This window comes from Pseudomonas sp. 01L34 (assembly GCF_056400265.1).
The window spans coordinates 227,903-285,573 of the sequence record NZ_JBFTSX010000006.1; the positions used below are offsets into that span (position 1 = coordinate 227,903).

At 60.4% G+C, this 57,671-nt stretch carries 53 protein-coding genes and 1 pseudogene (2 of these 54 running past the window's edge); 32 read left to right on the plus strand and 22 right to left on the minus strand.

Annotated elements, in window-relative coordinates:
- The 18 genes from hutU to AC1DQM_RS20170 all read left to right on the plus strand — a co-directional run.
- Positions 1-877, plus strand: the 3' portion of a protein-coding gene (hutU, locus tag AC1DQM_RS20085) for a urocanate hydratase (RefSeq protein ID WP_018929184.1). Its footprint begins 806 nt before the window's first position; only the last 877 of its 1,683 coding nucleotides appear in the window; the start codon falls outside the window, past its left edge; the stop codon is at positions 875-877.
- Between the two features lie 170 nt (positions 878-1,047).
- Positions 1,048-2,016 carry an ABC transporter substrate-binding protein gene (locus AC1DQM_RS20090; protein ID WP_018929183.1) on the plus strand — a complete coding sequence of 323 codons (969 nt, stop codon included), beginning with the start codon at positions 1,048-1,050 and terminating at the stop codon, positions 2,014-2,016.
- A 70-nt stretch (positions 2,017-2,086) separates the two neighbouring features.
- The gene (locus tag AC1DQM_RS20095; protein WP_018929182.1) at positions 2,087-2,938 is read left to right on the plus strand and encodes an ABC transporter permease; all 852 of its coding nucleotides are present in this window, start codon (positions 2,087-2,089) and stop codon (positions 2,936-2,938) included.
- Positions 2,935-3,765 (plus strand): quaternary amine ABC transporter ATP-binding protein, encoded by an 831-nt coding sequence (locus AC1DQM_RS20100; RefSeq protein WP_018929181.1) that lies wholly within the window; start codon positions 2,935-2,937, stop codon positions 3,763-3,765. Before AC1DQM_RS20095 ends, AC1DQM_RS20100 begins: the two co-directional genes overlap by 4 nt.
- A gap of 144 nt (positions 3,766-3,909) precedes the next feature.
- Positions 3,910-5,433 carry a histidine ammonia-lyase gene (gene hutH / locus AC1DQM_RS20105; RefSeq protein ID WP_477746740.1) on the plus strand — a complete coding sequence of 508 codons (1,524 nt, stop codon included), beginning with the start codon at positions 3,910-3,912 and terminating at the stop codon, positions 5,431-5,433.
- 113 nt (positions 5,434-5,546) lie between these two features.
- On the plus strand, positions 5,547-7,085 hold the full coding sequence (hutH, locus tag AC1DQM_RS20110) for a histidine ammonia-lyase (RefSeq protein WP_018929179.1): 1,539 nt from the start codon (positions 5,547-5,549) through the stop codon (positions 7,083-7,085).
- Positions 7,086-7,167: 82 nt separating this feature from the next.
- Positions 7,168-8,577, plus strand: coding sequence for an amino acid permease (locus AC1DQM_RS20115; RefSeq protein WP_018929178.1), 1,410 nt, complete (start codon positions 7,168-7,170; stop codon positions 8,575-8,577).
- 17 nt (positions 8,578-8,594) lie between these two features.
- Positions 8,595-9,800, plus strand: a complete 1,206-nt coding sequence (gene hutI / locus AC1DQM_RS20120) for an imidazolonepropionase (RefSeq protein WP_018929177.1) — start codon at positions 8,595-8,597, stop codon at positions 9,798-9,800.
- 10 nt (positions 9,801-9,810) lie between these two features.
- Positions 9,811-10,611, plus strand: coding sequence for an N-formylglutamate deformylase (gene hutG / locus AC1DQM_RS20125; protein WP_305410856.1), 801 nt, complete (start codon positions 9,811-9,813; stop codon positions 10,609-10,611).
- 239 nt (positions 10,612-10,850) lie between these two features.
- Complete coding sequence (locus tag AC1DQM_RS20130) at positions 10,851-11,798, plus strand: choline ABC transporter substrate-binding protein (protein ID WP_028939608.1); 948 nt, start codon at positions 10,851-10,853, stop codon at positions 11,796-11,798.
- Between the two features lie 50 nt (positions 11,799-11,848).
- Positions 11,849-12,769, plus strand: coding sequence for an alpha/beta hydrolase (locus AC1DQM_RS20135; RefSeq protein ID WP_477746741.1), 921 nt, complete (start codon positions 11,849-11,851; stop codon positions 12,767-12,769).
- A 115-nt stretch (positions 12,770-12,884) separates the two neighbouring features.
- A complete protein-coding gene (pip, locus tag AC1DQM_RS20140) occupies positions 12,885-13,856 on the plus strand; it encodes a prolyl aminopeptidase (protein WP_018929173.1) in 972 nt (323 codons plus the stop codon).
- Positions 13,853-14,290 (plus strand): D-aminoacyl-tRNA deacylase, encoded by a 438-nt coding sequence (gene dtd, locus AC1DQM_RS20145; protein ID WP_018929172.1) that lies wholly within the window; start codon positions 13,853-13,855, stop codon positions 14,288-14,290. The genes pip and dtd overlap by 4 nt, the downstream gene beginning before the upstream one ends.
- Positions 14,291-14,610: 320 nt before the next feature.
- Entirely contained in the window at positions 14,611-16,416 is a 1,806-nt protein-coding gene (locus AC1DQM_RS20150; protein ID WP_026286649.1) for a glucan biosynthesis protein G, read from the plus strand.
- Positions 16,409-18,979 carry a glucans biosynthesis glucosyltransferase MdoH gene (mdoH, locus tag AC1DQM_RS20155; protein ID WP_064615907.1) on the plus strand — a complete coding sequence of 857 codons (2,571 nt, stop codon included), beginning with the start codon at positions 16,409-16,411 and terminating at the stop codon, positions 18,977-18,979. The genes AC1DQM_RS20150 and mdoH overlap by 8 nt, the downstream gene beginning before the upstream one ends.
- A gap of 230 nt (positions 18,980-19,209) precedes the next feature.
- Entirely contained in the window at positions 19,210-20,007 is a 798-nt protein-coding gene (locus tag AC1DQM_RS20160; RefSeq protein WP_477746742.1) for a transporter substrate-binding domain-containing protein, read from the plus strand.
- A gap of 140 nt (positions 20,008-20,147) precedes the next feature.
- A complete protein-coding gene (locus tag AC1DQM_RS20165) occupies positions 20,148-21,107 on the plus strand; it encodes an amino acid ABC transporter permease (protein WP_477746743.1) in 960 nt (319 codons plus the stop codon).
- Positions 21,100-21,834 carry an amino acid ABC transporter ATP-binding protein gene (locus tag AC1DQM_RS20170; protein WP_007936789.1) on the plus strand — a complete coding sequence of 245 codons (735 nt, stop codon included), beginning with the start codon at positions 21,100-21,102 and terminating at the stop codon, positions 21,832-21,834. Before AC1DQM_RS20165 ends, AC1DQM_RS20170 begins: the two co-directional genes overlap by 8 nt.
- Before the next feature lie 84 nt (positions 21,835-21,918).
- On the opposite strand, the gene AC1DQM_RS20175 is transcribed toward AC1DQM_RS20170, so the two are convergent.
- The 11 genes and pseudogenes from AC1DQM_RS20175 to ubiE form a co-directional block, all read right to left on the minus strand.
- Positions 21,919-22,782 (minus strand): methyl-accepting chemotaxis protein, encoded by an 864-nt coding sequence (locus AC1DQM_RS20175; RefSeq protein ID WP_370695246.1) that lies wholly within the window; start codon positions 22,780-22,782, stop codon positions 21,919-21,921.
- A pseudogene (locus tag AC1DQM_RS20180) lies at positions 22,774-23,835 on the minus strand (methyl-accepting chemotaxis protein); the annotation flags it as partial. The gene AC1DQM_RS20175 and the pseudogene AC1DQM_RS20180, both read right to left, overlap by 9 nt.
- 234 nt (positions 23,836-24,069) lie before the next feature.
- Positions 24,070-24,777 carry a 16S rRNA (uracil(1498)-N(3))-methyltransferase gene (locus AC1DQM_RS20185; RefSeq protein ID WP_018929166.1) on the minus strand — a complete coding sequence of 236 codons (708 nt, stop codon included), beginning with the start codon at positions 24,775-24,777 and terminating at the stop codon, positions 24,070-24,072.
- Positions 24,774-25,568, minus strand: a complete 795-nt coding sequence (gene tatC, locus AC1DQM_RS20190) for a twin-arginine translocase subunit TatC (RefSeq protein ID WP_018929165.1) — start codon at positions 25,566-25,568, stop codon at positions 24,774-24,776. Before tatC ends, AC1DQM_RS20185 begins: the two co-directional genes overlap by 4 nt.
- Positions 25,565-25,996 carry a Sec-independent protein translocase protein TatB gene (tatB, locus tag AC1DQM_RS20195; RefSeq protein ID WP_028939612.1) on the minus strand — a complete coding sequence of 144 codons (432 nt, stop codon included), beginning with the start codon at positions 25,994-25,996 and terminating at the stop codon, positions 25,565-25,567. Before tatB ends, tatC begins: the two co-directional genes overlap by 4 nt.
- A gap of 10 nt (positions 25,997-26,006) precedes the next feature.
- Positions 26,007-26,285, minus strand: coding sequence for a twin-arginine translocase TatA/TatE family subunit (locus AC1DQM_RS20200; RefSeq protein WP_018929163.1), 279 nt, complete (start codon positions 26,283-26,285; stop codon positions 26,007-26,009).
- Between the two features lie 24 nt (positions 26,286-26,309).
- Complete coding sequence (locus AC1DQM_RS20205) at positions 26,310-26,642, minus strand: phosphoribosyl-ATP diphosphatase (protein ID WP_018929162.1); 333 nt, start codon at positions 26,640-26,642, stop codon at positions 26,310-26,312.
- Positions 26,635-27,036, minus strand: a complete 402-nt coding sequence (gene hisI / locus AC1DQM_RS20210; RefSeq protein ID WP_477746744.1) for a phosphoribosyl-AMP cyclohydrolase — start codon at positions 27,034-27,036, stop codon at positions 26,635-26,637. The genes AC1DQM_RS20205 and hisI overlap by 8 nt, the downstream gene beginning before the upstream one ends.
- 91 nt (positions 27,037-27,127) lie before the next feature.
- Positions 27,128-28,732 carry a ubiquinone biosynthesis regulatory protein kinase UbiB gene (gene ubiB, locus AC1DQM_RS20215; protein ID WP_018929160.1) on the minus strand — a complete coding sequence of 535 codons (1,605 nt, stop codon included), beginning with the start codon at positions 28,730-28,732 and terminating at the stop codon, positions 27,128-27,130.
- A complete protein-coding gene (locus tag AC1DQM_RS20220) occupies positions 28,729-29,352 on the minus strand; it encodes a ubiquinone biosynthesis accessory factor UbiJ (protein WP_018929159.1) in 624 nt (207 codons plus the stop codon). The genes ubiB and AC1DQM_RS20220 overlap by 4 nt, the downstream gene beginning before the upstream one ends.
- Positions 29,352-30,122 (minus strand): bifunctional demethylmenaquinone methyltransferase/2-methoxy-6-polyprenyl-1,4-benzoquinol methylase UbiE, encoded by a 771-nt coding sequence (ubiE, locus tag AC1DQM_RS20225; protein ID WP_007936800.1) that lies wholly within the window; start codon positions 30,120-30,122, stop codon positions 29,352-29,354. Before ubiE ends, AC1DQM_RS20220 begins: the two co-directional genes overlap by 1 nt.
- A gap of 154 nt (positions 30,123-30,276) precedes the next feature.
- Here ubiE and AC1DQM_RS20230 point away from each other — a divergent pair, with 154 nt between their 5' ends.
- From AC1DQM_RS20230 to AC1DQM_RS20240, 3 genes are all read left to right on the plus strand, one after another.
- Positions 30,277-30,552 (plus strand): polyhydroxyalkanoic acid system family protein, encoded by a 276-nt coding sequence (locus AC1DQM_RS20230; RefSeq protein WP_064615913.1) that lies wholly within the window; start codon positions 30,277-30,279, stop codon positions 30,550-30,552.
- Positions 30,553-30,758: 206 nt separating this feature from the next.
- On the plus strand, positions 30,759-31,181 hold the full coding sequence (locus AC1DQM_RS20235) for a phasin family protein (RefSeq protein WP_111453927.1): 423 nt from the start codon (positions 30,759-30,761) through the stop codon (positions 31,179-31,181).
- A 10-nt stretch (positions 31,182-31,191) separates the two neighbouring features.
- The gene (locus tag AC1DQM_RS20240) at positions 31,192-32,028 is read left to right on the plus strand and encodes a phasin family protein (RefSeq protein WP_477746745.1); all 837 of its coding nucleotides are present in this window, start codon (positions 31,192-31,194) and stop codon (positions 32,026-32,028) included.
- A gap of 82 nt (positions 32,029-32,110) precedes the next feature.
- Here AC1DQM_RS20240 and AC1DQM_RS20245 read toward each other — a convergent pair whose 3' ends face one another.
- The 10 genes from AC1DQM_RS20245 to AC1DQM_RS20290 form a co-directional block, all read right to left on the minus strand.
- Positions 32,111-32,731 carry a TetR/AcrR family transcriptional regulator gene (locus AC1DQM_RS20245; protein WP_019581845.1) on the minus strand — a complete coding sequence of 207 codons (621 nt, stop codon included), beginning with the start codon at positions 32,729-32,731 and terminating at the stop codon, positions 32,111-32,113.
- 59 nt (positions 32,732-32,790) lie between these two features.
- Positions 32,791-34,473 (minus strand): class II poly(R)-hydroxyalkanoic acid synthase, encoded by a 1,683-nt coding sequence (phaC, locus tag AC1DQM_RS20250; protein WP_018929154.1) that lies wholly within the window; start codon positions 34,471-34,473, stop codon positions 32,791-32,793.
- 129 nt (positions 34,474-34,602) lie between these two features.
- Entirely contained in the window at positions 34,603-35,457 is an 855-nt protein-coding gene (gene phaZ, locus AC1DQM_RS20255; protein WP_086944125.1) for a poly(3-hydroxyalkanoate) depolymerase, read from the minus strand.
- 134 nt (positions 35,458-35,591) lie between these two features.
- A complete protein-coding gene (gene phaC / locus AC1DQM_RS20260) occupies positions 35,592-37,271 on the minus strand; it encodes a class II poly(R)-hydroxyalkanoic acid synthase (protein WP_026286647.1) in 1,680 nt (559 codons plus the stop codon).
- Positions 37,272-37,515: 244 nt separating this feature from the next.
- The gene (locus tag AC1DQM_RS20265) at positions 37,516-37,896 is read right to left on the minus strand and encodes a gamma-butyrobetaine hydroxylase family protein (RefSeq protein ID WP_018929151.1); all 381 of its coding nucleotides are present in this window, start codon (positions 37,894-37,896) and stop codon (positions 37,516-37,518) included.
- Positions 37,897-38,101: 205 nt separating this feature from the next.
- Positions 38,102-39,442: an ATP-dependent protease ATPase subunit HslU gene (gene hslU / locus AC1DQM_RS20270; RefSeq protein ID WP_477746746.1), complete on the minus strand. Its 1,341-nt coding sequence runs from the start codon at positions 39,440-39,442 to the stop codon at positions 38,102-38,104.
- 54 nt (positions 39,443-39,496) lie between these two features.
- Positions 39,497-40,027 (minus strand): ATP-dependent protease subunit HslV, encoded by a 531-nt coding sequence (gene hslV, locus AC1DQM_RS20275; protein WP_007936812.1) that lies wholly within the window; start codon positions 40,025-40,027, stop codon positions 39,497-39,499.
- 298 nt (positions 40,028-40,325) lie between these two features.
- A complete protein-coding gene (locus tag AC1DQM_RS20280) occupies positions 40,326-41,036 on the minus strand; it encodes an SPOR domain-containing protein (RefSeq protein WP_007936813.1) in 711 nt (236 codons plus the stop codon).
- A gap of 1 nt (position 41,037) precedes the next feature.
- Positions 41,038-42,774, minus strand: coding sequence for an arginine--tRNA ligase (gene argS, locus AC1DQM_RS20285; RefSeq protein WP_018929149.1), 1,737 nt, complete (start codon positions 42,772-42,774; stop codon positions 41,038-41,040).
- Positions 42,775-42,940: 166 nt separating this feature from the next.
- Positions 42,941-45,160, minus strand: a complete 2,220-nt coding sequence (locus tag AC1DQM_RS20290) for a primosomal protein N' (protein WP_018929148.1) — start codon at positions 45,158-45,160, stop codon at positions 42,941-42,943.
- 330 nt (positions 45,161-45,490) lie between these two features.
- On the opposite strand from AC1DQM_RS20290, the gene rpmE reads away from it, so the two are divergent.
- The 3 genes from rpmE (at position 45,491) to AC1DQM_RS20305 (ending at position 47,984) form a co-directional block, all read left to right on the plus strand.
- A complete protein-coding gene (gene rpmE / locus AC1DQM_RS20295) occupies positions 45,491-45,709 on the plus strand; it encodes a 50S ribosomal protein L31 (protein ID WP_018929146.1) in 219 nt (72 codons plus the stop codon).
- 35 nt (positions 45,710-45,744) lie between these two features.
- Positions 45,745-46,545 (plus strand): thermonuclease family protein, encoded by an 801-nt coding sequence (locus AC1DQM_RS20300; protein WP_477746747.1) that lies wholly within the window; start codon positions 45,745-45,747, stop codon positions 46,543-46,545.
- A 170-nt stretch (positions 46,546-46,715) separates the two neighbouring features.
- Positions 46,716-47,984, plus strand: coding sequence for a malic enzyme-like NAD(P)-binding protein (locus AC1DQM_RS20305; protein WP_018929144.1), 1,269 nt, complete (start codon positions 46,716-46,718; stop codon positions 47,982-47,984).
- Between the two features lie 133 nt (positions 47,985-48,117).
- Here AC1DQM_RS20305 and AC1DQM_RS20310 read toward each other — a convergent pair whose 3' ends face one another.
- Positions 48,118-50,556: a penicillin-binding protein 1A gene (locus AC1DQM_RS20310; RefSeq protein ID WP_477746832.1), complete on the minus strand. Its 2,439-nt coding sequence runs from the start codon at positions 50,554-50,556 to the stop codon at positions 48,118-48,120.
- 217 nt (positions 50,557-50,773) lie between these two features.
- On the opposite strand from AC1DQM_RS20310, the gene AC1DQM_RS20315 reads away from it, so the two are divergent.
- The 8 genes from AC1DQM_RS20315 to AC1DQM_RS20350 form a co-directional block, all read left to right on the plus strand.
- A complete protein-coding gene (locus tag AC1DQM_RS20315) occupies positions 50,774-51,838 on the plus strand; it encodes a pilus assembly protein PilM (RefSeq protein WP_018928618.1) in 1,065 nt (354 codons plus the stop codon).
- Positions 51,838-52,404, plus strand: a complete 567-nt coding sequence (locus tag AC1DQM_RS20320) for a PilN domain-containing protein (RefSeq protein ID WP_018928617.1) — start codon at positions 51,838-51,840, stop codon at positions 52,402-52,404. The genes AC1DQM_RS20315 and AC1DQM_RS20320 overlap by 1 nt, the downstream gene beginning before the upstream one ends.
- Positions 52,401-53,024 carry a type 4a pilus biogenesis protein PilO gene (gene pilO, locus AC1DQM_RS20325; protein WP_018928616.1) on the plus strand — a complete coding sequence of 208 codons (624 nt, stop codon included), beginning with the start codon at positions 52,401-52,403 and terminating at the stop codon, positions 53,022-53,024. Before AC1DQM_RS20320 ends, pilO begins: the two co-directional genes overlap by 4 nt.
- Positions 53,021-53,548 carry a pilus assembly protein PilP gene (locus AC1DQM_RS20330; RefSeq protein WP_477746748.1) on the plus strand — a complete coding sequence of 176 codons (528 nt, stop codon included), beginning with the start codon at positions 53,021-53,023 and terminating at the stop codon, positions 53,546-53,548. The genes pilO and AC1DQM_RS20330 overlap by 4 nt, the downstream gene beginning before the upstream one ends.
- Positions 53,549-53,561: 13 nt before the next feature.
- Complete coding sequence (locus AC1DQM_RS20335; RefSeq protein ID WP_064615925.1) at positions 53,562-55,637, plus strand: type IV pilus secretin PilQ; 2,076 nt, start codon at positions 53,562-53,564, stop codon at positions 55,635-55,637.
- A gap of 4 nt (positions 55,638-55,641) precedes the next feature.
- Complete coding sequence (gene aroK / locus AC1DQM_RS20340; protein WP_019581860.1) at positions 55,642-56,160, plus strand: shikimate kinase AroK; 519 nt, start codon at positions 55,642-55,644, stop codon at positions 56,158-56,160.
- A gap of 150 nt (positions 56,161-56,310) precedes the next feature.
- Positions 56,311-57,411, plus strand: coding sequence for a 3-dehydroquinate synthase (gene aroB / locus AC1DQM_RS20345; protein WP_018928613.1), 1,101 nt, complete (start codon positions 56,311-56,313; stop codon positions 57,409-57,411).
- 10 nt (positions 57,412-57,421) lie between these two features.
- Positions 57,422-57,671, plus strand: partial view of an AAA family ATPase gene (locus tag AC1DQM_RS20350; protein WP_064615929.1) — the start only. It continues 1,364 nt past the right edge of the window; 250 of the gene's 1,614 nt are visible here — the first part of the coding sequence; it begins with the start codon at positions 57,422-57,424; the stop codon falls past the right edge of the window.

Below are 57,671 nucleotides of genomic sequence, written 5' to 3' on the forward strand. Positions count from 1 at the left end.
CCACGACCCGCTCAACGGCTACCTGCCGGCCGGCTGGACCTGGGACGAATACCGCGCTCGCGCCAAGACCGAACCTGCTGCCGTGGTCAAAGCCGCCAAGCAATCGATGGCCGTGCACGTTAAAGCGATGCTGGACTTCCAGAAAATGGGCGTGCCGACCTTCGACTACGGCAACAACATCCGTCAGATGGCGCAAGAAGAAGGCGTGGAAAACGCATTCGACTTCCCGGGTTTCGTACCGGCTTACATCCGTCCACTGTTCTGCCGTGGCATCGGCCCGTTCCGTTGGGCTGCGCTGTCGGGCGACCCGCAGGACATCTACAAGACCGACGCTAAAGTCAAAGAACTGATCCCGGACGACGCCCACCTGCACAACTGGCTGGACATGGCTCGCGAGCGCATCAGCTTCCAGGGTCTGCCGGCACGTATCTGCTGGGTTGGCCTGGGCCTGCGCGCCAAGCTCGGTCTGGCGTTCAACGAAATGGTCCGTAGCGGTGAATTGTCCGCGCCAATCGTGATCGGTCGCGACCACCTGGACTCCGGCTCCGTATCCAGCCCGAACCGCGAAACCGAATCGATGCAGGACGGTTCCGACGCCGTGTCCGACTGGCCACTGCTCAACGCTCTGCTGAACACCGCGAGCGGCGCGACCTGGGTTTCCCTGCACCACGGCGGCGGCGTCGGCATGGGCTTCTCCCAGCACTCGGGCATGGTGATTGTCTGCGACGGTACTGACGAAGCGGCCGAGCGTATCGCTCGCGTGCTGCACAACGACCCGGCCACCGGTGTCATGCGTCACGCCGATGCGGGTTACCAGATCGCGATCGACTGCGCCAAGGAACAGGGGCTGAACCTGCCGATGATCACCGGCAAATAAGAGAAAAGACCACTGCAGGAGCTGTCGCGGCAGCTCCTGCAGAGATCACGATGTTGCAGACCCAACAATAAGCGGGGCGGGTCGCGCGTAGCGCAGGCCTGATTGGACGTGGACAGGGCTGGATGCCTCTTGACTGCCGTAAGCCAACTCATGATTAGGAGCGTCACACAATGAAATCGAACAAGACCCTGCTGACCACTTTGCTTTCCATGGGCCTGCTGGCCAGTGCCGGTGCTACCCAGGCGGCTGGCTGGTGCGAATCGGGTAAACCGGTGAAATTCGCCGGCCTGAACTGGGAAAGCGCCATGCTGCTGACCGACGTGCTGCAAGTCGTGTTGGAGAAAGGCTACGACTGCAAGACCGACAGCCTGCCGGGCAACTCCATCACCATGGAAAACGCCCTGAGCAGCAACGACATCCAAGTGTTCGCCGAAGAGTGGGTCGGCCGCAGCGAAGTCTGGAACAAGGCCGAGAAGGCCGGCAAGGTCGTCGGTGTCGGCGCTCCGGTGGTGGGTGCCGTCGAAGGCTGGTACGTGCCGCGCTACGTGATCGAAGGCGACGCCAAGCGCAAACTGGAAGCCAAGGCGCCGGACCTGAAAAACATTGCCGACCTGGCTAAATATTCCGCGGTATTCAAGGACGCCGAAGAGCCATCCAAAGGGCGTTTCTACAACTGCCCGGCCGGCTGGACCTGCGAGCTGGATAACAGCGAAATGCTGAAAAGCTACGGCCTGGAAAACAGCTACACCAACTTCCGTCCGGGCACCGGCCCGGCGCTGGATGCGGCGGTGCTGTCGAGCTACAAGCGTGGCGAGCCGATCCTGTTCTACTACTGGTCGCCAACCCCGCTGATGGGCCAGATCGACGTGGTCAAACTGGAAGAAAAACCGGGTGTCGACAAGCGCGTGACCATCAAGGTCGGCCTCTCCAAGACTTTCCACGAGCAGGCCCCGGAACTGGTGACCGTGCTGGAAAAGGTCAACCTGCCGATCGACCTGTTGAATCAGAACCTGGGGCGTATGGCCAAAGAGCGGATCGAGTCGCCAAAACTGGCCAAGATCTTCTTGAAGGAACATCCTGAAGTCTGGCACGCGTGGGTGAGCGAAGACGCAGCCAAGAAAATCGACGCGGCCTTGTAGGTTGAGCCTCTCCGACTGTCGGCAACGGCAGTCGGATGCTTGATCGCAACCCCTTGATTGAGAGTCTCTTATGTTTCCCGAAAGCTTTACCTTTTCCATCGCCGACTGGGTCAACGGTTGGGTCGATACGCTGGTCACCAACTACGGCGACGTGTTCCGCAGCATCTCTGACACCCTGCTGTGGGCCATCGTCAATCTTGAAGGGCTGCTGCGTGCGGCGCCCTGGTGGCTGATGCTGGCGATCGTGGCGGGCGTGGCCTGGCACGCGACCCGCAAAGTCGTGACCACGGCGGTCATCGTCGGCCTGCTGTTCCTGGTGGGCGCGGTCGGTCTCTGGGACAAGCTGATGCAGACCCTGGCGCTGATGATGGTGGCGACGGTCATCTCGGTGCTGATCGGCATTCCGTTGGGCATTCTTTCTGCGCGCAGCAATCGCCTGCGTTCGGTGTTGATGCCGTTGCTGGACATCATGCAAACCATGCCGAGCTTCGTGTACCTGATCCCGGTGCTGATGCTGTTCGGCCTGGGCAAGGTCCCGGCGATTTTCGCTACCGTTATTTACGCTGCGCCGCCGCTGATCCGCCTGACCGATCTGGGTATTCGCCAGGTTGACGGTGAAGTGATGGAAGCGATCAACGCCTTCGGTGCCAACCGCTGGCAGCAACTGTTCGGCGTGCAACTGCCGCTGGCCCTGCCAAGCATCATGGCCGGGATCAACCAGACCACCATGATGGCCCTGTCGATGGTGGTGATCGCCTCGATGATCGGTGCCCGTGGCTTGGGTGAAGACGTATTGGTGGGGATTCAGACCCTCAACGTCGGACGTGGTCTTGAGGCCGGTCTGGCGATCGTGATTCTGGCAGTGGTGATCGACCGCATTACACAGGCGTACGGTCGTGCACGGCATGAGGTGAGCAAATGAGCAACGCAGCCATCAGCAAGATCGAAGTCAAAAACGTCTTCAAGATTTTCGGCAACCGTTCCAAGGATGCGCTGGCCATGATTAGCCAGGGCAAAACCAAAGACCAGGTACTGGCCGAAACCGGTTGCGTGGTTGGCGTGAATGACCTGTCGCTGAGCATCGGCACCGGCGAGATCTTCGTGATCATGGGCCTGTCGGGTTCCGGCAAGTCGACCCTGGTGCGTCACTTCAACCGCCTGATCGACCCGACCAGCGGCGCGATCCTGGTGGACGGCGTGGACATCCTGCAATACGACATGGAAGCCTTGCGCGAATTTCGCCGGCACAAGATCAGCATGGTGTTCCAGAGCTTCGGCCTGCTGCCGCACAAAAGCGTGCTGGATAACGTCGCCTACGGCCTGAAAGTGCGTGGCGAGAGCAAGCAGATGTGCGCCGAGCGCGCGCTGCACTGGATCAACACCGTGGGCCTGAAGGGCTACGAAAACAAATACCCGCATCAGCTTTCCGGCGGTATGCGCCAGCGTGTGGGCCTGGCTCGCGCCCTGGCGGCGGACACCGACATCATCCTGATGGACGAAGCTTTCAGCGCCCTCGACCCGCTGATCCGCGCCGAAATGCAGGACCAGTTGCTGGAACTGCAAAAGACCCTGCACAAGACCATCGTCTTCATCACCCACGACCTCGACGAGGCCGTGCGCATCGGCAATCGCATCGCGATTCTCAAGGATGGCCGGCTGATTCAGGTCGGCACGCCACGAGAGATCCTGCATTCGCCGGCGGATGAGTATGTAGACCGGTTCGTACAGCGGCGGGCTGCGGTGGTTTGAGGTTGATCGTTTTTGTGGCGAGGGAGCTTGCTCCCGCTGGGTTGCGAAGCGGCCCTGAAAATCTGCGACCGCTGCGCGGTCGAACGGGAGCAAGCTCCCTCGCCACAGGTGTCATACGTCCATGAATTTTGTATGAGGCTCTAGATGTCCCAGGCTGAAAAAATCGTTATCGCCGATGCCCCGTTGCGTTGGCAGGATGTGGTCGCGGTCGCCCGCCACGGTGCGCAGCTTGAGCTGTCGGCCCAAACCTGGGCGCGGATCGAGAATGCCCAGGCGATCGTCCAGTGCATCGTCGCCAGCGGCGAGCGCGCCTATGGCGTCAACACCGGCCTGGGCGCCTTGTGCAACGTCTCGCTCAAGGATGAACAACTCAGCCAGCTGTCGCGCAACACCTTGCTCAGCCATGCCTGCGGCGTCGGTGCTCCACTGTCCGACGAGCAGACTCGCGCGATCCTCTGCGCCGCGATCCACAACTACAGCCATGGCAAATCCGGCATTCACCGCCGGGTGGTCGAAGCATTGCTGGCGCTGCTCAATCGCGGCATCACTCCGCAGGTGCCGTCCCAGGGGTCGGTCGGTTATCTGACCCACATGGCCCACATCGGTATCGCGCTGCTGGGCGTCGGTAATGTCAGCTATCGCGGGCAGATCGTTTCTGCACAACAAGCCTTGGCCGAAGAAGGGCTGCAACCGGTTCAACTGGGTGCCAAAGATGGTTTGTGCCTGGTCAACGGCACACCGTGCATGACCGGCCTCAGCTGCCTGGCCCTGGCCGATGCAACGAACCTGGTGCAGTGGGCCGATGTGATCGGCGCCATGAGCTTCGAAGCCCAGCGTGGTCAGATTGCCGCGTTCGATGCTGAGATCATTGCGCTCAAACCGCATCCGGGCATGCAACAGGTGGGTATCAATCTGCGAGCGTTGCTCGACGGCAGTGAAGTGATCGCCAGCAGCAAAGGCATTCGCACTCAGGATGCGCTGAGCATCCGCTCGATTCCGCAAGTGCACGGCGCTGCCCGCGATCAGCTGGAACACGCCAGAAAGCAGATCGAAACCGAGCTCAACTCCGCGACCGATAACCCGTTGCTGCTGGGCACTCCGGACAATTTCCGCGTCATGTCCCAGGCCAATCCGCACGGCCAATCAGTTGCTTTGGCGGCTGACTTGCTGGCGATCGCGATGGCTGAGATCGGCTCCATTGCCGAGCGTCGCCTGGACCGCTTGGTCAACCCGCACGTCAGCGGTTTGCCAGCCTTTCTGGTGGCCAACCCGGGCGTGAACTCCGGGATGATGATCGTGCAATACGTCGCCGCGTCGCTGTGTGCGGAAAACCGCCAATTGGCGCAACCGGCGGTGCTCGATAACTACGTCACTTCGGGCTTGCAGGAAGACCACCTGAGCATGGGCACCAACGCCGCGCTGAAGCTGCATCGCGCGTTGGAAAACTGCACACAGATCCTCGCCATCGAGTACCTGTTGGCGGCTCAGGCTTTTGAATTCCTGAAAGAACAACGCTTCGGCGCCGGCACCGATGCCGCGTGGCGCCTGCTGCGCGAACGTATTCCGGCCTACGACCAGGACCGCTGGCTGGCGCCGGACATCGCCAGCGCCGCTGCTGTTTTGAAAGACCCGATTTTGCTGCACAAGGCTGTACCGAACCTCAACTGATTTCCACAACCACCAGCGTGCCAAGGCGCGGCCCCTCCAAAAGGCGGGAAGCGACGGACAACGGATATCTCCGGAGCGTCTGGTTAGTTAATAAAAATGCTCTCAAAAGGAGAATGAATGTGACTGCGCTTAATTTGATTCCCGGCCAACTGAGCCTTGCCCAACTGCGTGATGTGTATCAGCAACCGGTCAAAATCACTCTCGACGAAAGCGCTTCGGCGCAAATCGAAGCCAGCGTTGCCTGCGTGGAACAGATCCTCGCCGAGAACCGCACCGCGTATGGCATCAACACCGGTTTCGGCCTGCTGGCCTCGACCCGCATCGCCAGCGAAGACCTGGAAAACCTCCAGCGCTCGCTGGTGCTGTCCCACGCCGCCGGCGTCGGCGAACCGATCAGCGACGCCCTGGTGCGGCTGGTCATGGTGCTCAAGGTCAACAGTCTGAGCCGTGGTTTCTCCGGTATTCGTCGTCAGGTGATCGACGCACTGATCGCGTTGATCAATGCCGAGGTTTACCCGCATATTCCTCTGAAAGGTTCGGTTGGTGCATCCGGCGATTTGGCGCCGTTGGCGCACATGTCGCTGGTACTGCTGGGTGAAGGCAAGGCGCGCTACAAAGGCGAATGGCTGCCCGCCACCGAAGCGCTGAAAGTCGCCGGTCTGACACCGCTGACCCTGGCAGCGAAAGAAGGCCTGGCGCTGCTCAACGGCACTCAGGTGTCCACCGCCTACGCCCTGCGTGGCCTGTTCGAAGGCGAAGATCTGTTCGCCGGCGCACTGGCCCTTGGCGGCCTGACGGTCGAAGCGGTACTGGGCTCGCGCTCGCCATTCGACGCACGTATTCATGCCGCTCGCGGCCAGAAAGGCCAGATCGACGCCGCTGCCGCTTACCGCGATCTGCTGGGTGAGCGCAGTGAAGTGTCCGACTCGCACCAGAACTGCGAAAAGGTCCAGGATCCGTACTCCCTGCGCTGCCAGCCGCAAGTCATGGGCGCCTGCCTGACCCAGTTCCGTCAGGCCGCCGAAGTGCTTGCCATCGAAGCCAACGCCGTATCGGACAACCCATTGGTGTTCGCCGCTGAAGGCGACGTGATCTCCGGCGGTAACTTCCATGCCGAGCCGGTGGCCATGGCTGCCGACAACATGGCCCTGGCCATCGCCGAAATCGGCTCCCTGAGTGAACGCCGCATCTCGCTGATGATGGACAAGCACATGTCGCAACTGCCGCCGTTCCTGGTGGCCAATGGCGGCGTGAACTCCGGCTTCATGATCGCTCAAGTAACGGCTGCGGCACTGGCCAGCGAGAACAAGGCGCTGTCCCATCCGCATTCGGTGGACAGCCTGCCGACTTCCGCCAACCAGGAAGACCACGTGTCCATGGCGCCGGCTGCCGGCAAGCGTCTGTGGGAAATGGCCGAGAACACTCGCGGGATTCTCGCGGTGGAATGGTTGGCGGCGGCCCAGGGGCTGGATCTGCGCGACGGTCTGAAAACCTCGCCAAAACTGGAAAAAGCCCGTGCGATCCTGCGTGCTGAAGTGCCGTTCTACGAGAAGGACCGCTTCTTTGCGCCGGACATCAATGCGGCCAGTGAGTTGTTGGCGACGCGTTGCCTGAATGGCCTGGTGACGGCGAAGTTGCTGCCTAGCCTGTAATAGCTCCTTCCCTGATGATCGTTCCCACGCGGAGCGTGGGAACGATCATTTAGCGTCGAATAAGAATAATTAAGGACGAGAAATGCAACAGCCAGCAAAAGGTTTGAAACGCGGGCTCTCTGCCCGACATATTCGCTTCATGGCACTGGGGTCGGCGATCGGCACCGGGCTGTTTTACGGTTCTGCCTCGGCCATTCAAATGGCCGGCCCCGCGGTCCTGCTCGCTTACCTGATCGGTGGCGCGGCGGTGTTCATGGTCATGCGCGCCCTCGGCGAGATGGCGGTGCATAACCCGGTGGCCGGCTCATTCGGCCAGTACGCCAGCACTTATCTGGGGCCGATGGCGGGCTTTATCCTCGGTTGGACCTACGCATTTGAAATGGTCATCGTCGGTATGGCCGACGTGACCGCATTCGGCATTTACATGGGGTTTTGGTTTCCGGAAGTCTCCCGCTGGATCTGGGTGCTGGGCATCGTTTCGGTGGTCGGCGGCTTGAACCTGTGCAACGTCAAAGTCTTCGGCGAAATGGAGTTCTGGTTGTCGCTGCTCAAGGTCGCGGCCATCGTCGCGATGATCCTCGGTGGTTTCGGCATCATGCTGTTCGGCATCAGCAATGCGCCCGGTGCCCAGGCGACCGATATCAGCAACCTCTGGACCCAGGGCGGCTTCATGCCCAATGGCGTGGGCGGCTTGATCGCCTCGTTTGCGGTGGTGATGTTTGCCTTTGGCGGTATTGAAATCATCGGCGTTACCGCCGGTGAAGCCAAAGACCCGCAGCATGTGCTGCCTCGCGCGATCAATGCCGTACCGTTGCGAATCCTGCTGTTCTACGTGCTGACGATGCTGGTGCTGATGTCGATCTTCCCGTGGCAGCAGATCGGCAGCCAAGGCAGCCCGTTCGTGCAGATTTTCGACAACCTGGGGATCAGCTCGGCGGCGACCATCCTCAACATCGTGGTGATCTCGGCGGCGGTGTCGGCCATCAACAGTGACATCTTCGGCGCGGGCCGCATGATGTATGGCCTGGCTCAGCAAGGGCACGCACCGAAAGGCTTCGCTCGCTTGTCGCGCAATGGCGTGCCGTGGCTGACGGTGATGGTGATGAGCTGCGCGCTGCTGCTGGGTGTGTTGCTGAACTACCTGATCCCGGAAAACGTGTTTCTGCTGATCGCCTCCATCGCGACCTTTGCCACGGTGTGGGTCTGGCTGATGATTCTGTTCACCCAGGTGGCCATGCGTCGCTCCATGAGTGCCGAGCAGGTCGCACAATTGAAATTCCCGGTGCCGTTCTGGCCCTATGCGCCGATGGCGGCGATTGCCTTCATGCTGTTCATCTTCGGCGTGCTGGGTTATTTCCCGGATACCCAGGCGGCGTTGATCGTCGGCGTGGTCTGGATTGTGTTGCTGGTGCTGGCCTACCTGACGTGGGTCAAACCGGCGGCAGGCAAGGCGGTACCGGTGGAACAGGAACCCATTTTTTCTCATCGATAACCTAACGGAGGCCAAGGATGAAAACGCTCTGGCAACACTGCCACGTCGCAACCATGGCGCAAGGCGTCTACTCGATCATCGAGGATGCGGCCATCGTGACGTCCGGTGCGCACATTGAGTGGATCGGCCCACGCGCCGAACTGCCGGCCGGCGAGTACCCGGCGGTCAATGACTTGAGCGGGGCCTGGGTCACCCCGGGCCTGATCGACTGCCACACCCATACGGTATTCGGCGGCAACCGCAGCGGCGAATTCGAGCAGCGCCTGCAAGGCGTCAGCTACGCGGAAATCGCCGCTGCCGGCGGCGGCATTGCCAGCACCGTGCGCGCCACCCGCGCCGCCAGTGAAGACGAACTGTTCGCCAGCGCCGCCAAGCGTCTGAAAAGCCTGATGCGTGATGGCGTGACCACCGTCGAAATGAAATCCGGCTACGGCCTGGACCTGGCCAGCGAACGCAAGATCCTGCGGGTGATCCGTCGTCTCGGCGCCGAGCTACCCGTTAGCGTGCGCAGCACGTGCCTGGCGGCCCACGCCTTGCCGCCGGAATACACCGACCGCGCCGACGCGTACATCGATCACATCTGCAGCGAAATGCTCCCGGCCCTGGCAGCCGAAGGGCTGGTGGATGCGGTAGACGCTTTCTGTGAATACCTGGCGTTTTCGCCAGAGCAGGTCGAGCGGGTGTTCGTCGCCGCGCAGAACCTCGGCTTGCCGGTGAAGCTGCACGCCGAGCAATTGTCATCGCTGCACGGTTCGAGCCTGGCGGCGCGTTACCACGCATTGTCCGCCGATCATCTGGAATTCATGACCGAAGACGACGCCATCGCCATGGCCAAGTCCGGCACCGTCGCGGTTTTGCTGCCCGGCGCGTTTTACTTCCTGCGGGAAACCCAATTGCCACCGATGGAAGCCCTGCGCAAACACGGTGTGAAAATCGCCATCGCCAGCGACCTTAACCCGGGCACTTCGCCGGCGTTGTCGTTGCGCTTGATGCTGAACATGGCCTGCACCTGCTTCCGCATGACCCCGGAAGAGGCGCTGGCGGGCGCGACTATTCATGCCGCCACCGCGTTGGGCATGGGCCAAACCCACGGTTCGCTGGAAGCCGGCAAGGTCGCAGACTTCGTCGCCTGGCAAATCGATCGTCCGGCCGACCTGTCGTACTGGCTGGGCGGCGACCTGGAAAAACGCGTCGTGCGTCACGGCGTTGAATCAAATCTGTAGGAGAGCGGTTGTGGATAAGGTTCTGAACTTCAAACAAGGCCGCGTGCCACTGCTGATCAGCATGCCCCACGCCGGCCTGCGCCTGACCCCGACGGTGGAAGCAGGGTTGATTCCCGACGCGAAAAGCCTGCCGGACACTGACTGGCACATTCCACGGCTTTATGAGTTCGCTGCCGAACTGGGCGCCAGCACCCTGGCGGCCGAGTACTCGCGGTTTGTCATCGACCTGAACCGGCCGTCCGACGACAAGCCTTTATATGTCGGTGCCACCACCGGTCTGTATCCAGCGACGCTGTTCGATGGCGTGCCGTTGTTCCGCGAAGGGCTGGAGCCATCGGCTGCAGAGCGGGCGACGTATCTGGAGCAGATCTGGACGCCGTACCACCGCACCTTGCAGGAAGAGCTGGCGCGGCTGAAAGCCGAGTTCGGCTACGCGCTGCTGTTCGACGCGCACTCGATTCGCTCGGTGATTCCGCACCTGTTTGACGGCAAGCTGCCGGACTTCAACCTCGGCACCTTCAATGGCGCCAGCTGCGATCCACAGTTGGCCACACAGCTGGAAGCGATCTGCGCGAAACACACCGATTACAGCCATGTGCTGAACGGTCGCTTCAAGGGCGGTCACATCACCCGGCATTACGGCAACCCGGCCGAGAACATTCATGCCGTGCAACTGGAGTTAGGCCAGTGCACGTACATGGAAGAGTTCCAGCCGTTCCGTTATCGCCCGGACCTGGCGGCACCGACGCAAGTGGTGCTTAGGGAATTGCTGCAAGGGTTGTTGGCGTGGGGCGAAAAGCACTACGGCTGACTGATTGTTCCCACGCTCCGCGTGGGAATGCCTCTAGGGACGCTCCGCGTCCAGTGACGCGGAGCGTCACGGGCTGCATTCCCACGCAGAGCATGAGAACGATCGGTTGAGACAGTCGCCACCGTGCAAAACACGGTCGCCACAGGTCACTTTTGCCGACTCGGCGCTGCGTAACGTTGTGGGCACGGTGCACAAAGACACCGGGCCCACAATAATCTGCTGCCGAGCGAGCCTTCCCGATGAAACGACTGTTCAACCGCTGTCTGTTAATCCTCACCGGCACTGCTCTTCTGAGCACCAGCGTTTTTGCCAACGACCCCGCTTCCTGCAAGACCGTGCGCATGGGCGTGGTCAACTGGACCGACGTCATTGCCACCAGCGGCATGGCCGATGTGCTGCTCAATGGCCTTGGCTATGAAAGCAAGCAAACCAGCGCCGTGCAGCAAATCATCTTCGCCGGCATCCGCGACAAACGCCTCGATATCTTCCTCGGTTACTGGAAACCGGCGATGGACAAGAACATCGCCCCGTTCGTCGCTGCCAATCAAGTGAAGGTCATGGACAAACCGAGCCTGGCCGACGCCCAGGCAACGCTCGCCGTACCTGATTACGTCGCTGCCGCCGGCCTGAAAACCTTCGCTGACATCGCCAGGTTCAAGGATCAGTTGGGCGGCAAGATTTACGGCATCGAGCCAGGCAGCGGCGCCAACACCACCATCAAAACCATGATCGAGACCAACCGCTTCGGTTTGAAGGACTTCAAGCTGATCGAGTCCGGTGAGGCCGGGATGCTCGCCGCCGTGCAGCGGGCGGTCAATCGCAAGGAGTTCGTGGTGTTCGTCGGCTGGACCCCGCATCCGATGAACATCAACATGAACATCGCTTACCTGACCGGCAGCGAAGACGTCTACGGCCCGAACGAAGGCGCGGCGACCGTTTCCACCGTGACCGCGCCGGACTATGCAGAGCGTTGCCCGAACGTGAACCGTCTATTGGAAAACCTGACCTTCACCGCTGCCCAGGAAAGCCAGTTGATGGTGCCGATCATGGAGCGCAAGACGCCGCAGGATGTCGCCAAACAGTGGCTGCGTGATCATCCCGAAGACCTTCAGCGCTGGCTGGCGGGTGTCAGCAGTTTCGATGGCAAGGATGGCGTGGCAACCGTTCAGGCCAGTCTCAAAAATTGACCGCGACGCAGGTTATCAATCAAAAACTTCGAACTGACTGGCTGTAGTCCATGGCTTCTTATCCACTCTCTGAACAGATGGCGGCTTTCGTCGAGAAAACCCTCAGCTTCAACAGCACCGACAGCAGCCTCGCCGGTATGCGTCAGGCCTACAGCGAGATGTGCCGGGCGTTTACCCCGCCACATCCCGCGGGGCTTGAGGTGGTCGATCTCGAGTTGGCGGGAGTGGCGGTGCGCGCCTGGCAACCGCCGGTTCCGCCGCCGACCAACGGTTGGCCCTGCATTGTGTATTTGCATGGCGGCGGTTGGGTGGTGGGGGATCTGGACTCCCACGACTTCATCTGCGCCGAACTGGCATCGGTGCTCGGTGTGTTGGTGATCGCCGTCGATTATCGGCTGGCGCCGGAGCATCCGTTTCCAGCGGCGTTCGATGACTGCCTGAGTGTCTGGCGTGCGTTGCGCACGGGGCCGTTTCAGCTCGACCCGGCGCGGACGCTGGTGGCCGGCGACAGCGCTGGCGGCAACCTTGCCGCTGCGCTGTGTCTGGCCTTGCGCGATGCCGGCGAACCGGCGCCTTGTGCGCAGGTGCTGATCTATCCGGGCCTGGGCGGTGATCACCGGTTGCCATCACGCGGCGAATGCGCCGACGCGCCATTGCTCAGCAGCAGCGATCTGGATTGTTATCACACGCTGTACCTGGGTGGTGTCCGTCAGCCAACGGCCTATGCGATGCCCTTGCTCGCCGCCGACTTTAGCGGCCTGCCGCCGGCGCTGATCGCTGTGGCGCAGTTCGATCCGCTACGCGATGACGGCGTGCTTTACGCCGGGCGACTCAACGCCGCCGGCGTGAGCGCAATGCTTTATTACGGTCAGGGGCTGGTTCATGGGTGCTTGCGGGCGCGGGGGCAGGTTGCCGAGGTCGACCGACTCTATGAAACCCTGCTCGGCTATTTGGCTGACAAGACGGGCTGACAAGCGCTGACGCTGCAAGGGGCATGCTCATTGAAGTAATTCGGGTTTATGATGCCGGACGGCAGAATAATAGAAGTCCCTACAGGGATGACCTCGACCCCTTACGGAGCGCGCAATGCAGACTTTGTACCCGCAGATCAAACCCCACGCCCGGCACGATCTGGCCGTCGATAAAACCCATACGCTGTATGTCGACGAAAGCGGTTCACCGGAAGGTTTGCCGGTAGTGTTCATTCACGGCGGCCCTGGCGCCGGGTGTGATGCGCAGAGCCGCCGGTATTTCGATCCGAACCTGTATCGCATCGTCACCTTCGACCAGCGCGGTTGCGGTCGCTCCACGCCCCACGCCAGCCTTGAGAACAACACCACCTGGGATCTGGTCGCCGATCTCGAGCGGATTCGCAAGCACCTGGGCATCGACAAATGGGTGCTGTTCGGCGGTTCCTGGGGTTCGACCCTGGCCCTGGCTTACGCGCAAACCCACCCGGAGCGCGTGCACGGTCTGATTCTGCGCGGGATTTTTCTCTGCCGTCCCCAGGAAATCGAGTGGTTCTACCAGTGTGGCGCCAGTCGCCTGTTCCCCGATTACTGGCAGGACTACATCGCGCCGATCCCGCTGGACGAACGCGACGACTTGCTCACGGCATTCCACAAACGCCTGGTCGGCAACGACCAGATCGCCCAGATGCATGCGGCCAAGGCCTGGTCCATCTGGGAAGGCCGCACCGCGACCTTGCGTCCGAACCCGCTGGTGGTCGATCGTTTCTCCGAACCCCAGCGTGCGTTGTCCATCGCCCGTATCGAATGCCACTACTTCACCAACAACGCTTTCCTTGAGCCGAATCAGCTGATCCGCGACATGGGCAAGATCGCCCATTTGCCCGGCGTCATCGTCCATGGTCGCTATGACGTGATCTGCCCGCTGGACAACGCCTGGGAACTGCATCAAGCCTGGCCGAACAGCGAACTGCAGGTGATCCGCGACGCCGGCCATGCGGCGTCCGAACCGGGGATCACCGATGCATTGGTACGCGCCGCCGATCAGATGGCCCGTCGCTTGCTCGACCTGTCGCCTGACGAAGCATGAAGGCCCTGCTGCAACGCGTGCGCGGCGCGCGAGTCGAGGTCGCGGGAGAAGTGGTGGGTGCGATAGATCAGGGGTTGCTGGTGCTGGTGGCGGTCGAACCCGACGACACGCAGGCCAGCGCCGACAAACTTCTGCATAAACTGCTTAACTATCGAGTATTCAGTGACGCCGAGGGCAAGATGAATCTGTCCTTGGCTGACGTGGACGGCGGGTTGTTGCTGGTCTCGCAGTTCACCCTGGCCGCCGATACCAAAAACGGGTTGCGTCCGAGTTTTTCGACTGCAGCCCCCCCGGCCTTGGGCGAGGCGCTGTTCGACTATCTATTGGGCAAAGCGAAACAGGTGCATGGCACTGTGGCATCAGGTAGATTCGGCGCGGATATGCAGGTGCACCTGGTCAATGATGGCCCGGTAACCTTCCTGTTACAGACGTGAAAGCGCTTGAAACATGTTTTTAAGGGCATTTCGGCTGAAAACAGAGGCTTTTCCCGATAAATACTTGCTTCCCCCTGATGCGTTGTAACGCGGCCTACTAGATAATCGCGCGCTACGGGGATCAGCGTTCGTTGGTCCATTTTGACTTAGGTAGAGACTTGTCCGCGGCCTGTTGGGGAATCATTTTGCCCCATGGGAGTCGGAACAATGCTCGCCAACTTGGCAAGAGTGGTCCGCAGGGTCGGTTTTTTCCACCGTACACCGTGCTGGCACTTTAACTGGCCGTTGGTTTTTTGATCTGTTTTCGGCGAGGGTTGCTCGTGATTGTTAGTCCCTGTAATGCACCAAAATTGTCTGCCAAACGGTTTCGAAATGCTCTGGTAGCGGGCTCTGCACTGCTCTGCCTGTTCAGCGCCGGCCAGCTTTGGGCATTCAATCTGGATGACGTATCGGTCAAGGCAAAAGAGCTGGCCGGGCAAAAATACGAAGCCCCGCGCAGTAACCTGCCGAATGAATTTCGTGAAATGAAATTCGCGGATTATCAAAAAATCCGCTTCCTCACCGAAAAAGCCGAGTGGGCTAACCAGAAAACCCCATTCAAGCTGTCGTTCTATCACCAGGGCATGCACTTCGATACGCCGGTGAAAATCAACGAAATCACGGCCAACACCGTCGAAGAGATCAAATACGACCCAAGTCGTTTCGATTTCGGCGATATGAAGTTCGATCCTAAAGCCACCGAGCAGCTGGGTTATGCCGGTTTCCGTGTGCTCTACCCGATCAACAAGGCCGACAAGCAAGACGAAATCATGACCATGCTCGGCGCGAGTTACTTCCGCGTCGTCGGCAAGGGCCACACCTATGGCTTGTCCGCTCGCGGCATGGCCATCGATACCGCCTTGCCGTCCGGCGAAGAGTTCCCGCGTTTCACCGAGTTCTGGATTCAGCAGCCGAAGCCGGGTGACAAGCACCTGGTGATCTTCGCCCTGCTGGATTCGCCGCGCGCCACTGGTGCCTATCGCCTGACCCTGCGTCCGGGCAGCGACACGGTCGTCGACGTCAAGGCCAAGATGTTTCTGCGTGACAAGGTCACCAAACTTGGCGTTGCGCCGCTGACCAGCATGTTCCTGTTCGGCGCCAACCAGCCGTCGAAAGTGCTGAACTACCGTCGCGAACTGCACGACTCCAGCGGTCTGTCGATCCATGCAGGCAACGGCGAATGGATCTGGCGCCCATTGAACAACCCGAAACACCTGGCCGTGAGCAACTTCTCGATCGAGAACCCGCGCGGTTTCGGCTTGCTGCAACGTGGCCGTGACTTCAGCCACTACGAAGACCTCGATGACCGCTACGACAAGCGCCCAAGTGCCTGGATCGAGCCGAAAGGCGATTGGGGCAAGGGCTCCGTCGATCTGGTGGAGATTCCTACCGCTGACGAAACCAACGACAATATCGTTGCTTTCTGGAGTCCGGAAAAACTGCCAGAGCCTGGCCAACCCCTGGACGTCGCCTATCGCATGCACTGGACCATCGACGAAGCCGCCCTGCATTCGGCGGACAGCGCCTGGGTTCAACAGACCCTGCGTTCCACGGGTGACGTGAAGCAGTCGAACCTGATTCGTCAGCCGGACGGCAGCGTGGCCTACCTGGTGGATTTCCAAGGTCCGTCCCTGCAAGACTTGCCGGAAGATGCTGAAGTACGCAGCCAGGTTAGCGTTGGCGACAACGCGGAACTGGTCGAGAACAGTGTCCGTTACAACCCTGAAACCAAGGGCTGGCGCCTGACCCTGCGGATGAAGATCAAGGATCCGGGCAAGTCCACTGAAATGCGTGCAGCACTGGTCAAGACCATCACGCCGGCCGAGACGATCAAGACCACGGCGCCAGCGTCCAGCTCTTCCGTTGCCAAGGCCGACAAGATCGCCGCCAAGCAGCAGGAGAAGAAGGACAAGGAGGCCAAGCAAGCTGAAGCGCAAGCCCAGCAAGTCAAGGACACCAAGGACAAGGACAACAAAGACGCCAAGCAGCCTGTCGCTGCCGAAGCGGCCCCTGCCACACCGGAATCGGCACCGACTGAACAAGTCCTGACCGAGACCTGGAGCTATCAGTTGCCTGCCGATGAGTAATTCACAAGTACAGCCACAAACGCTTGCCGAGTACCTGGCGCATTTGCCGATGACCGACGAGCAGCGCGCGGAACTCGCGGGCTGCAAGTCTTTCAGTGAATTGCACGAACGTCTGTCGTCCCAGGCGTTCGACGCGCCGACCGATGCCGCCCAGGCGTCGGTCGGGCGGCGCCTGACCCTGAACACCGCCGAAGAACTGGCGGATGCGCAAATGTTGGGACTCGACGCCAGTGGTCGGGTTTGCCTCAAGGCAGCCCCGCCGATCCGTCGGACCAAAGTCGTTCCGGAGCCATGGCGCACCAATATTCTGGTGCGTGGCTGGCGTCGGCTGACCGGTCGCACCAACCCGCCGAAGCCGCCGAAAGACGAGAACGTGTTGCCAGCAGCTCGCTGGCGCACCGTCGGTTCGATCCGTCGTTACATTCTGTTGGTGCTGATGCTTGGTCAGACGATCGTCGCCGGCTGGTACATGAAAGGCATCATGCCGTACCAGGGCTGGTCGTTCGTCGATCTGGAAGAAGTCCTGCACCAACCGCTGCTGCAAACTGCGGCCCAAGTGCTGCCTTACGTGTTGCAAACCAGCATCCTGATTCTGTTCGGGATTCTGTTCTGTTGGGTGTCGGCCGGTTTCTGGACCGCGCTGATGGGCTTCCTCGAGTTGATCACCGGTCGCGACAAGTACCGCATTTCCGGCGCCAGCGCCGGCAACGAGCCGATCGCCAAGGACGCACGCACCGCATTGGTGATGCCGATCTGCAACGAAGACGTGCCGCGGGTGTTCGCCGGTTTGCGGGCGACCTTCGAGTCGGTTGCAGCCTCGGGTAACCTGGATCGCTTCGACTTTTTCGTGCTCAGCGACAGTAACGACGCCGATATCTGCGTCGCCGAACAGCAGGCCTGGCTGGACGTCTGCCGTGAAGCCAAGGGCTTCGGCAAGATCTTCTACCGCCGCCGTCGTCGTCGCGTAAAACGTAAAAGCGGCAACCTCGACGACTTCTGCCGTCGTTGGGGCGGTGACTACAAATACATGGTCGTGCTCGACGCCGACAGCGTAATGAGTGGCGAATGCCTGAGCAGCCTGGTGCGCCTGATGGAAGCCACGCCGGACGCCGGGATCATCCAGACCGCGCCGCGTGCGTCGGGCATGGACACCCTTTATGCGCGTATGCAGCAGTTCGCCACCCGTGTGTACGGTCCACTGTTCACCGCTGGCCTGCACTTCTGGCAGTTGGGCGAATCCCACTACTGGGGCCACAACGCAATCATCCGCATGAAGCCGTTCATCGAGCACTGCGCCCTGGCGCCGTTGCCCGGTAAAGGCGCGTTCGCCGGTGCGATTCTGTCCCACGACTTTGTTGAAGCGGCGCTGATGCGCCGTGCCGGCTGGGGCGTGTGGATTGCCTATGACTTGCCGGGCAGCTACGAAGAACTGCCACCGAACCTGCTGGACGAACTCAAGCGTGACCGTCGCTGGTGCCACGGCAACCTGATGAACTTCCGGCTGTTCCTGGTCAAGGGCATGCACCCGGTACACCGTGCGGTGTTCCTGACAGGCGTGATGTCTTACTTGTCGGCGCCGTTGTGGTTCTTCTTCCTCGTGCTGTCGACAGCCCTGCTGGCGACCAACACGCTGATGGAGCCGCAGTACTTCCTGGAGCCGCGCCAGCTCTATCCGCTGTGGCCACAATGGCACCCGGACAAGGCGATCGCACTGTTCTCGACGACTATCGTGCTGCTGTTCCTGCCGAAGCTGCTGAGCATCATCCTGATCTGGGCCAAAGGCGCGAAAGAGTTCGGTGGCAGGTTCAAGGTGACGCTGTCGATGCTGCTGGAAATGTTGTTCTCCATGCTGCTGGCGCCGGTGCGGATGATTTTCCACACCCGTTTCGTGCTCGCCGCGTTCCTCGGCTGGGCCGCGACCTGGAACTCGCCGCAACGTGACGACGACTCCACGCCGTGGAGCGAAGCGGTCAAGCGCCACGGTCCGCAAACCTTGCTGGGTTTCTTCTGGGCGTTGCTGGTGATCTGGCTGAACCCGAGCTTCCTCTGGTGGCTGGTGCCGATCGTCGGTTCGCTGATGCTGTCGATTCCGGTGTCGGTGATCTCCAGTCGTGTCGGCCTGGGCCTGAAGTCCCGTGACGAGAGCCTGTTCCTGATTCCTGAGGAATACAATCCGCCGCAGGCATTGCTGGCGACCGATCAGTACACCCACGAAAACCGCTGGCATGCACTGCACGACGGCTTCGTCCGGTCGGTGGTCGATCCGCAGCAGAACGCGTTGGCGTGTGCGCTGGCGACATCTCGTCACCGTCAGGCCGAGCCGATCGAATGGCTGCGTATCGAGCGGGTTCGCCATGCGATGAAAGTCGGGCCTGAAGGGCTGACCAACAACGAGCGCGTGGCCCTGCTGAGTGATCCGGTGGCACTGGGTCGCTTGCATGAGCAGGTCTGGAGCGAAGGCCATGCCGAGTGGCTGCAGGCCTGGCGCGCTTCGGTGGATGCCGATCCGCATGCGCCGCTGTTGCCGCTCAAGCCGTTGAGCGTGCAGCCTCAGTTGGCATAATGAAAAACCCCGCGAAAGCGGGGTTTTTTTTGTGCTGATGATCGCTCCCGTGTTCTGCGTGGGAACGATCAAACAAATCTCCCTCAACCCCTTGTGCAAACGGCCGAGTGCGTTAGCATCCGTCCCCGAATTGGTGCGCCCGGACAACTTTCTGTTCGTATCTGCCGGTTTCCCAAAGGAAACCTGCGGTTTGCGTGCCTCACAATGCGATGGGTTTTGGGGACTTGAAGATGAAGAAGTATCTGTCGATGCTGCTGGTCGGCGTCACGGCATTGGTTGCAGTCAGCTCGGTGCAGGCCGGTGCCATCGATGACGCGGTCAAGCGCGGCACGCTGAAAGTCGGCATGGACCCGACCTACATGCCGTTCGAAATGACCAACAAGCGCGGCGAAATCATCGGTTTCGAAGTCGACATCCTCAAAGCCATGGCCAAGGCCATGGGCGTCAAGCTGGAAATGGTATCCACCGGCTACGACGGCATCATCCCGGCCCTGCTGACCGACAAGTTCGACATGATCGGCAGTGGCATGACCCTGACCCAGGAACGCAACCTGCGCCTGAACTTCAGCGAGCCCTTCATCGTGGTCGGCCAGACACTGCTGATCCGCAAGGAGCTGGAAGGCACCATCAAGTCCTATAAAGACCTGAATACCGCCGACTACCGCATCACCTCCAAGCTCGGCACCACCGGCGAGATGGTCGCCAAAAAACTCATTTCCAAAGCCAAGTACCACGGCTACGACAATGAGCAGGAAGCCGTGCTCGACGTGGTCAACGGCAAGGCTGACGCCTTCATCTACGACGCGCCTTACAACGTCGTGGCGGTGAACAAGGTCGGCAACGGCAAACTGCTGTTCCTCGACAAGCCGTTCACCTATGAGCCTTTGGCTTTCGGCCTGAAGAAAGGCGATTACGACAGCCTCAACTTCATCAACAACTTCCTGCACCAGATTCACGAAGACGGCACCTACGATCGCATCCATGACAAGTGGTTTAAAGACACCGCCTGGCTCAAGGACATGGAGTAACACCTCTACTTGATCGTTCCCACGCTCTGCGTGGGAATGCCGCCCGGGACGCTCCGCGTTCCTTCGCAAGCGTGACGCAGAGCGTCACTGGATGCATTCCCACGCAGAGCGTGGGAACGAGCGAATCAGAGAAACGTTTAATGAAACAGAAAAAAACCCAATGGCCCTGGCACGTATTAACCGTGCTGGTGCTGATCGGTCTGGCTGGCGCGTTGTACTACGCCACCTCGCTGATGTCCTACGAGTGGCGCTGGAACCGTGTGCCGCAGTACTTCGCCTACCACGCCGAAGAGTCCCTGCGCGCGGCCGACATCTCCACCGTCAGCGAGCTGGTGCGCAAGGGCAGCAAGGCTGAAGTCACCCTGCGCAATGATGCAGGGGATGAGCAGCACCTGACGGTTGACGACAACAGCCTGCAAGTCGCGCAAGGCGATGATGTGGCCGAAGGCGATGTGATCGGCGTGACCCGGCATTGGGCCGCCGGCCCGCTGCTATGGGGGCTCTGGACCACGTTGTGGTTGTCCCTGGTGTCTGGCGTGCTTGGCCTGCTGATCGGCCTGGCCACCGGGCTGTGCCGCCTGTCGAACAACCCGACCCTGCGCGACCTCTCGACGATCTACGTCGAGCTGGTGCGCGGTACGCCGCTGCTGGTGCAGATTTTCATTTTCTACTTCTTCATCGGCACCGTGATGAACCTCTCCCGGGAGTTCGCCGGGATCGCCGCGCTGTCGCTGTTCACCGGTGCCTACGTGGCGGAGATCATCCGCTCTGGCGTGCAATCAATTGCACGCGGCCAGAACGAAGCGGCGCGCTCCCTCGGTTTGAGCGGTGGCCAGTCGATGCGCCACGTGGTGCTGCCACAAGCGTTCAAGCGTGTGCTGCCGCCGCTGGCCGGGCAGTTCATCAGTCTGGTCAAGGACACCTCGCTGGTGTCGGTGATCGCGATTACCGAACTGTTGAAAAGCGGTCGCGAAGTCATCACCACCTCGTTCTCGCCGTTCGAAATCCTGTTCTGCGTGGCTGGGCTGTACCTGTTGATCAACCTGCCGCTGTCGAAAATCGCCAGTCGGCTTGAGCGGAGGCTCGCGCAAAGTGATTGAAGTCCGCGATCTGATAAAAGTCTTCGACACCCGCGGCCAGGTGGTTCGCGCGGTGGACAACGTCACCACCCAAGTGGCGAAGGGCGAAGTATTGGTGGTGATCGGCCCGTCCGGTTCCGGCAAGTCGACCTTTCTGCGCTGCCTGAATGGCCTGGAAGCGTTCGACTCCGGTTCGGTGAGCATCGACGGTCTGCAACTGGCCGACCCGAAAACCGACGTCAACGCCTACCGCCGCGAAGTCGGCATGGTGTTTCAGCATTTCAACCTGTTCCCGCACATGACCGTGCTGGAAAACCTCTGCCTGGCCCAGAAAGTCGTGCGCAAGCGCGGCAAGAAGGAGCGCGAGGCCAAGGCCATGGTGTTGCTGGAAAAGGTCGGTATCGCTCAGAAGGCCCACGAGTTTCCATCGCGCCTGTCCGGTGGTCAGCAGCAGCGCGTGGCCATCGCCCGGGCGTTGGCGATGGAGCCGAAGGTCATGCTGTTCGATGAGCCGACGTCGGCGCTCGACCCGGAAATGGTCGGTGAAGTGCTGGATGTGATGAAGACCCTGGCCGTGGAAGGCATGACCATGGTTTGCGTCACCCACGAAATGGGCTTCGCCCGGGAAGTGGCGGACCGGGTGCTGTTCTTCGATCACGGCAAATTGCTGGAAGACGCCTCACCGGCCGAGTTCTTCGATGCACCGAAGGATCCCCGTGCGCAGGCGTTTTTGCGCCAGGTTTTGTAACCGCATCGCCCAAAAAAGATCGCAGCCTTCGGCAGCTCCTACTACAGGCTGCCGAATGCTGCGATCTTTTTGCTTTGTGTGGTGTTAAACCTTGAATCTGCCCACCAGCATCTGCAAATGCGTCCCCAACCGCGCCAGCTCGACGCTGGAGGCCGCGGTCTCTTCACTCGCGGCCGAGGTCTGCTCGGACACGTCACGCACGTTAAGCACGCTGCGGTTGATCTCTTCGGCCACCGAGCTCTGTTGCTCGGCGGCAGCGGCGATCTGCTGGTTCATCGACTGGATCGCCGACACGGTGCGGGTGATGCTCTCCAGCGAGCCGCCAGCGCGGCGGGTCAGTTCGACGCTGCTGTCGGTCAGGTTGCGGCTGTTGTCCATGATGGTCGCGACTTGCTGAGTGCCGGTTTGCAGGCCGACGATCAGCTCTTCGATTTCTTCGGTGGACTTCTGGGTACGCTGGGCCAGGCTGCGGACTTCGTCGGCGACCACCGCAAAGCCACGCCCGGCTTCACCGGCACGAGCGGCTTCGATGGCGGCGTTGAGCGCCAGCAGGTTGGTTTGCTGGGCCACGGATTTGATCACGTCGAGCACGCTGCCGATCTTGTCGCTTTCGCGCTTCAGGTCGCCCATGGCAGCAGTGGAATTGCCGACTTCGAGGGCCAGGCGCTCGATCTGGGCGATGGCTTCGCCGACCACCCTGTCACCCTCGCGGGCCTGCTGGTCGGCGGCGACGGCGGCTTCGGACGCTTCCTCGGCATTGCGCGCGACTTCCTGCACGGTGGCGGTCATTTCGTGCATGGCGGTGGCCACCTGATCGGTTTCGACCTTCTGACTGTTGACCCCGGCGCTGGTCTGCTCGGTGACGGCTGACAGTTCTTCAGCGGCGCTGGCGATTTGGGTCACGCCGTCGCTGATGCCGCCGATCAGCTCCCGCAGACTGACGACCATCCGCTGAAGGGTGCTTTGTAATTGACCCAGCTCGTCGCTGCGAGCGACCTCAAGGTTATGGCTCAGGTCGCCCGAGGCGACACGTTCGACAGCAGTCAAAGTCTGTTGCAGTGGAACGACGATCTGCCGCGTAATGATCGAGGCGGCGAGGAGGCCAAACGCTAACGCCAAGACGGTCACGATGATCAGCGTGCTTTTTGCCTGGGCCGTCTCTTGGTCACGGATGTCGGTTTGCGAGCGGGTCAACTGTGCGCTCAGGTCATTCAAACGGATCTCCTGATCCACCATCTTCTTGAGGGCTGTGGCGCTGGCCACCTGCGAGTCGCGGAACTGGCTGACAGCGGCGCGGTAGCCTTTAAGCGATTCGGTGGCTTGTTGCAGGTTGGCGGTGTGCTGTTCCGGCAGTTTGCCCGGCAGGCTTTCAAGGTTTTTCAGGGCATTGTCGATGGCATCCAGCGCCGGTTGCTCGGCTTCGGTCTTGCCGCTGTAGGTGTAACCGCGAACCTGGAAGCGCGCTTGTTGGATCAGTTTGCTCAGCTCGACCACGCTGTTGAATTGAGCGACGCTATCACCTTGCAGCAAGGACTTTTCGACTTCTGAGACCCTGGCCGCGGCGTTGTCGGCGGTGGCGCCGAGCTTGGATCGGGCCGATTCGCGGTTCTGCGTCGCTTGGGTCATGTCGGCAAAGGCGCGTTTGTACTCACCGATGGCGGCCAGTTGCTGATTGAGCATTTCCTGATTCACAGGGCGCACAAACAGTTTGAGGGCGAGCTGTACGCCATCATCGAGCTTGCCCAGGAGTTCGCTGACGGCTGCCGGACCTTGTTCGCCACGGCGCATTTCGTAGTCAACACGGGCGGTTCGCAAATCCTTGCTCAAGTTGTTGAGACTGGCGATGTGACTCTGCTTGTCTGCGCGAGTGATCACACCGCTCAGGCTATTCCAGCCAGTGAAGGTGATCAGGAGAGTCATGAGCAGCACGAGGCCAAAGCCGACACTCAACTTGTGATTGACGCTTACGTTTCCCAGTTTTTCGGCTAGCCAACGGTACATGCTGCAACTCCCCTCGGACCATTATTCGGTTTTATGGGGACTGTATCGGCAGGCAGGCTGGAACCTGTAGGTGAGCAAACACCTGTGGCGAGGGAGCTTGCTCCCGCTTGGGCGCGAAGCGGCCACCGCTTTTCCCGGCAAGACCGCATTCACCTGTTTTACGACTGCTTCGCAGCCGAGCGGGACGGTGCGGCGATCCGACAAGCTCCCTCGCCACAAGGGTAAGTGTCTGGGTTAGAACAGCCGCGAAAGCAGCGCAGTGACGGCTGTTTCGACCCGCAGGATGCGCTCGCCGAGCTGCACCGGTTGCAGGCCGGCCTTGGCCAGCAGGTCGATTTCGTAAGGAATCCAGCCGCCTTCGGGGCCGATGGCCAGGGTCACGGGTTCGTCCAGGCCACGGGGGCAGGGCGGGTAATTGCCGGGATGACCGACCAGGCCGAGAGTGCCTTCAGTGATTGCTGGCAGGCGATCTTCGACAAAAGGTTTGAAACGCTTCTCGATGACGACCTCTGGCAGCACGCTGTCCCGGGCTTGTTCAAGCCCCAGGATCAATTGTTCGCGAATCGCCTCAGGTTCCAGGAACGGGGTTTGCCAGAAGCTCTTCTCGACGCGATAGCTGTTTACCAGAACGATTCGTGGCACACCCATGGCGGCCACGGTCTGAAACACCCTGCGGAGCATTTTCGGGCGTGGCAGGGCCAATACCAGGGTCAGTGGCAGCTTGGCTGGTGGCGGCTGGTCGAGGGTGACGCGCAACTCGGCTTCGTCAGCGTCCAGGCGCAGCACTTCGGCGGCACCCATCAGCCCGCCGATACGCCCGACGCGCATGCTGTCACCCACTTCACAGCGGTGGACTTCCTGCATATGGGTCAAGCGGCGATCGCGCAGGATCGCCCGGTCGGCCGCAATGAAATCGGCCTCCTCGAGGAGCAGCAGGTTCACGCTTGGGTCGCTGGCGGCTGATCGTTGTGATCGTCAGCCGGTTTTTCGTCCGGGTGCTCGCCGCGTTTGCTGATCAGGCTGCCGAACAGGACGCCGATCTCGAACAGCAACCACATTGGTACGGCCAACAGCGTCTGCGAGAAGATGTCCGGCGGCGTCAGGATCATGCCGACCACGAAGCAGCCGATGACCACATACGGGCGGATTTTCTTCAGGTAGGCGACGTTGACCACGCCGATCCACACCAGCAGCACCACGGCCACCGGGATCTCGAACGCCACGCCGAAGGCGAAGAACAGCGTCATGACGAAATCGAGGTAGCTGGTGATGTCGGTCATCATTTCCACGCCGGCCGGGGTGGCAGCGGCGAAGAACTTGAAGATCAGCGGGAACACCAGGAAGTAGGCGAAGGCCATGCCGGTGTAGAACAGCAGGATGCTGGAGACCAGCAACGGCACGGCGATGCGCTTCTCATGCTTGTACAGGCCTGGCGCGATGAACCCCCAGATCTGATGCAGGATCACCGGGATTGCCAGGAACAGCGAGACCATCATGGTCAGCTTCAGCGGCGTCAGGAACGGCGACGACACGTCGGTGGCGATCATCGTCGCGCCGGCCGGCAGGTACTGGCGCAACGGCGTGGAGACGAAGGTGTAGATCTGCTGGGTGAAGGCGAACAACCCGGCGAAGATGATGAAAATCGCCGCTACACAGCGCAGCAGACGGGTGCGCAACTCGGTGAGGTGCGAGACCAGTGGCATGTGCTGGTCGTTTTCGGGGAGATCGCTCATGGGGCTCGCGGCGGCAAAGTGGTGTCGTGAGGCGCCGGGGTTGTCGGCGCAGCGGCAGGAGCAACAGGTTCTACTGGGCTGGCAGGCGCAGGTTCAGCAGCTGCAACCGCCGGCGTGACTTCAGCTGTTGGCGCATGAATCGTCGGCGTCGCCACAGGTTCCACCGGCGTTGGCTCCTGCTGGGTCGGCGTGAAAATCTTCCGCGCCTCCTGCTCCAGGGACAGAATGTGCTCGTTGTGCAGTTGCCGGCGAATTTCGTCGGCACCGATTTCACGTTCAACTTCCTGTTTGATCGCGTTGAAGCTGCGCTTCAGCCGCCCGACCCACAGGCCAGCGGTGCGCGCAGCACCCGGCAGGCGCTCGGGGCCCAGCACCAGCAGGGCGACGAGGCCGACGAGCAGCAGTTCAGAGAAGCTGATACCAAACATTAGTCAGTGCTCACGAGTCTTTGCGGATCGGCTCTTCGACTTTTTGCGCCTGCACGTCGATGGTGTGCGGCGGGTTCACAGACGTTGTGGCCTGTGGCTGGGTCGGCGGAACCGGTTGGGCCGGAGTCGCAGTCGGGTCGGCCGGTTTCTCTTCGTCGTTCATGGCCTTGCGAAAGCCCTTGATCGACTCGCCCACGTCAGTGCCGAGATTTTTCAGTTTCTTGGTGCCGAACACCAGCACCACGACAACCAGGATGACGATCCAGTGTTTCCAGTCAAAAATGCCCATGTTGCGTTCCTCTCTAATAATTATTCAGGCGGACGGACGCGAGGCTTTCTCGACGTGTCCGGACAGACCGAAGCGACGGTCCAGTTCATCGAGCACAGCCTGTGGATGTTGCCCCAACTGGGCGAGCATGACCATGCTGTGGAACCACAGGTCGGCGGTCTCGTAGATCACATCGCTGCAGTCACCGCTGATGGCGGCATCCTTGGCGGCGATAATGGTTTCGACCGACTCTTCGCCGACCTTTTCCAGAATCTTGTTCAAGCCCTTGTGGTACAGGCTGGCGACGTACGAGCTGTCGGCGGCGGCGCCTTTGCGTTCTTCCAGCACCTGGGCCAGACGGGTCAGGGTGTCAGTCATGAGTATGTCCTGCGCAATAGATAGCGTGCGGGTCTTTGAGAACCGGGTCGACGGTTTTCCAGTCGCCGTTCTCGAAAACGCGGTAGAAGCAGCTCTGACGGCCGGTATGGCAGGCGATGTCGCCGATCTGCTCGACCATCAGGATGATCACGTCAGCGTCACAGTCCAGGCGCATCTCATGCAGGGTTTGCACGTGGCCGGACTCTTCGCCCTTGCGCCACAGCTTGCCACGGGAACGTGACCAGTAAATGGCACGGTTCTCGGCGGCGGTCAATTGCAGTGCTTCGCGGTTCATCCAGGCCATCATCAGGACGCGTCCGGTCTTGTGATCCTGGGCAATCGCGGGCACCAGGCCATCGGCGTCCCACTTGATCTCGTCCAGCCAGTTTTTCATCTTCGACTCCGACAGCGGGCTCTACTTCAATAGTTGAGGCCAATGTTCAAATTCAGCGTTCAAACAGTGTGCCAGCCGATGATCCAACTGGCTATCGGCGAACGACCAGATACAAGCCGATCGCCACCATGATTCCGGCGGGCCAATGCCCCAGTTCGTGCAACGGGCCACCGGCTGCGAGTATCGTGCCACCCGCCAGATGAGCGGTGCCGAGCAGGCGCAGGAACACGTCGTCCTTGCGCCGGTGCCACGGAGGCGGCGGGTCGTTGGCGTGGGGTTGGGACATGCGCTCAAGCAGGTCGCGGGCCATGTTGGCCAGGTGCGGGAGTTGCTCGAACTGGCTCTGCACGTTGCCCAGCAAGGCTTTGGGGCTGACGCGCTCGCGCATCCAGCGTTCGAGGAACGGCTGGGCGGTGTTCCACAGATCGAGGTCCGGGTACAACTGACGACCCAGGCCTTCGATGTTCAACAGGGTTTTTTGCAGCAAGACCAACTGCGGCTGCACTTCCATGTTGAAGCGTCGAGCGGTCTGGAACAGGCGCATCAGTACCTGACCAAAGGAAATATCTTTTAACGGTTTTTCGAAGATCGGCTCGCACACCGTGCGGATCGCCGCTTCGAATTCGTTGAGCTTGGTTTCCGCCGGTACCCAGCCCGAGTCGATGTGTAATTGCGCGACACGCCGGTAGTCACGCTTGAAGAACGCGAACAGGTTGCGCGCCAGATAGTCCTGGTCTTCCGGGGTCAGGCTGCCAACGATGCCGCAGTCGATGGCGATGTACTGCGGGCTCCAGGGCTGCACGGTGCTGACGAAAATGTTGCCGGGGTGCATGTCGGCGTGGAAGAAGCTGTCGCGGAACACCTGGGTGAAGAAGATCTCCACGCCACGCTCGGCGAGCATTTTCATGTCGGTGCGCTGGTCGGCCAAGGTCGCGAGGTCGGTGACCTGAATCCCGTAGATGCGCTCCATCACCAGCACTTTCGGTCTGCACCAGTCCCAATAGACTTGCGGCACATACAGTAGCGGCGAACCGTCGAAGTTGCGCTTCAACTGGCTGGCGTTGGCGGCCTCACGCAGCAGATCGAGTTCGTCGTAGATGGTTTTTTCGTAATCACTGACCACGTCCACCGGGTGTAGCAGACGGGCGTCGGCCGAGAGTTTTTCCGCGGCGCGGGCCAGAATGAACAGCCATGCCAGGTCCTGGGCAATCACCGGTTTGAGGCCCGGGCGGATCACCTTGACCACCACTTCTTCACCGGTTTTCAGCTGCGCGGCATGCACCTGCGCCACCGAGGCCGAGGCCAGCGGTTCGACGTCGAAACGAGAGAAGACTTCACTGATCTTTTTGCCGAGCTGCTCTTCGATCAGCCGGACCGACACTTGTGAGTCGAACGGCGGCACCCGGTCCTGCAACATCATCAACTCATCGGCGATGTCTTCGGGCAGCAGGTCGCGGCGTGTCGAAAGGATCTGGCCGAACTTGATGAAAATCGGCCCAAGGTCCTGCAACGCCAGGCGCAATCGTGCGCCACGGCTCAGGTCCAGGGGCTTGCGCGGGAACCAGCGCCACGGCAAGGCATAGCGCAGCGCCAGCAGAAACCAGGGCAATGGCAGGGCGAACAGCAGGTCATCGAGGCGGTAGCGGATCACGACGCGCTGGATGCGCAACAAACGGCGGACGGCAAGCAGCTTCATGCGTTATCGCTTGGGTCGAGGGATCGGGAAAGGCGCTCGAAACGCGCCTCGAGACGTTCCAGATCGAGTTTGATCTGGTCCAGTTCACTGAAACGGGCTTCGGCTTCGCGCTGACCGACTAGGGTGCGCGATTCTTCGGCCAGGTATTCGCCCAGGTTCTGGTTGAGGCTGGCGAACCCTTGCTGATACCAGCGTGCGCGGCTGCGCAGGTGACCGCCGACCAGTTGCGTGGCCACAGGCCCCAGCCAGCGCGAGAGTTCATACTCCCAGTCCAGCTCCAGGTCCTGCAGGACCGCCGCCAGTTCCAGCAGCACGCCGCTGTCGCCGTCGAGTTCGACTTCCGGGGCATGCAGCACCGACGTCTTGTCTTTGCTCGTCGCCAGTTTCAACAGGCTTGAGGCCGGTGCGCGCAAGGTGCAGTCGGCACCGGTTTCCCAGTGGGACGCCAGCATCAGGCCTTCATCGCTGGGCAGGATGAACAATTGCAACGCCGGGCTGCGGCAGTCGACGGCAATCACCTTGCCACTCAAATGCGCCAGCCGCGGCAGCGCCGTGCTGTCGAGACGCAGCACCCGGTTCAGACCGAGTTCAACGCTGGCGAGCAGGCCGGCCAGCAACATCAGGGTTTGATGCCACGGTGCAGGGCGACGATGCCTGCGGTCATGTTGTGGTAGGTCACGCGGTCGAAACCGGCCTCGACCATCATCGACTTCAGGGTTTCCTGATTCGGGTGCATGCGGATCGATTCGGCCAGGTAGCGATAGCTTTCCGAATCATTGGTGATCAGCTTGCCCATCAATGGCATGAAGGCGAACGAATAGGCATCATAGGCTTTGGACATCAGTGCGTTGGTGGGTTTGGAGAACTCCAGCACCAGCAGGCGACCGCCGGGCTTGAGCACGCGCAGCATCGAGCGCAGGGCGTCTTCTTTATGCGTCACGTTGCGCAGGCCGAAAGCGATGGTCACGCAGTCGAAGTGGTTGTCCGGGAACGGCAGCTTTTCAGCGTCGGCCTGGACGAATTCGACGTTGCCGGACACACCCAGATCCAGCAGGCGGTCACGACCGACCTTGAGCATGGATTCGTTGATGTCGGCCAACACTACCTGACCAGTTGGTCCCACAAGATGCGAAAACTTTTTGGTCAGGTCGCCAGTGCCGCCGGCGATGTCCAGCACGCGGTTACCGGCACGCACGCCCGACAGTTCGATCGCGAAACGCTTCCACAGACGGTGCATGCCGCCCGACAGGAGGTCGTTCATCAAGTCGTACTTGGCGGCTACCGAGTGGAAAACCTCAGCGACTTTTTCCGCTTTCTGGCTTTCCGGAACGTTTTTGAAGCCGAAGTGAGTGGTGGGTTCGGCATCGCTGCCTTTGCGCTGATCAGTCATATCGCTGTCACCAAAATAGAATGCGGGACATTCTAATCCCGGTGGCCTGCTTTGTCTTGGCAAGGCTGAAGGTAAGATATAGAGAAACCGGGACGTTTTGACGCAGTAACGGTCAAGATGCTTCAGGAAGTGTCCATAAAGCAGGAGTCATTCGATGGCCCATATTAGTGTTGAGCGTGCCCATGGCCTGGGTAAGGAAGCGGCCCGCGAGAAGGCCGACAAGTTGGCGCAGAAACTGTCCGATCAATATGGCCTGGAGCCACAGTGGTCTGGCGACACGCTGAACCTCAAGCGCTCCGGTGTGAAAGGGGCGGTGCATGTGGGCGAGGATTCGATCCGGGTTGATGTCGAATTGGGGCTGTTGATGTCCGCCATGAGCAGCACCATCAAATCGGAAATCGAAAGGGCCCTCGACAAAGCCCTCGCGTGACTCCCCCAAAGATCGCAGCCTTCGGCGGCTCCTGCATTGAAATGTGTACATCTGCAGGCGTTGCCGAAGACTGAGATCTTTTCCCGGAGGCACCAAAGATTTGTGTCATTTGTTAGGGTGCCGTTTCTAATTTTTCTCCCTACTTTGTGCCTGAGCCCGACACTTTCGCGGGCAGTTCCTCAACCCTTCTGCGCGTGAGGTGGACCATGGCCAAAGTTATTGTGAAGAAAAAAGTCGACGTTGAGACCAGCACTCTGAACGACGTCAGATCGTATGCCCGCAAGATCTGGCTGGCGAGCCTGGGTGCTTACACCAAGGTCGGTCAAGAAGGTAGCGAGTACGTTCAAGAGTTGATCAAGGCTGGTCAAGCTGTTGAAAAGAAAGGCAAAAAAGTAGTTGCTGAGAAACTTGAAGCGGCTAATGCCGAGATCGATGAAGCCAAGAGTGAAGTGAGTACTTTCAAAGGCAAAGTCGAACTTCAACTCGACAAAGTCGAGAAGGCTTTCGATACGCGTATCGCAAGTGCCTTGAATCGTATCGGCATTCCGTCTAAACATGACGTGGAGACACTCTCTGCTAAGCTCGATGAGCTGACAGCATTGCTCGAACGTGTCGCGCGTAAATCTTAAGGAGAACGGGATGGCTGGCAAAAAGAATACTGAAAAAGAAGGCAGCTCGTGGATCGGGAAGGTCGAAGACTACTCCCGCAAGATCTGGCTGGCTGGTTTAGGCGTGTACTCGAAGATTGATTCTGACGGCAGCAAACTCTTCGATGCATTGGTTAAGGACGGCGAGAAAGCCGAGAGGCTCACCAAGAGCGCTGTCGGCAAGAAAGTCGATGCTGCCAAGGACTCCGCTTCGTCGGCCAAGTCGCGCATCAGCGGCGTGAAAGATCGCGCACTGGGCAAGTGGGATGAGCTGGAAGGGGCTTTCGACAAGCGCCTGAACAGCGCCATTTCGCGCCTGGGTGTACCGAGCCGCAATGAGGTCAAGGCACTGCACAGCAAGGTCGATACCCTGACCAAGCAAATCGAAAAACTCACCGGTGCCAAGGTTGCGCCTGTTGCGGCGAAAACCGCAGCGGCCAAACCGGCAGCTAAAAGCGCTGCCAAACCATTGGCCAAGGCCGCAGCGAAACCTGCAGCCAAAACTGCTGCTGCGAAACCTGCAGCCAAAACTGCTGCTGCGAAACCTGCAGCCAAAGCGGCCGCTAAACCCGCTGCAAAAGCTGCTGCAAAACCAGCCGCTAAACCAGCGGCCAAACCTGCAGCTAAAACCGCAGCGGCCAAACCCGCTGCGGCGAAGAAGCCAGCAGTGAAAAAACCAGCCGCCCCGAAAGCGGCCGCTCCGAAACCAGCAGTGGCTGCCGCCAAACCGGCAACCCCGGTCAGTCCGGCGAACTCCGCCGCTGCGCCGACCCCTGCTGTAACCCCGACTATCGCACCGACTCCATCGGCGCCAACCAGTCAGTCCTGATGATCGTTCCCACGCCCGGCCTGTAAAGGTCGGGCGTTTTTGTTTGTGCATGGATTCCAGAAACCATCGAAGACCCACCGGGTCAGTCGTGCTCTTCGAGGTACTGCAACGCCAACCGCTCGGTCGCGACTTTGACCGGCGGCAACAAGTGCGGCGCCACCAGCATCATGATCTGGTACACCACCAGTCGTACTTCACCTTCACGGTCGAGAATCCGCTGATAGTCCAGCGAGAACAGCAATGTCATGGTGATTTGCTCCACCAGTTGCCCCAGCGCCTGGGTGTCGCTGACCAACTGCCCCTGAGCCTTCAACTGTGCCAGCAATGAAGCCAGTGTGCGCTTCAACGCATTGAGCAGGTTGCGTATCCCCTTGGCCAGTTTCGGCAGGCGGCCGGCAAGGTTCGACAAGTCCTGGAACAGAAACCGGTATTGAGCCAGGCGTTCGACGATCAGGTGCAGGAACAGCCAGTAATCTTCGGGGGCCAATTCCACATCGGACGGTGGATCGAGCAAGGGCGTCAGTTCGGTCTGGAAGCGTTCGAACAGCCCCAGGATCAGCGGCTCCTTGCCGTGGAAGTGGTAGTAGAGGTTGCCGGGGCTGATGCCCATTTCGTTGGCCACCTCCATGGTGGACACGTTCGGTTCGCCCTTCTGATTGAACAACTGCAGGGCACATTCGAGAATCCGGTCGCGGGTTTTCATCCAGTCTTCTTAATGGTCGAGTCAGGCCACGGCCATTGGCGGCCGTGGTTCATTGAACGTCAGCGCACGCGCACGTAAGTACCGGGTGCCGCCTCCATCGGTGGATAGTTCTGGTTGCCGAGGGTCATCTGGGTTTCGTGTAGTGCGCCGGAGCGTTCCTGAATCCAGCTCAGCCATTGCGTCCACCAACTGCCGTCGACGCGTTTGGCGTCGTAATACCAGGCCCGCGGGTCGCTGCTCAGTTTCGGGTTCTCGACGTAGTTGGCTTTCGAGTTGTGCGGCGGGTTGAGAATGCTCTGCACATGACCGCTGCTCGACAGCACGAAGCGCCGCTCGCCACCCAGCAGCAAGGTCGAGCGATACACCGCATCCCACGGGGTGATGTGATCGTTCATGCCGGCCACGCTGAAACTGTCGACGGTGACTTTCTGCAGGTCGATCGGTGTGCCGCACACTTCCAGCCCACCCGGATGACTCAGCGGGTTGTGCTTGAAGAAGTCCAGCAGATCGCCATGAAACGCTGCCGGCAGGCGCGTGTTGTCATTGTTCCAGTAGAGGATGTCGAACGCCGGTGGCTCCTTGCCCAGCAGGTAGTTATTGACGAAGTAATTCCAGATCAAATCGTTGGGGCGCATCCAGGCAAAAACCCTGGCCATGTCGCGACCTTCCAGAACGCCCTTCTGATATGAGCGGCGCTTGGCCGCTTCCAGCGTTTGTTCGTCGACGAAGAGGGTGGCCGGGCTTTCTATCTGACTGTCGAGCAGGCTGACCAGATAGGTCGCGCTGGACACCCGCCGCAGCTGCCGCTTGGCCTGCAAGTGCCCTTGCAGCGCGGCGATGGTCAGCCCGCCGGCGCAGGCACCCATCAGGTTGACGTCGCGGGAGCCGGTAATCGCCCGGCACACATTCATCGCTTCTTCGGTGGCTTCGACGTAAGACGACAGCCCCCATTCGCGGTGACGCACATCAGGATTGCGCCAGCTGATCACGAAGGTCTGCAAGCCGTTTTTAAGGGCGAACTGGACGAAGCTGTTACTGGGGCTCAAGTCGAAAATGTAGAACTTGTTGATCTGTGGCGGCACGATCAGCAACGGCTTGGAATACTGTTTTTCGCTCATCGGCTTGTACTGGATCAGTTCCAGCAGCTCATTGCGAAACACCACGGAGCCGGTGGTGGTGGCGACTGTCTTGCCTACCTCGAATGCTTGTTTGGTGACTTGTCTGGGCAAGCCGTCGTTGTGCAGCAGGTCATCGAGCAGATGGCCGATACCCCGCACCAGACTGTGACCGCCGGAGTTGAAGATCTCCTTGACCGCCAGCGGATTGAGCAGGGTGTTGGACGGCGCCACGGCGTCGTTGATCAAGGCAAACGCAAAGTGGGCGCGGGCGCGATCGTCCGGGCTCAGGTTGCTCTCGTCGATCCAGTTTTTGACCTCCTTCTGCCAACTCAGGTAGGCCTGCAAGCTGCGGCGATAAAAAGGGTTGAGGCTCCACGCCGGGTCGGCAAAGCGATTGTCTTGCGGATTGATCGGGTGCAGGGTCTCACCCAACAACACGCGGCCAAGCTGGCCCCCCAGCTTCAAGGCATGCCGGGCCGTGTACACCGGGTTGCGCAGACCATGGGTGGCCAGGCTGCGCAAGGTTGAAAGCAAGTCCCGGCCGCGCAGACCGGTAACCGCACTCTGTGCGTTGATGAATGCAGCGGGAGTGGGCAAGGAGCCCTTCGCTGGTTTGTCGCGCATGAGTCAACACTCCTTCGTCATCAGGCCAAAAACAAACTCACCGAACAAATCACCATAGACGTTGTTGCGGATTGTTGCGCGGTACGACGTCCTGTCGACGCTCTTTTCCTGAACCAAAGCCGGGGCCGGTCAACTGCCCGATGGCGCCGGATGCGGATGCATCACAGCGCGCTGACGTTCCTCTTCGAGAAACTTCATGATGATCGGTGCCACCGCTTCGGCCCGGGTAATCAAGAACAGATGCCCGTCGTCGATGATGTGCAATTGGGCATTGGGAATTCGCCAGGCCAGCATGCGCATATTGATCAGCGGGATCAGTGGGTCGTCGTCGCCGGCCAGCACCAGGGTCGGCTGTTGGATCTTGTGCAGCCAGTGAATGCTGGTCCAGCCAAACCCGGCGAACAGCTGCCAGTAGTAGCCCAGTTTGCCTGCCGAGCGAACCCGCGCGGCGTGACTGGCCGCCAGGGTTGGATCGCGACGGAACGAGCCGCCATAGATCATCGGCGCGATGCGAATCACATGGGACGGCTGGATGTAGCGTCGTGGGCTGGCCATCATCCACAGCACTTTCGGTTTACCCGGTACCATCACTGTGCCGGCCGCCGTGGCTGCCAGCACCAGCTTCTTGCAGCGCTCGGGATAGTCATAGGCAAATTGCTGCGCCAGGGCGCCACCCCATGACACGCCGATCACATTGACCTGCCCGTAATCGAGATAGTCGAGCATTCGCGCCGTCAGTTTCGCCAGGCCCGAAAAGCGATACGGCCGGCTGGGAGTGGATGAGCCGCCGACACCGGGTACATCGAAGGCGATGACTTCCAGGTCCGGATCCAGCGCCTGGACGAACGGAAATATCAGCTCCAGGTTGGCGCCGATGCCGTTGAAAATCAGCAAGGGCGTCAAGTGAGGCTTGCCGGGGCGTACCGCGGTGCGGAGGGTTTGCCCATCCAGGTTGACGGTACGAAATACGAACGGTTGCGGCATGCACGAAGCCCTGTAGGTTTTAAACGCTGATCGGGCCATCCCGGGCCGTCGCAGAATGTTCGAGGCTGGCCTCGAGGCTGATTAATGACAATCGCGGCACCTCCCAGTGCCGCGGACTGCGAGTTGTTTGAAGCTCAACGTTCGTGCACATACGTGCCTGGCGACGCTTCACCCGCGGGATAGGCCTTGTTGCCAAGGTTGGCGGGGGACTTTTTCAGTTTGCCCGAGCGTTCGGCCTGCCATGCCTGCCAATGCAACCACCAGGAGTCGGTGTGCTTGGTGGAATTTTCCATCCAGTCCTCGGCCTTGACCGGCATGTCAGTGCTGGTCATGTAGCGTGCTTTCGGATTGCCCGGCGGGTTCAGAATGCTCTGGATATGTCCGCTGCTGGACAGCACGAACTCGACCTTGCCGCCGAACAGCTGTGCCGACTTGTAGCAGGACTTCCACGGAGTGATGTGATCGTTGGTGCCAGCCAGGGAAAAGATGTCGGCGTCGACCTGTTTGAGGTCGATCGGTGTGCCGCACACTTCCAGTGCGTTGGGACGGATCAGTGGGTTGTTTTTGAACATCTCGATCAGGTCGCCGTGGAAAGCGGCCGGCAGGCGAGTGGTGTCGTTGTTCCAGAACAGAATGTCGAACACCGGTGGCTCGTTGCCCAACAGGTAGTTGTTGACCCAGTAGTTCCAGATCAGGTCGTTGGGGCGCATCCAGGCGAAGACTTTCGCCATGTCGCGACCTTCCAGCACGCCGGCCTGATAGGAATGGCGCTTGGCGGCTTCGAGGGTCTGCTCGTCGACGAACAGGGCCACGTCGCTGTCGAGGGTGGTGTCGAGCACGCTGACCAGCAGCGTCAGGGCGTTTACTTTCTTCTCGCCGATCGCTGCGTAATGACCCAGCAGCGCGGTGCAGGTAATGCCGCCGGAGCAGGCACCGAGCATGTTCACGTCTTTGCTGCCGGTGATCGCGGTGACCACGTCGACCGCTTCCTTGAGCGCTTCGATGTAGGTCGACAGACCCCACTCGCGTTGTTCCTTGGTCGGGTTGCGCCAGCTGACGATGAACGTCTGCATGTTGTTGCGCAGGCAGAAGCGCGCCAGGCTCTTGTCCGGGCTGAGGTCGAAAACATAGAACTTGTTGATTTGCGGCGGCACCACCAGCAGTGGGCGTTCATGCACTTGCTCGGTGATCGGCTTGTACTGGATCAGCTCCAGCACGTCGTTGCGAAAGACCACCGCGCCTTCGGTCACGCCCAGGCTCTTGCCGACTTCAAACGCGCCCATGTTGACCTGGCTCGGCATCCCGCCGTTGTGGATCAGATCCTTGGCCAGATGGGAGAGGCCGTCGAGCAGGCTTTTGCCGCCGGTTTCGAAGAAGCGTTTGACCGCCGCCGGGTTGGCTGCCGTGTTGGTCGGGGCCATGGCTTCGGTCATGAGGTTGATCACGAAATGCCCGCGAGCAACGTCCTTGGGCGAGAGATTGCTCTTATCGATCCAGGTATGGAGCTCCTTGCGCCACGCCAGATAAGTTTGCAAATAACGTTTGTAGAGAGGGTTCTGGCTCCAGGCCGGGTCGAGGAAACGGCGGTCGTCGCTTTGCGGTTGAAGCTCGGATTTTCCGAACAGCACGTTCTTGAGTTCGATGCCGAAATGGGCGACGTGCCTGGCACTGTGGATGGGTTGTCTGATGGCCTGGGTCAGCACCATTCGGGCAGAGCCCAGTAGATCCTTTCTACGCAGCCCAACAACAGGATTCAGTCCCAAGGTATTTTCTGAAGCCTGGAATTTCAGGTCATCGTTTTGCTTGTTACTCATCTACGACGCTCCATTGTCCTGAGGCGAGTACCTGAGCCCAGCTGTGTAGTCACACAGCAAACGCCAGGTACTACTGCTCGGGGTGACCGTTAATTGCGCATAGCTACAAATGCACGGAACTTGCCAGCTCCATTGGTTACCCGAGTTTAATTTTTTTCGCAAGCGGGCCAATCATTGGCCCGGCAGCCAAGCATTCAAACAGATGGAATTAGAAAATGCCCTCTAACATACCCCGAGGCCTGACCTAGAGCATCAGCTTGACGACCGACTCGTTCGGATCACGGGTCTTTCCAGCCGCTTTGAGTTCGGCAAGATAATCGTTCCACAGATCCTCTTGGCGCACCGCCAACTGGTACAGATATTCCCAGGTGAACAGTCCGCTGTCGTGGCCGTCGTCGAAGGTCAATTTCAGTGCGTACTGACCGGCCGGTTCTACCTTGCTCAGGCCTACGCCGATCTTGCCAAATTGCAGGATAGGTTTGCCGTGGCCCTGGACCTCGGCGGAAGGAGAGTGCACGCGAAGGAATTCTGCGGGCAGGTGATACTCCTCGCCGGACGCGTATTTGAGCGTCAGGGTTTTCGAGGCTTTGTGCAGTTTGATGTCGGTGGGGAGTTGGGTCGTCATGGGGCCGATCTTCCGTCTGTATGAAGGCCCTGTGTCGGCGGGTGATCTGTGGCGAGGGAGCTTGCTCCCGCTCGGCTGCGTAGCAGTCGTAAATCCGGCGAATGAGGTCTTGTAGATAAACCGCATTCACCGACTTTGGGGCCGCTTCGCGACCCAGCGGGAGCAAGCTCCCTCGCCACGGAAGCCCGCTCACACAGAATGAGACCTACAGGATATAACGGGACAGGTCTTCGTTCTGTGCCAATTCGCCCAAGTGGCTGTTGACGTAATCGGCATCGATCAGGATTGGCTTTTCCTCGTGGGTGCTGGCCAGATCGCCGGCGCTGAACGACACCTCTTCGAGCAGGCGCTCGAGCAGGGTGTGCAGGCGACGGGCACCGATGTTCTCGGTCTTCTCATTGACCTGCCAGGCGATCTCGGCAATGCGCTTGATGCCATCGGGCTGGAATTCGATGAGCAGGCCTTCGGTTTTCAGCAGCGCGCAATACTGCTCGGTGAGCGATGCATGCGGCTCGCTTAGGATGCGTTCGAAATCTTCCGGGCTCAGGGCCTTGAGTTCGACCCGAATCGGCAGGCGACCTTGCAGCTCCGGCACCAGATCACTCGGCTTGCTCAGGTGGAACGCACCGGAGGCGATGAACAGGATGTGGTCGGTCTTGACCATGCCCAGCTTGGTGTTGACGGTGCAGCCTTCGATCAGCGGCAGCAAGTCGCGCTGTACGCCTTCACGGGACACGTCGACGCCACCGGTATTGCCGCGCTTGGCGACCTTGTCGATTTCGTCGATGAACACGATGCCGTGCTGTTCGACAGCTTCCAGCGCCTTGGCCTTCAATTCTTCTTCGTTGACCAGGCGACCGGCTTCTTCGTCGCGAACCAGTTTCAGCGCTTCCTTGACCTTGAGCTTGCGGTTCTTGCGCTTGCCCTTGCCCATGTTGGCAAACAGGCTTTGCAGCTGGTTGGTCATTTCTTCCATGCCCGGTGGCGCGGAGATATCGACGCCGGTGATTTCGGCCACTTCGATTTCGATCTCCTTGTCGTCCAGCTGACCTTCACGCAGGCGTTTGCGGAACAGCTGGCGGGTGTTGGAGTCCTGGGCCGGGGCGGCGTCTTCGTTGCTGAAACCCATGCGTGCCGGTGGCAGCAAGGCGTCGAGGATGCGTTCTTCGGCGGCGTCTTCGGCGCGGTGGCGAACCTTGGTCATTTCCTGTTCGCGCAGCAGCTTGATCGCCGCGTCCGCCAGATCACGAATGATCGATTCGACGTCGCGGCCGACATAACCCACTTCGGTGAATTTGGTCGCTTCGACTTTGATGAACGGAGCGTTGGCGAGTTTGGCCAGGCGACGGGCGATCTCGGTTTTACCGACGCCGGTCGGGCCGATCATCAGAATGTTCTTGGGGGTGACTTCGACGCGCAGCTCTTCGGGCAGCTGCATCCGGCGCCAGCGGTTGCGCAAGGCAATGGCGACGGCGCGTTTGGCATCGTCCTGGCCGATGATATGGCGATTGAGTTCGTGGACGATTTCACGGGGGGTCATGGGCATAGTAATTGGCGGTCCTCAAGCAAAAGTGAGCCGTGGCGCTAGGCCAAGACAGGCTTACTCAGCGAGATCCTGCTCCTCGATGGTGATGTTGTGGTTGGTGAACACGCAGATGTCGCCAGCGATGCCCAAAGCGGTTTCGACGATTTCCCGGGCCGACAGGTCGGTCTTTTTCAACAGCGCGCTGGCCGCAGCCTGGGCGTAGCCGCCGCCGGAACCCATGGCGATCAGGCCTTCTTCAGGCTCAACCACGTCACCGTTGCCGGTGATGATCAGGGAGGCATCCTTGTTGGCGACCGCGAGCATGGCTTCGAGGCGGCTGAGGGAGCGGTCAGTGCGCCATTCTTTGGCGAGTTCGACAGCGGCGCGAACCAGGTGGCCCTGATGTTTTTCGAGTTGGCCTTCGAAACGTTCGAAGAGGGTGAAGGCGTCAGCGGTAGCCCCGGCAAAACCGGCGATAACCTGACCGTGGTACAGGCGGCGAACTTTCTTCGCGTTGCCTTTCATCACGGTATTGCCGAGCGAAACCTGGCCGTCGCCGCCCATGACGACTTTGCCGTGGCGGCGAACTGAAACGATGGTGGTCAAGGGAGAGTCTCCACGCAGCGGGGCGAAAATGCCTTATGCCAACTCATATGGGGGTGGTGGAGCGTTTTTCAACTGTAGGACGCGGCGGGGGACGAGCGGTGTGTCATTTGCGAAGGCGGGTGCAAGTGAATCCCTGTGGCGAGGGGGCTTGCCCCCGTTGGGGCGCGAAGCGGCCCTAAAGTCGGTCGCCGCGGTTGGCCAGACAGACCTTGGCGGTCGATTTTAGGGCCGCTTCGCAGCCGAACGGGAGCAAGCTCCCTTGCCACAAAAGCAGATTGCTTCTGACTGTAAAGTGGGATCAGCGGCTCTGGCGTTGTTGTAACAACAGGTTACTGAAGCCACTGCCCGCCAATTGTTTCTGGGCGGTGGTCAGTTGTTCGCGGTTGCTGAACGGGCCGACCAGCACCCGGTACCAGGTCTCGTCCTTCACCGTGCCGGATTCAACCGCCACGGCCTGACCCAGCAGGATGATCTGCGCCCGAACCTTGTCGGCATCGGCTTGTTTGCGGAACGAACCGGCCTGCAGGAAGAACTTGGTCACCGGCGCCGCTTTAGCCACCGGTGGCGCTGGCGGCGGAGTGATGCCGGCCAATGCCGCCTGAGCCCGGGCGGTGTCGATCTTCGCCGCTTCCGCAGGCGTCACCGGCGTGGTCGGCACGGCCGGCACCTGTGGCGTCGGCAGGGTTTTCTCCGGTACCGCATCCGGCGGCACGATCACTTCCGATTCCGGCAGCAAGGTGTAGAAGTCGTACTTCGGCTTCACCGGTTGCGTCGGGCTCGGCGGGGTCTTGTTGGCTTCGGCGATCTTGGTCGCTTTCTGCTGTTGCTCGACCTTCTCGCGCTTGACGCTGTCACTGCCCTTGCCCGGCTCCAGCTTCATCAGGAACACAATGAACGCGCCGACCGTCAGGCCGATGGCCATCCACAGCCAGCCCGGGATCGGTTGCTTTGCAGGAGCTTGGTAACGGCTGGCGCCACGCTTGGGTGCAGGTTTTTTCTTGGCAGCCAACTTACATACGCTCCAGAGTTTCCAGACCCAAGAGTTCCAGGCCTTGCTTGAGAGTGCGGCCGGTCAACGCAGCAAGGCGCAGACGGCTCTGCATTTGCGCCGGGGTATCGGCGCCGAGGATCGGGCAGTTCTCATAGAAACTGGAGAACAGGCCGGCAACATCGTACAGGTAGGTGCAGAGAATGTGCGGCGTGCCTTTGTCGGACACGTTATTCAGGATTTCGCCGAACTGCGCCAGTTTCGCCGCCAGCTCATGTTCGTGCGGCGCTTCGAGGACGATTTGCCCTTCGACTTCGCTGAAGTCCTTGCCAAGCTTGCGGAACACGCCGGCCACTCGGGTGTAGGCGTACAGCAGGTACGGTGCGGTGTTGCCTTCGAAGTTCAGCATCAGGTCGAAGTTGAAGCTGTAGTCGCTGGTGCGGTGCTTGGACAGGTCGGCGTACTTCACCGCGCCAATGCCCACGACCTTGGCGATGTTGCGCAACTCGTCTTCGGCCAACTCCGGGTTCTTCTCCTTCACCAGCGTGTAGGCGCGTTCCTGGGCCTCGGTCAGCAGGTCGATCAGCTTCACGGTGCCGCCGTCACGGGTCTTGAACGGGCGGCCATCGGCGCCGTTCATGGTGCCGAAGCCCATGTGTTCCATTTCCATCGGATGGGTCACGAAGCCGGCCTTGCGGGCGACGGCGAACACCTGCTGGAAGTGCAGGGCCTGGCGCTGGTCAACGAAGTACAGCGCGCGATCGGCTTTCAGCACGCCGCTGCGGTAGCGCACGGCCGCCAGGTCGGTGGTGGCATAGAGGTAGCCGCCATCGGCCTTGACGATGATCACTGGCAGCGGTTCGCCCTCGGCGTTCTTGAACTCGTCGAGGAACACGCATTGAGCGCCGTTGCTCTCGACCAGCATGCCCTTGGCCTTGAGGTCGTTGACCACGTTGATCAGGTCGTCGTTGTAGGCGCTTTCACCCATCACGTCGGCCATGGTCAGTTTGACGTTCAGCAGTTCGTAGATTTTCTGGCAGTGGGACAGCGAGATGTCCTTGAACTTGGTCCACAGGGCCAGGCAATCCGGGTCGCCGGCTTGCAGCTTGACCACCAGGCCACGGGCGCGGTCGGCGAACTCTTCGGACTCGTCGAAGCGCTGTTTGGCGGCGCGGTAGAAGTTTTCCAGGTCCGACAGTTCGTCGCTGGTGATCGGATTTTCCTGCAGATAAGCCATCAGCATGCCGAACTGGGTGCCCCAGTCGCCGACATGGTTCTGACGGATCACGGTGTCGCCGAGGAACTCCAGCACCCGGGCCACGCCGTCGCCGATGATGGTCGAGCGCAAGTGGCCGACGTGCATCTCTTTGGCCAGGTTCGGGGCCGACAGGTCAACCACGGTGCGCTGCACCGGGCCGGCCTTGCGTACGCCGATGTGGTCGTCGGCCAGGGCCGCGTCCAGGCGGGTCGCCAGGGCTTGGGTGTTCTGGAAGAAGTTCAGGAAGCCAGGACCGGCAATTTCGGCTTTGGAGACGTTTTCGTCAGCCGGCAGCGCGGCGATGATTTTCTCGGCCAGGTCACGGGGCTTCATGCCGGCCGGTTTGGCCAGCATCATCGCGATGTTGCTGGCGAAGTCGCCGTGAGTCTTGTCACGGGAGTTTTCCACCTGGATCGCCGGCGACAGGCCTTCAGGCAACACACCTTCGTTGACGAGTTGGGTGATGGCTTGTTGGATCAGCTGGCGAATGGTGTCTTTCATGGTCTTCTCTTTCGACCGCAGGCGCGGCGGCGCTTCAGTGCGCTAGTGGAAAAACTGGGCATTATCCGTTGCGAAGACGGGCTTGCCAACTATAGCGGGCAGGTTATGGATATGTGGTGACTATTCGACCGCTATCGCGGGCTTGCTCGCGAAAGCAACCTTCCAATCAATACAAATCCACAGGGTCGACATCCAAAGACCAACGCACTGCCCGCCCACTGGGCATCTGCTCCAAAGCCAGCAACCAACTGCTCAACAATCGATGCAGTGGCGCCCGGGCCGTGGCTTGCAGCAATAACTGTGCGCGATAGCGCCCGGCTCGGCGCTCCATCGGTGCCGGAACCGGCCCCAGCAACTCGATGCCGGTCAGATGCTGTTCGGTCAGCAGTCGTTCGGCCTCACTGCACGCTTCATCGAGGAACCCTTCGGCCTGCCCCGGTTTGTGCGCTTCGGCCCGCAGCAGCGCGAGATGCGCAAATGGCGGCAACCCGGCGGAGCGGCGCTCGCTCAGCGCCTGTTCGGCGAAGGCGAAGTAGCCCTGTTCGGTCAGTTGCACCAGCAGCGGGTGGTCCGCCAGGTGCGTCTGGATAATCACTTTGCCCGGTTCTTCGGCCCGCCCCGCGCGCCCGGCGACCTGCACGATCAACTGCGCCATGCGCTCGCTGGCGCGGAAGTCGCCAGAGAACAACCCGCCGTCGGCATCGAGAATCGACACCAGGGTCACCCGAGGGAAGTGGTGCCCTTTGGCAAGCATCTGTGTGCCGACCAGAATGCACGGCTGGCCTTTCTGGATGGTCGCGAACAACTGATTCATCGCGTCTTTGCGTGAAGTACTGTCGCGGTCGACCCGCAGCACCGGGACGTCCGGAAACAGAATCCCCAAGCGTTCCTCGGCACGCTCGGTACCGGCGCCCACGGGCCGCAAATCGACCTTGCCGCACTTCGGGCAATGCCGAGGCACGCGCTCGACGTAGCCACAATGATGGCAACGCAATTCGCCCGAGCGCTGGTGCACGGTCATTCGCGCGTCGCAACGCTGGCATTCGGACATCCAGCCGCAATCGTGGCAGAGCAGTGTCGGGGCGAACCCTCGACGGTTGAGGAACACCAGCACCTGCTGGCCGGCGGCCAGGGTCTGACCGATGGCTTGCTGCATCGGCCCGGAAATGCCGCTGTCCAGTGGACGACTTTTCACGTCCAGGCGCAGGAAGCGCGGTTGCTTGGCACCACCGGCGCGCTCATTCAGGCGCAGCAGGCCGTAACGACCGGTGTAGGCGTTTTGCAGGCTTTCCAGCGAAGGCGTGGCGGAGCCGAGGACAATCGGGATGTTTTCCTGCCGGGCGCGAACCAGCGCCAGGTCGCGGGCGTGGTAGCGCAAGCCTTCCTGCTGTTTATAGGAGCCGTCGTGCTCTTCATCGATGATGATCAGGCCGGGGTTCTTCATCGGCGTGAACAGCGCCGAACGGGTGCCGATAATAATGTCGGCTTCGCCATCCCGGGCGGCCAGCCAGGCGTCCAGGCGCTCGCGGTCGTTGACGGCGGAGTGGATCAGTGCGATGCGTGCATTGAAGCGCTGTTCGAAGCGCGCCAGGGTTTGCGGGCCGAGGTTGATCTCCGGGATCAGCACCAGGGCTTGCTTGCCGGCCTCGAGGGTTTCGCGGATCAGTTGCAAATAGACTTCGGTCTTGCCGCTGCCGGTGACGCCGGCCAGCAGGAACGCGTGATAACTGTCGAACCCGGCGCGAATCGCTTCATAAGCGGCGCGCTGCTCCGGGTTGAGCGGCAATTCCGGTTGTGCCAGCCAGTGTTCGTGGCGAGCGCCGGGCGCGTGCCTGCGGATGTCTACCTGCACCAGATCCTTGGCCAGCAACAGATCGAGGCTGTCCTTGCTCAGCATCAGTTTGCTCAGCAACTGATGGGCGACGCCATGGGGATGTTGCGCCAGGGTCGCCAGGGCTTCGCGCTGCCTCGGGGCGCGGGCGATGCGCGGGTCATCGAGGCTGGCGCCGGGCGCGGCGGACCAGAACCGCTCCTGACGGGCTTCGGCCAGTTCACCCTGACGCAGCAACACCGGCAGCGCCCAGCTCAACGTGTCACCGAGGCTGTGCTGATAATACTGGGACGTCCACAGGCACAGCTTGAACAGCGCGGGTGGCAGCGGCGGTACGGCATCGAGCAGGGCCAGCGCCGGTTTGAGCTTTTCTGTCGGGACTTCGCTGTGGTCGGTGATCTCCACCAGAATTCCGATCATCTCCCGCCGGCCGAACGGCACCCGCAAACGCATGCCCGGGTGTAACTGGGCGCGCAGGACTCCAGCCGGGGCGCGATAGTCGAACAGGCGGCGCAGGGGCGAAGGCAGGGCGAGGCGCAGAATGGCGTTGGGCACGCGATTGTTTACTCGGTGAAGGGGTGATGAAGAAGGCCGGGAGCCTAGCAGACGGTCGGATTTGTGTCCTCCATCAGGAAAGCGTTCAAGTGTTGACGAGTGGATTTTAATGCCAGGCAAGGCGCTACGACGACTCATAGCGCGCTATGGGGAGGAGTAGCAACGCAGCATGGCGTTAAAAGACGCCGTCAACATTGAACAGTCTTTCCTGATGGAGGGCACCCACGACAGCTTGCGTGTTTGCAAAGGTCTGGTAGAATCCGCGGCCTAATTACGTGCGGTATTCAACAATAGTGTTGGGTGGCGGCACGCTAGCCTGAGGAAGACACCATGAAAGCTGATATCCATCCAGAATACCCAGCAGTTGCTGTTACCTGCAGCTGCGGCAACAAGTTCGAAACCCGTTCGACCTACGGCAAAGCCCTGGCGATCGACGTTTGCAACGAATGCCACCCGTTCTACACCGGTAAGCAAAAGACTCTGGACACTGGCGGCCGCGTTCAGCGTTTCGCAGACCGTTTCGGTGCTTTCGGCGCGAAAAAGGCCTAAGGCCGATCAACTTGGGAAGCCGTTACGGTTTTTCCATGCTGATAAAAAAGGCGTCCCTCGCGGGCGCCTTTTTTATGTCTGCGATTTGGCTTTCCGCTGCCCAGGCCTTCTGCCCGGCGCCGAGCGGGCTGACGCCGGTCGCAGTCCAGCGGGTGGTGGATGGCGACACCTTGCGTCTGAGCGATGGGCGCAGTGTGCGCATGATCGGTTTGAACACGCCGGAGCTGGGCAAGCAGGGGCGTTCCGACGAGCCGTTCGCCGAGGCCGCGCGCAAACGCCTGGAAGCCCTGGTGGCCGCCAGCGACGGGCGGGTCGGTTTGCTGCCGGGTAAAGAAGGCAAGGACCATTACGGCCGCACGCTGGCCCATGTCTACAGCGTCGATGGCGCCAACCTCGAAGCGCAGATGCTTGCTGAAGGTCTCGGTTTTCAGGTCGCGGTAGCGCCGAACGTCGATTTGGTCGGCTGCCAGCAGGCGGCGGAACGCAGTGCTCGTCAGGCCGGTCTCGGGCTGTGGCGACAGTCACCTGTACTGAAAGCGGAGCAGATCAACGCGTCCGGCTTCGCCGTGCTCAGTGGTCGTGTGAGCAAGGTTCAGCGCAATCGCGGCGGGGTTTGGATCGAGTTGCAGGATTCAGTTGTATTGCGGGTTGCACCCAATTTGCTGGGGAAATTCGATGACGCGTCGCTTGAGAAGCTCAAAGGCAAGCAAATCGAGGCTCGTGGCTGGGTCGTGGATCGTTCGCGCCGTGGCGGGCTGAAGCCCGGGCAGGCACGCTGGCTTTTGCCGCTGACCGATCCGGCGATGTTGCAGGTCGCGCCGCAAGAAAAATTGTAGACATTTATTCTGTAGATTGTGAACAGTCTATCCCTTGTATTCCGTGGCTCTTGGCCCAAAGTCGTAGGGCAGGGCGCTTGACAGGGGTGACTGGTCAGTCTTGTGGGGACTTTGCGACACGAGTATCCTCGGCGGTCCGTCTGTCCAACAGTAAAAAGCGGAATGCCCACATGTCTGATTTGAAAACTGCCGCTCTCGAATATCACGCCAATCCTCGTCCAGGGAAGCTGAGTGTCGAGCTCACCAAGGCCACTGCTACCGCCCGCGACCTGTCGCTGGCCTACAGCCCCGGCGTAGCCGAACCAGTACGCGAAATCGCCCGCGATCCTGAACTGGCCTACAAATACACCGGCAAAGGCAACCTGGTTGCAGTCATTTCCGATGGCACCGCGATTCTGGGCCTGGGTAACCTCGGTCCATTGGCTTCCAAGCCGGTGATGGAAGGTAAAGGTGTTCTGTTCAAGCGCTTCGCCGGCATCGACGTGTTCGACATCGAAGTCGACTCCGAAAGCCCGCAAGCCTTCATCGACACCGTCAAGCGTATCTCCATCACCTTCGGTGGCATCAACCTGGAAGACATCAAGGCACCTGAGTGCTTTGAAATCGAACGCGCTCTGATCGAGCAGTGCGACATTCCGGTATTCCACGATGACCAGCACGGTACCGCGATCGTGACCGCTGCCGGCATGATCAACGCCCTGGAAATCGCCGGTAAAACCCTGCCGGAAGCCAAGATCGTCTGCCTGGGCGCCGGTGCTGCCGCCATCTCCTGCATGAAATTGCTGGTGAGCATGGGCGCCAACATCGAAAACATCTACATGGTTGACCGTACCGGTGTGATCCACTCCGGCCGTGATGACCTAAACCAGTACAAGGCCGTCTTCGCTCACGCGACCGACAAGCGCACCCTGGCTGACGCACTGGAAGGCGCTGACGTGTTTGTTGGCCTGTCCGGTCCGAACCTGCTGAGCGCTGAAGGCCTGAAATCCATGGCGGCCAACCCGATCGTGTTCGCATGCTCGAACCCGGATCCGGAAATCTCCCCGGAACTGGCGCACGCCACTCGCAACGATGTGATCATGGCCACCGGCCGTTCGGACTACCCGAACCAGGTCAACAACGTACTGGGCTTCCCGTTCATCTTCCGTGGTGCCCTGGACGTTCGCGCCAAGCGCATCAACGAAGAAATGAAAGTGGCTGCTGCCAACGCCCTGCGTGAACTGGCCAAGCTGCCAGTGCCTCAGGAAGTGTGCGATGCCTACGGCGGCATCAAGCTGGAATTCGGTCGTGAGTACATCATCCCGAAACCAATGGATGCCCGTCTGATCACCCTGATCTCCGATGCCGTGGCCAAGGCTGCAATCGAGACCGGCGTGGCGACCCTGCCGTATCCGAAGAACTACCCGCTGAAAAGCGTGGATGACGTGTTCAACGGCTAAGCCGTTGTAGCGCTTCAACCAAAGGCCCCGGCTCATTCTGAGTCGGGGCTTTTTTGTATCTGGGTGGTTTGCAGGCAGGCAATAAAAAGCCCCGCACTTCTTTCGAAGGCGGGGCTTTTTGGTGTTGCGGCGATCAGAACAAATCGATCGGCGCCGCTTCGTCCGCTGGTAGCGGGCTGCCCGGCACATTTCCGTTACCCAGCTCGTTCACCGACGGTGGCGTATCTTCGGCCTTGAACAGCTCAAAGTAGGCGCCAGGCGTGCTTGGGGTGGCTGCACGACCGCTGACCGGGTCGACCCGCAGGCTAAGGATGCCTTCAGGTTCCGGCTGGGTATGGGCTGGCTTGCCTTTGAGGGCAGCGCCCATGTAGTTCATCCAGATCGGCAGGGCGACGGTGCCGCCGAACTCGCGTTTACCCAGGCTTTCCGGTTGGTCGAAGCCGGTCCAGACGGTGGTCACGTAATCGGCGTTGTAGCCGGAGAACCAGGCGTCCTTGGATTCGTTGGTGGTGCCGGTCTTGCCCGCAATGTCACTGCGGCCCAAGGCCAGCGCACGACGGCCAGTACCGAGCTTGATCACGTCCTCAAGCATGCTGTTGAGGATGTAGGTGGTGCGACCATCGATGATACGTTCGGCCACCGCTGGCGCTTGTGACACTGGCTGGGCGCCTGGCGCTTCGCCTGGGATGGCGTTGACGGTGAAGGTATTGGCGGCCGGCACGGCGATGCCGTCGCTGACTACGTTGCTTTTCGGAACGCTCGGCGGGTTGGCAACGAACAGTGTGTCGCCGTTGCGGCTTTCAATCTTGTCGATGATATACGGGGAAATCTTGTAGCCGCCGTTGGCGAAGGTGCTCCAGCCAGTGGCGATTTCCATTGGCGTCAGGGTCGCGGTGCCCAATGCCAGGGACAGGTTGCGTGGCAGGTCCTGCTTGTTGAAGCCGAACTTGCTGATGTAGTCGATGGTGCGGTCGACGCCCAGCGCTTGCAGCAGGCGGATCGATACCAGGTTGCGCGACTTGTAGAGCGCTTCACGCATGCGGATAGGGCCGAGGAAGGTGTTGGTGTCGTTCTTCGGGCGCCAGACCTTGTCCAGGTACTCGTCGACGAACACGATCGGTGCGTCGTTCACCAGGCTGGCGGCGGTGTAGCCGTTATCCAGGGCGGCACTATAGACGAACGGCTTGAAGCTCGAACCTGGCTGGCGCTTGGCCTGCATGGCGCGGTTGTAGTTGCTCTGCTCGAAGGCAAAACCGCCGACCAGGGAACGAATGGCACCGTTCTGCGGATCGAGGGACACCAGTGCGCCCTGGGCCTGCGGAATCTGGCTGAATTTGAGCGAATTGTCCGGCTGACGTTGTACGCGAATCAGATCGCCGACCTGCGCGACGTCCGACGGCTGCTTCGGATTGGCGCCCATGCTGTTGGTGTTCAGGAACGGACGAGCCCACTTCATGGTGTCCCAGGCAACGTGTTCTTCGCCGGTGCGGGTCAGCACCTGCACGCCGTTCTTGTCGACCTGGGTCACGATCGCCGGCTCCAGGCTGCTGATGGTCCGCTGCTTGGTCAGTTCCTGGGTCCAGGCCTCTCGGGTTTTACCCGGCAGGCGTGACTCGGGGCCGCGATAACCGTGCCGTTGATCGTAGGTCATCAAGCCTTCGTGAACCGCGCTGTTGGCCATTTCCTGCAAATCGCTCGGCACCGTGGTGGTGACGCGGAAACCTTCGGTGTACGCATCGCTGCCATAGCGACCGACCATTTCGGCGCGGGCCATTTCGGCGACGTACGGTGCGTTCACTTCCGGAGTCGGCACGTGATAGCTGGCGTTCAGCGGTTCGTTGATCGCCGCGGTGTAGTCGGCTTCGGTGATCTTGCCGAGCTTGTACATGCGCCCCAGGATCCAGTCGCGACGCTCCTTGCTGCGGGCCGGGTTGGCCAGCGGGTTGAAGCGCGACGGGGCTTTTGGCAGACCGGCGATCATCGCCATCTGCGCCAGGCTGACGTCACGAATCGACTTGCCGTAATAGACCTGCGCCGCTGCCTCGATGCCATAGGCGCGGTTGCCCAGATAAATCTTGTTGACGTACAGCTCGAGGATTTCGTCCTTGGTCAGCTGCCGTTCGATCTGCAGGGCCAAGAGGATTTCGGTGGTTTTGCGCGAGAAGCTGCGTTCGCTGCTCAGGAAGAAGTTCTTCGCCACCTGCATGGTGATGGTGCTGCCGCCGGACTGAATGTGTCCGCTCTTTACCAGCTGGGTGGCGGCACGCATCAGGCTGCTGGGATCGACGCCGTAGTGGTTGGCGAAATTGTCGTCTTCAGCACTTAGTAACGCATTAATGAAATTGGGGGGAATGTCGGCGAAACGGATCGGCGTACGGCGCATTTCGCCAAATTCTGCGATCAGCTTGTTGTCGCTGCTGTACACCCGCAAAGGAATCTGCAACTGAATGCTTCTCAGCGCCTCCACAGATGGCAATCCAGGGCTAAGGTAAAGAAAGGCGCCGCTCAGACCCAGGAGCAGTCCGCAGAAAACGGCGACGATGGACCAACCGAAGAATTTCAGCAGACGAATCAAGGCTTTTGGATATCCAGGGCAAAGAATGAATTAGGCATCAGGGTTCAGGCTATAAAGAAAATGACCCGCGCTTGCAGTGAAAGCGGAAAAACGCTCGGCATTATAAGCATTTTTCCGCAGGGAGCGTCATTTGCGCTTCTGTCAAGACGGGGGGTATTGAACGCAATGGATATTACAGAGTCCGTAACTCACGGATAGTCATAGGGAATTGGTAGTGCTAGGACTCTTCAATAAAAAAACCAATGCGCTTCTGGGGATCGACATCAGCTCTACGTCGGTGAAGCTGTTGGAGTTAAGCCGCCAAGGCGACCGTTATCGGGTCGAGGCCTATGCGGTCGAGCCGCTGCCCGCCAGTGCCGTGGTCGAAAAAAATATTGCCGAGCTCGAAGGCGTGGGGCAGGCCCTTGCGCGCGTGCTGCTCAAGGCCAAAACCAGCCAGAGGAACGTCGCCGTGGCGGTCGCCGGCTCGGCGGTGATCACCAAGACCATCGAGATGGACGCCGGTCTTTCCGACGACGAGATGGAAAACCAGCTGAAGATCGAGGCCGATCAGTACATCCCGTATCCGCTGGATGAAGTGGCGATCGACTTTGAAGTGCAAGGCGCGTCAGTGCGCAACCCCGAGCGGGTCAATGTGCTGCTGGCCGCCTGTCGCAAGGAAAACGTCGAGGTTCGTGAAGCCGCCCTGGCCCTGGCCGGGCTGACCGCGCGAGTAGTCGATGTCGAAGCCTATGCCCTGGAGCGAGCGTTCGGCTTGCTGGCAACCCAGCTGGCCGCCTCTCAGGAGCATCTGACCGTGGCGGTAGTCGATATCGGCGCCACCATGACCACCCTGAGCGTGTTGAACAATGGGCGGATCATCTACACCCGCGAACAATTGTTCGGCGGCCGACAACTGACGGAAGAAATCCAGCGCCGTTATGGCCTGACGGTCGAGCAGGCTGGGTTGGCGAAGAAACAGGGTGGTTTGCCGGACGATTACGTCAGTGAGGTCTTGCAGCCGTTTCGGGATGCGTTGGTGCAACAAGTATCGCGCTCATTGCAGTTTTTCTTTGCCTCCGGCCAATACAGCTCGGTCGATCACATTCTCCTGGCCGGCGGCACTGCCTCGGTCCCAGGGCTGGATCGATTGATCGAGCAGCGTCTGGGTACGCCGACCCAGGTCGCTAACCCATTCTCCGACATGACCCTGAGCAGCAGGGTCAACGCCAGTGCCCTGGCGAGCGATGCGCCGGCACTGATGATCGCCTGCGGGCTGGCCCTCAGGAGTTTCGACTGATGGCACGGATCAATCTTTTACCCTGGCGTGAAGAGTTGCGCGAAGCGCGGCGCAAACGCTTTTTGCTGGCGTTGGCCGGTGTGCTGGCAGGGTCGGTGGGGGCACTGCTGATCACGGACCAGGTCATTAACAGCGCCATTGATCAACAAGTCGCGCGTAACGATTACATCGCCAAGCAGATTGCCGTGGTCGACGAACGGATCAAACAGATCAGCGATCTGAAGGCTCGTCGCCAGCAGCTCGTCGAGCGCATGCGCATCATCCAGGACCTGCAAGGCAACCGGCCGATCAGCGGGAGGATCTTCGATCAGTTGGCGCGCACCTTGCCGGACGGCGTGTATTTCACCGAAGTGAAAATGGTCGGCAAGACCTTGTCCATCACCGGCGCGGCGGAGTCCAACAATCGTGTTTCGGATTTGATGCGCAATCTAGATGCATCCGACTGGTTCGATGCGCCCAATCTCACGGAAGTCAAAGCGACCACCGCCGGTCAGCTGGATCAGGCCAATATTTTTCAGTTGACCGTCCGTCAGACTCAGCCGGCAATTGTGGGGGTGGCTAAATGAGGCTGTCCGAATGGCTCGAAGGGTTGCGCCAGATCGACATCAGCGATCTGGACACCAACAACATGGGTTCCTGGCCAAGGGCGATCAAGGTTCTTGCGAGTGTTCTGCTGATGGTGCTGGTGATGGCTCTGGGCTATAGCTTCCTGATCAGCGACCTGGAAAGCCACCTGGAACTCAAGCGTGAGGAGGAGTCGACGCTCAAGGAGCAGTTTGCGACCAAAGCCCACATGGCGGCCAATCTTGAGCTGTATACCCAGCAGATGAAGGAAATGGAGAACTCCTTCGGCATGCTATTACGGCAATTGCCCAGCGACACCGAAGTGCCCGGCCTGCTGGAGGACATCACCCGCACCGGCCTGGGCAGTGGCCTGGAGTTCGAAGAGATCAAGCTGCTGCCGGAGGTCACCCAGCAGTTCTACATCGAACTCCCTATCCAGATCACCGTCACCGGCGCCTATCACGACCTGGCCACTTTCGTCAGCGGCGTGGCGGGGTTGCCGCGGATCGTCACCCTGCATGATTTCGACTTGGTGCCGGCCAATCCCGAAGGCGGTCCGAAGTTGCGCATGAGCATCCTTGCCAAGACCTACCGCTACAACGACAAGGGGTTGCAGAAATGAACCCGATTCGTTGCCTGTCGATGATGATGTGTCTGGTCGTCCTGGCCGGTTGTGGCGGTGACAATGGTTTCAGCGACATAGACGCCTACCTGAACGAAGTGCGCCTGCGAGCGCCCGGCAAGATTGAACCAACGCCGACATTCCAGTCTTATCCGACATTCACCTACAGCGCTGCCAACCTGCGCAGTCCGTTCTCCCGGCAGGTCAGAGTCGATCTGGCTGGCCAGAAGCACGGCTCGCGCAACGTCAAGCCCGACCCCAACCGGGTCAAGCAGTACCTCGAAGGCTTCAACATCGAACAATTTGAAATGGTCGGCACAATCTCCAATGCCTCCGGCTCCTTTGCGCTGCTGCGCGGGGCGGGCGGTGTGCATCGGCTGAAAGTCGGCGATTACCTGGGACGTAATGATGGACGGATCGTCGCCATCAGCGCTTCGCAAGTCGATGTGGTCGAAATCGTTCCCGATGGCGAAGGAGCCTGGCTGGAGCGGCCGCGGACCATCCCTTTGAAAGAGCACTCATAGTGGAACTCGAACAATGAACAGGATTTTCTCAACCTTCGGTATTTCGCTATGGATAGCGTTTCTGTCGCCGTTGGTACAGGCGGCCAACCTCAAAGCGCTGGATGTCGCCGCGCTGCCTGGTGACCGTGTCGAGCTGAAGTTGTCGTTCGACGGGCCGCCACCGCAGCCTCATGGCTATACGACTGAGCAGCCTGCGCGGATTGCGCTGGATTTGCCGGGAGTTACCAGCCAGCTGGCGAACAAGAGTCGTGACCTGGGCGGCGGCAATGCCCGCAGCGCCACGGTGGTGGAAGCCAAGGACCGCACGCGGCTGATCATCGGTCTGACTCAACTGACTCCGTATAGCGCACGTGTCGAAGGTAACAACCTGTTTGTGGTCGTCGGGCAGGCGGCCGGTAACAAGGCGTCCAAACCGATTGCCAGCGCACCACGCGCGGCCACGGCGGTACCCGCACCCGCCAGAGCCAGTGCTCCCGTGGGCAAGGCTATTCGTGGCGTGGATTTCCAGCGTGGCACCCAGGGTGAAGGCAACGTGGTTATCGATCTGTCGGATCCATCCATTGCCCCGGACATTCAGGAACGCGATGGCAAGATCATCGTCGGCTTCACCAAAACCCAATTGCCTGAGCGGTTGCGCGTACGCCTCGACGTCAAGGATTTCGCTACCCCGGTGCAGTTCGTCAACGCCAGCGCCACGGGCGACCGGGCCATCATCAGCATCGAGCCCAGCGGCGCCTTCGATTATTCGACCTACCAGACCGATAACAAACTGACCATCAGCATCCGGCCGATGACTGTCGATGACTTGCAAAAACGCAACGCCGAACGTTTTGCCTACAGCGGCGAAAAGCTCTCGTTGAATTTCCAGGACATCGATGTGCGCTCGGTGCTGCAACTGATCGCCGATTTCACCAACCTCAATCTGGTGGCCAGTGACACGGTGCAGGGCGGCATCACGTTGCGCCTGCAGAATGTGCCGTGGGATCAGGCGCTGGACCTGGTGTTGAAAACCAAAGGCCTGGATAAGCGCAAGATTGGCAATGTGTTGCTGGTGGCGCCGGCCGATGAAATCGCCGCCCGGGAGCGTCAGGAGCTGGAGTCGCAGAAACAAATCGCCGAACTGGCGCCTCTGCGTCGCGAGCTGTTGCAGGTCAACTACGCCAAGGCTGCCGATATCGCCAAGCTGTTCCAGTCGGTGACCAGCGCCGAGGCGAAAGTCGACGAGCGCGGTTCAATCACTGTCGATGAGCGGACCAACAACATCATTGCCTACCAGACCCAGGACCGCCTCGACGAGCTGCGTCGCATCGTTGCACAGCTGGATATTCCAGTGCGTCAGGTGATGATCGAGGCGCGCATCGTTGAAGCCAACGTCGATTACGACAAAAGCCTCGGCGTGCGCTGGGGTGGTTCGGTGCAGAAGGGTAATTGGAACGGCTCCGGGGTCAACGGCTCTTCGACCACCGTCGGCACGCCGGGCAGCACCAGCACCAACTCGCCGTTCGTCGACCTTGGGACTTCCTCCAACACCTCGGGGATCGGCATCGCCTTCATTACCGACAATGTGCTGCTGGACCTTGAGCTGACGGCCATGGAAAAAACCGGCAACGGGGAAATCGTCTCGCAGCCCAAGGTGGTCACGTCAGACAAGGAAACCGCGAAAATCCTCAAGGGCACCGAAATCCCCTATCAGGAAGCCAGCTCCAGCGGTGCCACTTCAGTGTCGTTCAAGGAGGCTTCGCTGTCCCTGGAAGTGACACCGCAGATCACCCCGGACAACCGCATCATCATGGAGGTCAAGGTCACCAAGGACGAACCGGACTACCTGAACAAAGTGCAGGATGTACCGCCGATCAAGAAAAACGAGGTCAACGCCAAGGTATTGGTCAACGACGGCGAGACCATCGTGATTGGTGGGGTTTTCTCAAATACTCAGAGCAAGGTTGTAGATAAGGTGCCATTTCTCGGTGATGTGCCGTATCTTGGCCGCCTTTTCCGGCGTGACGTGGTTTCGGAGAAAAAATCCGAGCTGCTGGTATTTCTCACTCCGCGTATCATGAACAATCAGGCGATTGCTGTGAGTCATTGATTCTGTGCGAAATTTGATTCTTGTTGGACCGATGGGGGCTGGAAAAAGCACCATCGGCCGGTTGCTGGCCAAAGAGCTGCGCCTGCCGTTCAAAGATTCCGATAAGGAAATTGAATTGCGCACGGGCGCCAATATCCCGTGGATTTTCGATAAAGAAGGCGAACCGGGCTTTCGTGACCGCGAGCAGGCGATGATTGCCGAGCTGTGCGCGTCCGACGGCGTGGTGTTGGCGACCGGTGGCGGAGCGGTAATGCGCGAGGCCAATCGTCGGGCGCTGCACGCCGGTGGTCGGGTGGTCTATCTGCACGCGTCTGTCGAGCAGCAAGTGGGTCGAACGGCTCGCGATCGCAATCGGCCACTGCTGCGTACCGCCGATCCGGCCAAGACCCTGCGGGACTTGCTTGCGATCCGTGACCCGCTGTATCGGGAAATCGCCGACCTGGTGGTGGAAACCGATGAGCGGCCACCGCGGATGGTGGTGCTCGATATTCTCGAACGCTTGCAGCAGCTTCCGCCCCGTTAATGCACGGGGCGAAATGCGCTATCCTCGGCGTCCTGTCGCAGCCGCTCAAAGTTGTGGCGGATGATTACCGGACGGCGTCACACCAGCAGACGCCATGGAATTCGTAAACTCAAGGCAGGACGCCTGATTCCATCTTCACTGTGGGGACACATGCAGACACTCAAGGTCGATCTAGGCGAGCGCAGCTACCCGATTCATATTGGCGAAGGTTTGTTGGATAAGCCTGAGCTGCTAGCCCCGCATATCCGCGGGCGGCAGGTGGCGATCATCTCCAACGAGACCGTCGCGCCGCTCTACCTCGAGCGTCTGACCCGCAGTCTGGCGCAGTTCTCGGTCATTTCCGTGGTGCTGCCCGATGGCGAAGCCTTCAAGACCTGGGAAACCCTGCAACTGATTTTCGATGGCCTGCTGACTGCTCGGCACGACCGTCGTACCACGGTGATTGCCCTCGGTGGCGGCGTGATCGGTGACATGGCCGGTTTTGCCGCGGCCTGCTACCAGCGGGGCGTCGATTTCATCCAGGTGCCGACCACGTTGCTGTCGCAAGTCGATTCTTCGGTGGGCGGCAAGACCGGGATCAATCATCCGCTGGGCAAGAACATGGTCGGCGCCTTCTATCAGCCCAACGTGGTGCTGATCGATACCGCCACCCTCAACACACTGCCGGCCCGCGAACTGTCTGCCGGGCTGGCGGAAGTCATCAAGTACGGGCTGATCTGTGACGAGCCATTCCTGACCTGGCTCGAAGAAAACGTCGATCGCCTGCGCGCCCTGGACCAGGCCGCCCTGACTTACGCTATCGAACGTTCCTGTGCGGCCAAGGCGGCAGTGGTGGGTGCCGACGAGAAAGAGACCGGCGTGCGTGCCACGTTGAACCTGGGACATACCTTCGGCCACGCGATCGAAACCCATATGGGCTATGGTGTCTGGTTGCATGGTGAAGCAGTCGCTGCTGGCACCGTGATGGCTCTGGAAATGTCCGCGCGGCTGGGCTGGATCAGCGAAGAGGAGCGTAATCGCGGTATTCGCCTGTTCCAGCGCGCCGGCCTGCCGGTCATCCCGCCGGAAGAGATGACCGAAGCAGATTTTCTCGAACACATGGCAATTGACAAGAAAGTGATCGACGGTCGTTTGCGCCTGGTGCTGCTGCGCCACATGGGCGAAGCGGTGGTGACCGACGATTATCCGAAAGAGGTTTTACAGGCCACGCTGGGAGCGGATTACCGCGCCCTGGCTCAGCTTAAAGGTTAATAAGATCCCGATGACTAGTTTGCATGCCGACGAGGCTTTCCTCGGCCATTACCAGTTAAGTCATGACCCTTTCGCTCCACGGGTGCCTGGCTTCAAATTCTTCCCGGCCCAGCGCAAGCCGGTGCTGGGCCAGTTGCACCACCTGGCTCGCTACAGCCAGTTGCTGCTGGTGGTCACCGGTCCGCAAGGCAGCGGCAAAACCCTGTTGCGTCAGGCCCTGGTAGCCAGCACCAACAAACAGTCAGTGCAGAGCGTGGTGG

Bases quoted from the DNA above. Each gene is read 5' to 3' on its own strand.
- pip (WP_018929173.1), top strand. From the start codon at position 12,885: ATGCAGACTTTGTACCCGCAGATCAAACCCCACGCCCGGCACGATCTG.
- AC1DQM_RS20100 (WP_018929181.1), top strand. From the start codon at position 2,935: ATGAGCAACGCAGCCATCAGCAAGATCGAAGTCAAAAACGTCTTCAAG.
- ubiB (WP_018929160.1), bottom strand. From the start codon at position 28,732: ATGAAGCTGCTTGCCGTCCGCCGTTTGTTGCGCATCCAGCGCGTCGTG.
- AC1DQM_RS20135 (WP_477746741.1), top strand. From the start codon at position 11,849: ATGGCTTCTTATCCACTCTCTGAACAGATGGCGGCTTTCGTCGAGAAA.
- phaC (WP_026286647.1), bottom strand. From the start codon at position 37,271: ATGAGTAACAAGCAAAACGATGACCTGAAATTCCAGGCTTCAGAAAAT.
- AC1DQM_RS20205 (WP_018929162.1), bottom strand. From the start codon at position 26,642: ATGACTGACACCCTGACCCGTCTGGCCCAGGTGCTGGAAGAACGCAAA.
- AC1DQM_RS20165 (WP_477746743.1), top strand. From the start codon at position 20,148: ATGAAACAGAAAAAAACCCAATGGCCCTGGCACGTATTAACCGTGCTG.
- phaZ (WP_086944125.1), bottom strand. From the start codon at position 35,457: ATGCCGCAACCGTTCGTATTTCGTACCGTCAACCTGGATGGGCAAACC.
- hisI (WP_477746744.1), bottom strand. From the start codon at position 27,036: ATGAAAAACTGGCTGGACGAGATCAAGTGGGACGCCGATGGCCTGGTG.
- AC1DQM_RS20090 (WP_018929183.1), top strand. From the start codon at position 1,048: ATGAAATCGAACAAGACCCTGCTGACCACTTTGCTTTCCATGGGCCTG.
- aroB (WP_018928613.1), top strand. From the start codon at position 56,311: ATGCAGACACTCAAGGTCGATCTAGGCGAGCGCAGCTACCCGATTCAT.
- AC1DQM_RS20160 (WP_477746742.1), top strand. From the start codon at position 19,210: ATGAAGAAGTATCTGTCGATGCTGCTGGTCGGCGTCACGGCATTGGTT.
- pilO (WP_018928616.1), top strand. From the start codon at position 52,401: ATGAGGCTGTCCGAATGGCTCGAAGGGTTGCGCCAGATCGACATCAGC.
- AC1DQM_RS20230 (WP_064615913.1), top strand. From the start codon at position 30,277: ATGGCCCATATTAGTGTTGAGCGTGCCCATGGCCTGGGTAAGGAAGCG.
- dtd (WP_018929172.1), top strand. From the start codon at position 13,853: ATGAAGGCCCTGCTGCAACGCGTGCGCGGCGCGCGAGTCGAGGTCGCG.
- hutH (WP_477746740.1), top strand. From the start codon at position 3,910: ATGTCCCAGGCTGAAAAAATCGTTATCGCCGATGCCCCGTTGCGTTGG.
- AC1DQM_RS20200 (WP_018929163.1), bottom strand. From the start codon at position 26,285: ATGGGCATTTTTGACTGGAAACACTGGATCGTCATCCTGGTTGTCGTG.
- AC1DQM_RS20130 (WP_028939608.1), top strand. From the start codon at position 10,851: ATGAAACGACTGTTCAACCGCTGTCTGTTAATCCTCACCGGCACTGCT.
- AC1DQM_RS20220 (WP_018929159.1), bottom strand. From the start codon at position 29,352: ATGTTGCTGGCCGGCCTGCTCGCCAGCGTTGAACTCGGTCTGAACCGG.
- AC1DQM_RS20335 (WP_064615925.1), top strand. From the start codon at position 53,562: ATGAACAGGATTTTCTCAACCTTCGGTATTTCGCTATGGATAGCGTTT.
- AC1DQM_RS20095 (WP_018929182.1), top strand. From the start codon at position 2,087: ATGTTTCCCGAAAGCTTTACCTTTTCCATCGCCGACTGGGTCAACGGT.
- phaC (WP_018929154.1), bottom strand. From the start codon at position 34,473: ATGCGCGACAAACCAGCGAAGGGCTCCTTGCCCACTCCCGCTGCATTC.
- tatB (WP_028939612.1), bottom strand. From the start codon at position 25,996: ATGTTTGGTATCAGCTTCTCTGAACTGCTGCTCGTCGGCCTCGTCGCC.
- hutI (WP_018929177.1), top strand. From the start codon at position 8,595: ATGAAAACGCTCTGGCAACACTGCCACGTCGCAACCATGGCGCAAGGC.
- tatC (WP_018929165.1), bottom strand. From the start codon at position 25,568: ATGAGCGATCTCCCCGAAAACGACCAGCACATGCCACTGGTCTCGCAC.
- AC1DQM_RS20300 (WP_477746747.1), top strand. From the start codon at position 45,745: ATGCTGATAAAAAAGGCGTCCCTCGCGGGCGCCTTTTTTATGTCTGCG.
- AC1DQM_RS20235 (WP_111453927.1), top strand. From the start codon at position 30,759: ATGGCCAAAGTTATTGTGAAGAAAAAAGTCGACGTTGAGACCAGCACT.
- AC1DQM_RS20240 (WP_477746745.1), top strand. From the start codon at position 31,192: ATGGCTGGCAAAAAGAATACTGAAAAAGAAGGCAGCTCGTGGATCGGG.
- AC1DQM_RS20245 (WP_019581845.1), bottom strand. From the start codon at position 32,731: ATGAAAACCCGCGACCGGATTCTCGAATGTGCCCTGCAGTTGTTCAAT.
- mdoH (WP_064615907.1), top strand. From the start codon at position 16,409: ATGAGTAATTCACAAGTACAGCCACAAACGCTTGCCGAGTACCTGGCG.
- AC1DQM_RS20115 (WP_018929178.1), top strand. From the start codon at position 7,168: ATGCAACAGCCAGCAAAAGGTTTGAAACGCGGGCTCTCTGCCCGACAT.
- ubiE (WP_007936800.1), bottom strand. From the start codon at position 30,122: ATGACTGATCAGCGCAAAGGCAGCGATGCCGAACCCACCACTCACTTC.
- argS (WP_018929149.1), bottom strand. From the start codon at position 42,774: ATGAAAGACACCATTCGCCAGCTGATCCAACAAGCCATCACCCAACTC.
- hutH (WP_018929179.1), top strand. From the start codon at position 5,547: ATGAATGTGACTGCGCTTAATTTGATTCCCGGCCAACTGAGCCTTGCC.
- AC1DQM_RS20265 (WP_018929151.1), bottom strand. From the start codon at position 37,896: ATGACGACCCAACTCCCCACCGACATCAAACTGCACAAAGCCTCGAAA.
- AC1DQM_RS20305 (WP_018929144.1), top strand. From the start codon at position 46,716: ATGTCTGATTTGAAAACTGCCGCTCTCGAATATCACGCCAATCCTCGT.
- rpmE (WP_018929146.1), top strand. From the start codon at position 45,491: ATGAAAGCTGATATCCATCCAGAATACCCAGCAGTTGCTGTTACCTGC.
- AC1DQM_RS20320 (WP_018928617.1), top strand. From the start codon at position 51,838: ATGGCACGGATCAATCTTTTACCCTGGCGTGAAGAGTTGCGCGAAGCG.
- hslU (WP_477746746.1), bottom strand. From the start codon at position 39,442: ATGCCCATGACCCCCCGTGAAATCGTCCACGAACTCAATCGCCATATC.
- AC1DQM_RS20175 (WP_370695246.1), bottom strand. From the start codon at position 22,782: ATGGTCGTCAGTCTGCGGGAGCTGATCGGCGGCATCAGCGACGGCGTG.
- AC1DQM_RS20330 (WP_477746748.1), top strand. From the start codon at position 53,021: ATGAACCCGATTCGTTGCCTGTCGATGATGATGTGTCTGGTCGTCCTG.